This window comes from Bradyrhizobium sp. 61 (assembly GCF_023073075.1).
Taxonomy (GTDB): Bacteria; Pseudomonadota; Alphaproteobacteria; order Rhizobiales; family Xanthobacteraceae; genus Bradyrhizobium; species Bradyrhizobium barranii.
Window position 1 is genome coordinate 1 of the sequence record NZ_JADPIU010000109.1, and the last position, 49,851, is coordinate 49,851.

The 49,851-nt window shown below is 61.7% G+C and carries 44 protein-coding genes and 1 tRNA gene; 28 read left to right on the forward strand and 17 right to left on the reverse strand.

The window, feature by feature from the left end; translation table 11 throughout:
• The first annotated feature begins 150 nt into the window (after positions 1 to 150).
• Positions 151 to 531, forward strand: coding sequence for a hypothetical protein (locus IVB46_RS41430; protein WP_225005345.1), 381 nt, complete (start codon positions 151 to 153; stop codon positions 529 to 531).
• 185 nt (positions 532 to 716) lie between these two features.
• On the opposite strand, the gene tenA is transcribed toward IVB46_RS41430, so the two are convergent.
• From tenA to IVB46_RS41455, 5 genes are all read right to left on the reverse strand, one after another.
• Positions 717 to 1,391 (reverse strand): thiaminase II, encoded by a 675-nt coding sequence (gene tenA, locus IVB46_RS41435; protein ID WP_247303766.1) that lies wholly within the window; start codon positions 1,389 to 1,391, stop codon positions 717 to 719.
• Between the two features lie 434 nt (positions 1,392 to 1,825).
• Entirely contained in the window at positions 1,826 to 2,686 is an 861-nt protein-coding gene (locus tag IVB46_RS41440) for a carbohydrate ABC transporter permease (RefSeq protein ID WP_247303768.1), read from the reverse strand.
• The gene (locus IVB46_RS41445) at positions 2,683 to 3,570 is read right to left on the reverse strand and encodes a sugar ABC transporter permease (protein WP_063981792.1); all 888 of its coding nucleotides are present in this window, start codon (positions 3,568 to 3,570) and stop codon (positions 2,683 to 2,685) included. Before IVB46_RS41445 ends, IVB46_RS41440 begins: the two co-directional genes overlap by 4 nt.
• A gap of 65 nt (positions 3,571 to 3,635) precedes the next feature.
• Complete coding sequence (locus IVB46_RS41450; RefSeq protein ID WP_247303770.1) at positions 3,636 to 4,979, reverse strand: ABC transporter substrate-binding protein; 1,344 nt, start codon at positions 4,977 to 4,979, stop codon at positions 3,636 to 3,638.
• 113 nt (positions 4,980 to 5,092) lie between these two features.
• Positions 5,093 to 6,130, reverse strand: a complete 1,038-nt coding sequence (locus IVB46_RS41455; RefSeq protein WP_247303771.1) for a LacI family DNA-binding transcriptional regulator — start codon at positions 6,128 to 6,130, stop codon at positions 5,093 to 5,095.
• A gap of 131 nt (positions 6,131 to 6,261) precedes the next feature.
• Here IVB46_RS41455 and IVB46_RS41460 point away from each other — a divergent pair, with 131 nt between their 5' ends.
• From IVB46_RS41460 to IVB46_RS41480, 5 genes are read left to right on the forward strand one after another with little or no spacing between them, the layout of a single operon-like run.
• Entirely contained in the window at positions 6,262 to 7,041 is a 780-nt protein-coding gene (locus tag IVB46_RS41460; RefSeq protein WP_247345492.1) for a glucosamine-6-phosphate deaminase, read from the forward strand.
• On the forward strand, positions 7,038 to 8,186 hold the full coding sequence (locus tag IVB46_RS41465; protein WP_247303783.1) for an amidohydrolase family protein: 1,149 nt from the start codon (positions 7,038 to 7,040) through the stop codon (positions 8,184 to 8,186). The genes IVB46_RS41460 and IVB46_RS41465 overlap by 4 nt, the downstream gene beginning before the upstream one ends.
• A 10-nt stretch (positions 8,187 to 8,196) precedes the next feature.
• Positions 8,197 to 9,243 (forward strand): Gfo/Idh/MocA family oxidoreductase, encoded by a 1,047-nt coding sequence (locus tag IVB46_RS41470; protein ID WP_247345495.1) that lies wholly within the window; start codon positions 8,197 to 8,199, stop codon positions 9,241 to 9,243.
• Positions 9,233 to 10,240 carry a Gfo/Idh/MocA family oxidoreductase gene (locus IVB46_RS41475; protein ID WP_247345498.1) on the forward strand — a complete coding sequence of 336 codons (1,008 nt, stop codon included), beginning with the start codon at positions 9,233 to 9,235 and terminating at the stop codon, positions 10,238 to 10,240. Before IVB46_RS41470 ends, IVB46_RS41475 begins: the two co-directional genes overlap by 11 nt.
• A complete protein-coding gene (locus IVB46_RS41480) occupies positions 10,231 to 10,668 on the forward strand; it encodes a hypothetical protein (protein WP_247303789.1) in 438 nt (145 codons plus the stop codon). Before IVB46_RS41475 ends, IVB46_RS41480 begins: the two co-directional genes overlap by 10 nt.
• 431 nt (positions 10,669 to 11,099) lie before the next feature.
• Here the strand turns inward: IVB46_RS41480 and IVB46_RS41485 are convergent, their stop codons facing one another.
• The gene (locus IVB46_RS41485; protein WP_028152046.1) at positions 11,100 to 11,735 is read right to left on the reverse strand and encodes a response regulator transcription factor; all 636 of its coding nucleotides are present in this window, start codon (positions 11,733 to 11,735) and stop codon (positions 11,100 to 11,102) included.
• Positions 11,736 to 12,048: 313 nt separating this feature from the next.
• Positions 12,049 to 13,266, reverse strand: coding sequence for an ATP-binding protein (locus IVB46_RS41490; protein WP_247303793.1), 1,218 nt, complete (start codon positions 13,264 to 13,266; stop codon positions 12,049 to 12,051).
• 559 nt (positions 13,267 to 13,825) lie between these two features.
• Between IVB46_RS41490 and IVB46_RS41495 the strand changes: the two genes are divergently transcribed.
• From IVB46_RS41495 to IVB46_RS41525, 7 genes are all read left to right on the forward strand, one after another.
• Positions 13,826 to 15,424 (forward strand): DcaP family trimeric outer membrane transporter, encoded by a 1,599-nt coding sequence (locus tag IVB46_RS41495; protein WP_166100892.1) that lies wholly within the window; start codon positions 13,826 to 13,828, stop codon positions 15,422 to 15,424.
• 411 nt (positions 15,425 to 15,835) lie between these two features.
• The gene (locus IVB46_RS41500) at positions 15,836 to 17,401 is read left to right on the forward strand and encodes an AbgT family transporter (RefSeq protein ID WP_247303795.1); all 1,566 of its coding nucleotides are present in this window, start codon (positions 15,836 to 15,838) and stop codon (positions 17,399 to 17,401) included.
• A 202-nt stretch (positions 17,402 to 17,603) separates the two neighbouring features.
• Complete coding sequence (gene glsA, locus IVB46_RS41505) at positions 17,604 to 18,602, forward strand: glutaminase A (protein ID WP_247303796.1); 999 nt, start codon at positions 17,604 to 17,606, stop codon at positions 18,600 to 18,602.
• A gap of 72 nt (positions 18,603 to 18,674) precedes the next feature.
• Positions 18,675 to 20,333: an MFS transporter gene (locus IVB46_RS41510; RefSeq protein ID WP_223153932.1), complete on the forward strand. Its 1,659-nt coding sequence runs from the start codon at positions 18,675 to 18,677 to the stop codon at positions 20,331 to 20,333.
• A gap of 94 nt (positions 20,334 to 20,427) precedes the next feature.
• Positions 20,428 to 21,810: a M20/M25/M40 family metallo-hydrolase gene (locus tag IVB46_RS41515; RefSeq protein ID WP_247303798.1), complete on the forward strand. Its 1,383-nt coding sequence runs from the start codon at positions 20,428 to 20,430 to the stop codon at positions 21,808 to 21,810.
• A gap of 54 nt (positions 21,811 to 21,864) precedes the next feature.
• Entirely contained in the window at positions 21,865 to 23,694 is a 1,830-nt protein-coding gene (locus IVB46_RS41520) for an SLC13 family permease (RefSeq protein WP_166100909.1), read from the forward strand.
• A 52-nt stretch (positions 23,695 to 23,746) separates the two neighbouring features.
• Complete coding sequence (locus IVB46_RS41525; RefSeq protein WP_247303800.1) at positions 23,747 to 25,576, forward strand: SLC13 family permease; 1,830 nt, start codon at positions 23,747 to 23,749, stop codon at positions 25,574 to 25,576.
• Positions 25,577 to 25,582: 6 nt separating this feature from the next.
• Here IVB46_RS41525 and IVB46_RS41530 read toward each other — a convergent pair whose 3' ends face one another.
• Together IVB46_RS41530 and IVB46_RS41535 are read right to left on the reverse strand one after the other, a co-directional pair.
• Complete coding sequence (locus IVB46_RS41530) at positions 25,583 to 28,648, reverse strand: efflux RND transporter permease subunit (protein ID WP_071911307.1); 3,066 nt, start codon at positions 28,646 to 28,648, stop codon at positions 25,583 to 25,585.
• Positions 28,645 to 29,754, reverse strand: a complete 1,110-nt coding sequence (locus IVB46_RS41535; protein WP_346016165.1) for an efflux RND transporter periplasmic adaptor subunit — start codon at positions 29,752 to 29,754, stop codon at positions 28,645 to 28,647. Before IVB46_RS41535 ends, IVB46_RS41530 begins: the two co-directional genes overlap by 4 nt.
• 360 nt (positions 29,755 to 30,114) lie before the next feature.
• On the opposite strand from IVB46_RS41535, the gene IVB46_RS41540 reads away from it, so the two are divergent.
• The 7 genes from IVB46_RS41540 to IVB46_RS41570 all read left to right on the forward strand — a co-directional run bounded on the left by IVB46_RS41540 (position 30,115) and on the right by IVB46_RS41570 (position 34,951).
• Positions 30,115 to 30,636: a Na+/H+ antiporter subunit E gene (locus tag IVB46_RS41540; RefSeq protein ID WP_247303802.1), complete on the forward strand. Its 522-nt coding sequence runs from the start codon at positions 30,115 to 30,117 to the stop codon at positions 30,634 to 30,636.
• Positions 30,629 to 30,919 (forward strand): monovalent cation/H+ antiporter complex subunit F, encoded by a 291-nt coding sequence (locus IVB46_RS41545; protein WP_071911305.1) that lies wholly within the window; start codon positions 30,629 to 30,631, stop codon positions 30,917 to 30,919. The genes IVB46_RS41540 and IVB46_RS41545 overlap by 8 nt, the downstream gene beginning before the upstream one ends.
• Positions 30,916 to 31,209 carry a monovalent cation/H(+) antiporter subunit G gene (locus tag IVB46_RS41550; RefSeq protein WP_247345502.1) on the forward strand — a complete coding sequence of 98 codons (294 nt, stop codon included), beginning with the start codon at positions 30,916 to 30,918 and terminating at the stop codon, positions 31,207 to 31,209. The genes IVB46_RS41545 and IVB46_RS41550 overlap by 4 nt, the downstream gene beginning before the upstream one ends.
• An 11-nt stretch (positions 31,210 to 31,220) precedes the next feature.
• Positions 31,221 to 32,150 carry an MnhB domain-containing protein gene (locus IVB46_RS41555; protein ID WP_247345505.1) on the forward strand — a complete coding sequence of 310 codons (930 nt, stop codon included), beginning with the start codon at positions 31,221 to 31,223 and terminating at the stop codon, positions 32,148 to 32,150.
• Positions 32,147 to 32,488: an NADH-quinone oxidoreductase subunit K gene (locus IVB46_RS41560; protein WP_014493399.1), complete on the forward strand. Its 342-nt coding sequence runs from the start codon at positions 32,147 to 32,149 to the stop codon at positions 32,486 to 32,488. Before IVB46_RS41555 ends, IVB46_RS41560 begins: the two co-directional genes overlap by 4 nt.
• Entirely contained in the window at positions 32,488 to 34,260 is a 1,773-nt protein-coding gene (locus tag IVB46_RS41565; protein ID WP_247345508.1) for a proton-conducting transporter membrane subunit, read from the forward strand. The genes IVB46_RS41560 and IVB46_RS41565 overlap by 1 nt, the downstream gene beginning before the upstream one ends.
• A gap of 187 nt (positions 34,261 to 34,447) precedes the next feature.
• On the forward strand, positions 34,448 to 34,951 hold the full coding sequence (locus IVB46_RS41570; RefSeq protein ID WP_028152030.1) for a DUF1269 domain-containing protein: 504 nt from the start codon (positions 34,448 to 34,450) through the stop codon (positions 34,949 to 34,951).
• A gap of 6 nt (positions 34,952 to 34,957) precedes the next feature.
• Here IVB46_RS41570 and IVB46_RS41575 read toward each other — a convergent pair whose 3' ends face one another.
• Positions 34,958 to 35,668 (reverse strand): Bax inhibitor-1/YccA family protein, encoded by a 711-nt coding sequence (locus IVB46_RS41575; RefSeq protein WP_063981774.1) that lies wholly within the window; start codon positions 35,666 to 35,668, stop codon positions 34,958 to 34,960.
• Positions 35,669 to 35,908: 240 nt separating this feature from the next.
• Between IVB46_RS41575 and IVB46_RS41580 the strand changes: the two genes are divergently transcribed.
• The 7 genes from IVB46_RS41580 (at position 35,909) to IVB46_RS41610 (ending at position 43,244) form a co-directional block, all read left to right on the forward strand.
• Positions 35,909 to 36,106 carry a hypothetical protein gene (locus IVB46_RS41580; RefSeq protein WP_208072594.1) on the forward strand — a complete coding sequence of 66 codons (198 nt, stop codon included), beginning with the start codon at positions 35,909 to 35,911 and terminating at the stop codon, positions 36,104 to 36,106.
• Positions 36,107 to 36,332: 226 nt separating this feature from the next.
• Complete coding sequence (locus tag IVB46_RS41585) at positions 36,333 to 36,569, forward strand: hypothetical protein (protein ID WP_071911297.1); 237 nt, start codon at positions 36,333 to 36,335, stop codon at positions 36,567 to 36,569.
• Positions 36,570 to 36,620: 51 nt separating this feature from the next.
• The gene (locus tag IVB46_RS41590) at positions 36,621 to 37,757 is read left to right on the forward strand and encodes an AI-2E family transporter (protein WP_247345512.1); all 1,137 of its coding nucleotides are present in this window, start codon (positions 36,621 to 36,623) and stop codon (positions 37,755 to 37,757) included.
• On the forward strand, positions 37,754 to 38,353 hold the full coding sequence (locus IVB46_RS41595) for a hypothetical protein (RefSeq protein WP_247303815.1): 600 nt from the start codon (positions 37,754 to 37,756) through the stop codon (positions 38,351 to 38,353). Before IVB46_RS41590 ends, IVB46_RS41595 begins: the two co-directional genes overlap by 4 nt.
• On the forward strand, positions 38,354 to 38,839 hold the full coding sequence (locus tag IVB46_RS41600) for a DUF992 domain-containing protein (RefSeq protein ID WP_071911293.1): 486 nt from the start codon (positions 38,354 to 38,356) through the stop codon (positions 38,837 to 38,839).
• Between the two features lie 35 nt (positions 38,840 to 38,874).
• Positions 38,875 to 40,119, forward strand: coding sequence for an efflux RND transporter periplasmic adaptor subunit (locus IVB46_RS41605; RefSeq protein ID WP_247303817.1), 1,245 nt, complete (start codon positions 38,875 to 38,877; stop codon positions 40,117 to 40,119).
• The gene (locus IVB46_RS41610) at positions 40,116 to 43,244 is read left to right on the forward strand and encodes a multidrug efflux RND transporter permease subunit (protein ID WP_247345516.1); all 3,129 of its coding nucleotides are present in this window, start codon (positions 40,116 to 40,118) and stop codon (positions 43,242 to 43,244) included. Before IVB46_RS41605 ends, IVB46_RS41610 begins: the two co-directional genes overlap by 4 nt.
• Before the next feature lie 523 nt (positions 43,245 to 43,767).
• On the opposite strand, the gene IVB46_RS41615 is transcribed toward IVB46_RS41610, so the two are convergent.
• From IVB46_RS41615 to IVB46_RS41625, 3 genes are all read right to left on the reverse strand, one after another.
• Positions 43,768 to 44,394: a response regulator transcription factor gene (locus IVB46_RS41615; RefSeq protein WP_063981767.1), complete on the reverse strand. Its 627-nt coding sequence runs from the start codon at positions 44,392 to 44,394 to the stop codon at positions 43,768 to 43,770.
• Between the two features lie 87 nt (positions 44,395 to 44,481).
• A complete protein-coding gene (locus tag IVB46_RS41620; protein WP_247345519.1) occupies positions 44,482 to 45,219 on the reverse strand; it encodes an ATP-binding protein in 738 nt (245 codons plus the stop codon).
• 267 nt (positions 45,220 to 45,486) lie between these two features.
• A complete protein-coding gene (locus tag IVB46_RS41625; protein WP_187387971.1) occupies positions 45,487 to 45,657 on the reverse strand; it encodes a hypothetical protein in 171 nt (56 codons plus the stop codon).
• Between IVB46_RS41625 and IVB46_RS41630 the strand changes: the two genes are divergently transcribed.
• Complete coding sequence (locus IVB46_RS41630; protein ID WP_247345524.1) at positions 45,656 to 46,012, forward strand: hypothetical protein; 357 nt, start codon at positions 45,656 to 45,658, stop codon at positions 46,010 to 46,012. The two genes, IVB46_RS41625 and IVB46_RS41630, sit on opposite strands and share 2 nt — an antisense overlap.
• A 154-nt stretch (positions 46,013 to 46,166) precedes the next feature.
• Here IVB46_RS41630 and IVB46_RS41635 read toward each other — a convergent pair.
• From IVB46_RS41635 to IVB46_RS41650, 4 genes are all read right to left on the reverse strand, one after another.
• Positions 46,167 to 46,256, reverse strand: a tRNA-Ser gene (locus tag IVB46_RS41635).
• Between the two features lie 89 nt (positions 46,257 to 46,345).
• Positions 46,346 to 46,777, reverse strand: a complete 432-nt coding sequence (locus IVB46_RS41640; protein ID WP_247345527.1) for a hypothetical protein — start codon at positions 46,775 to 46,777, stop codon at positions 46,346 to 46,348.
• Positions 46,778 to 46,837: 60 nt separating this feature from the next.
• On the reverse strand, positions 46,838 to 47,950 hold the full coding sequence (locus IVB46_RS41645; protein WP_247345529.1) for a biotin/lipoyl-binding protein: 1,113 nt from the start codon (positions 47,948 to 47,950) through the stop codon (positions 46,838 to 46,840).
• A 109-nt stretch (positions 47,951 to 48,059) separates the two neighbouring features.
• Positions 48,060 to 49,499 (reverse strand): DUF1254 domain-containing protein, encoded by a 1,440-nt coding sequence (locus tag IVB46_RS41650; protein WP_247345532.1) that lies wholly within the window; start codon positions 49,497 to 49,499, stop codon positions 48,060 to 48,062.
• Positions 49,500 to 49,851 lie beyond the last annotated feature (352 nt).

Here is a 49,851-nt window from a genome sequence, read left to right on the forward strand (position 1 = left end):
CTCCGTCCTCGAAATCGTCATACCACTTCTCCTAGGATTACCCCTAGGACCTGCAGCTATAACGTTCGTCAAACAAGGCGGCCTTCAATGGAGGGATACTTTGATCGTTGCTGTAAGTCGATTGCAGCAACACGGCAATTGAGCGCGCCCATGAGCAAACCGCTTCAAGCGTTTTCTTTAACCGTTGGCATTGTTGCGCTCTCATCGCTCGAAATGACCAGCCTGCATGCCAAGCAACAATGCAGCGCCGCAATGCCGCCAAATCCGCAAGGGCAATGGTGGTCCTACCGTATCATCGACGGACGAAAATGCTGGTACGCGGGCAAACCCATGCTGTCGAAAGCATTGCTGGAATGGCCTACAGAGCAGCGTCCCCAACCCGGTTCTCGCGGAGAAGCTACAGGTATCCTCATTGCTAACAAGCCCGGCAATCCTTTCGATGCACAAGCGTTGGCACTGAAAGAGGGCCCTGACACGTTTGAAGAGCGATGGCGTGCTAGGATCTCCATCTCCAACACTGGACACGACTGAACGATACTAATGACTTAGCGATCCTGCATCTCGCCTATCGTTGGCGAGGACTTTCGCGCCCGTTCCAGGCCGTCTGCTTCGTTACTCCAGCAATCCCGCGCACCGAGTTCTTCTAGAACAACGCGCCTCCGCAACCCGTGCGCAGCAGCCAAACGAGACCCTGCAATCAACCGATTGCCGAAGGGCTATTCAACACGCTGGCCCGCACGCCAGCCCATTTCCCAGAAGTCTGCCTCGAGCCGAGTGGCTTCCTTGAAGATGGCAATCAGTTCTGCCTCGCGAGCCGGCGTGGCGTAGAGATCGGCGAGATGCTCCAAATGCGCACGCGCTTTCGCCGCGACCTCCTGGTATGGCACGCCAGCGTACTCGTCGATCCAAATCCGATAGGAGTTCGTCCTAGCGTCCGCATCGGGTCGCGAGGCGAGCCGCGTTGCGATCTCCGCGTACCCGATCACGCAGGGGGCAAGTGCCACCTTGAGTGCCAGCAGATCGCCGCGCATTCCAGCATCGAGCACGTAGCGTGTGTAGGCCAGCATCTCGACCGCCGGAGGAGTTTGTTCAAGGTCACTCGGGGATAGACCCCAACCGGCACACAGCTTCACATGAAGGCTCATTTCGACATCAAGGATGGCCGACAGGCCGGCCGCAGCTTCACGCATGTCGGCAAGCTTGGGCGACTTGTAGACCGAGAGCGCGTAGGCGCGCGCAAACTCGATGAGGAACAGATAGTCCTGAGCAAGGTAGTGACGAAATGCGGCTTCAGGGAGCGAGCCATCTGCCAATCCGTTCGTGAAGGGATGCTCGGTGTAGGCCCGCCACTCAGCAGATGCTTCTGTCTTTAGACGCTCGAAGAAACTCACGATCCATTCCCGCCTGGCTTGCTTTCCTATGAACTTTTTTACTCACGTCCTATCAACGCGAGCCAAGACGCTGACCTTGGCAGACCGCGGCGACTAGCCGGCAGGATGCGAATGGAATTCGCTTGCCGTCGGTCGCCGGGAATGACTGCCGTTGTCACACTATCACCAACAGAACGAAATGCGCGGGAAAATCAACGGAGGCGGCCATTGTCCCGCCGCGCATAGCGGTCTCGTTGCAGATTCGAGTCCTGATACGTGCACTTTTCGTTCAAGTTCGCGCACCGCAAATCCGCTTGATGGCGCTAGACTGACTTGGATGATGGCGAATGTAATCGTCGCTCACTCATCGGCTAGAGATGCTCCGACAGAGCCGCTGATTAAGAGACGGATGATTTGCTAGGAAAATCTACGCCTGTTCCGATGCTGCCATGGCGTTACTCCTTCAAGCCGCTGGAGGCCACGCCGCGTACGAAATTTCGACGCATCAGCGAGAAGAACAGTGCGCTCGGAACCAGCGCCAGCGCCGCGGCCGCGCTGAGGCGACCGATGTCCACGGTGAAGCCGGTCTGAAACAAGGCGAGCCCAACCTCGAGCGTATAGGTTTCCTTGTTGGTCATGACGACGAGCGGCCACGCGAAGGCAGTCCAGGCCTGAAAGAACGCCAGCACGGCAAGAGCGCCCAACGGGCCGCGCATCAGCGGCAGCACGATCCGCAGGAAGATCCAGAACTCCCCCGCGCCATCCACCCGGGCAGCCTCCAGCAGCTCGTCAGGGATCGACGTCATCACATATTGCCGCACCAGGAAGATGCCGAAACTCATGATGAGATAGCCGACCAGGAGCCCGGGCCAGGTGTTCAACAGGCCGGCGGACTGGACGTTGAGATAGAGCGGGATCATGTAGACTTCGAAGGGAACGACCGCCGTCGCGATGATCACGCCGAAGATGACCGGGATCCCCGGTAGATCGAACTTGCCGAGCACATAACCTGCGATCGCCGATGTGGAGACGATGCTCGCGGTCGAGAGTGTCGCGAAGATCAGCGAGTTGCCGATCCAGCGAAACAGCGGCGTTTCGCGCAGGACGCTGACGATGTTCTCCAGCGTCGGCTGCTGCGGGATGACGGTCGGCGGCCACGCCAGCAGCTCCGGCGGCGTCTTGAACGCGTTGCTGATCAGGAAGACCAGCGGCAGGAGCATCATCAGGCTGACGACGCCAAGAACGGCGTCGATCACGAGGCCGACGGCACTGTTCTGACCAACGACGGACGGATGCTCGCGTTCGTGCTCGCTCATGCGCGACTCCTGTCGCGGAACAGCCTGAACTGCGCACTGGTCAAAATGAGGACGATGACGAGCAGTACGACGGCTTCGGCGGCAGCGTAGCCGACCCGGTAGTTACGAAAGCTGTTTTCAAGCATGTCGAGGACGAGGACTCGGACGAGACGCCCCGGCGCACCCTGGACATCCGATGCCAGCACGAAGGCCTGCGCATAGATGTTGTAGGACGAGATCAGCGTGATGACCGACACGTACAGCATGACAGGCTTTAGCAGCGGCACGGCGATGTGGCGGAAGGCCTGAAACGACGAGGCGCCGTCGAGGCGCGCGGCCTCGTAGAGCGCCTCCGGGACGTTCTTCAGTCCGACCAGGAAGATCAAGACGGCATAGCCGATCGCCTGCCAGGAGCAGAGAACGATCAGGCACACCAGCGACAGGACAGGGTCGAACAGCCACGACTGGGCCGGAATCCCGACAAGGCCGATCAGGGCGTTGAGCGGTCCGAGCCGGGCGTCGAAAATCCATTTCCAGGCCATCGCCGCCGGAACCAGCGAGACGACGTGCGGCAGGAAGACCGAGGCCTCATAGACGCCGCTGCGCCGCAGCCCCTGCCGGGTGTTGATCAAGGCGGCGAGCGCAAGCGCGACGGGGATGGTGATCGCTACGACGCTAAAGGCGATGATGGTGGTGTTGAAGATCGCTTCGAGAAACAGCGGGTCGCTCGCCAGCTCGACGAAGTTGGCGAAACCGACGAACGGCTTGCGCCGCGAGATGATATTCCACTGGAAGAGGCTGAGCCGCAGCGTCTCGATGATCGGATAGACGCGGATACAGCCATAGAGGCCGAGGACCGGAAGCAACGCCAGAACTGGAAACAGCCATTTCGGCGTGGTGCGCATGTATCCTCCGGCAAGCGCCGGTCAGCCGCCGGCGCCTGGATTGAGTGGGTCCCTGTCGATGGAGTCTAGGGTTTGGCCAGCAGGTCTTCCCGGGCCAGGATCTTGTCGCTCTCCTCAGCCGCGGCCTTCAGGAAAGCATCGATCGCGGCGTCGTTGCCGGCCAGCGATTTGTCGGTGAACGCCTTCTCCAGCCGCGCCGCGAGCCGGGTGAGGATTTCGCTGGCAGGGCTGATCGCCGGGACCGTGAAGAAGACGTGGCCAGGCGGCGTGTTGACGAAGGCGTCGAGCTGCGGGATTTTCTTGAGCACGGCGGAGTAGTCGAGGCCTTTGCGGTTCGGGACCCAGGCCGTGTTCTCGAGCAGCCAGAGCAGATTTTCCGGCTCGTTGGCCTTTTGCACGAAATCCCAGGCGATCTGGCTCTTGGGTCCCTTGTTCGGCACGTAGAGATCGACCGGGACCATCAGCGTGCCCTTGGGTAGTGGAGCCGTGGCGTATTTGAGATTGGGCGCCTTCTTGGCGACGTCGCCGATCACCCAGGATTCCCGGATGAACATCGCGGTCTGGCCGAGCTCGAAGGCCTCCGCATCCGCCTTCATCTCGGGCGTCACGGTACGGTAGACCACGACGTTGTCGAGATACTGCTTGAGTGCGGCGCGGCCGGCTGCGTTCGCATAGGCGGCGCGCCATTTTCCGCCCTTCTCCTCGAGCAGCGTCCCGCCGTGATTATAGAGAATGGTCCAGTACTTCTCCGCGATGCCCGAGCCGCCGCCGCTGAGACGCAAGCTCCATCCGCTCACCGTCGGCACGCCGGAGGCATCGCGCTGCGCGAGCTTCTGCGCATAAGCGGTGTAGTCGGCCATGGTCTTGGGCGGACCGTCGAGGCCAGCCTTGGCGAACATCTCGGTGTTGTAGAACAGCGCGCCCTGCCCCTGGAACAACGGCACACCGAAGATCTTGCCCTCGTACATGGCGGTCTTCACGCGCGTCATGTCGTAATTGGCTTTGACGAAATCGACGATCGACGCCGGCGGCTCCGGAATGAGGCCGGCCTCGAGATACCGTGCCGCCTCGACCTCCATCTCGATGACGTCCCCGGCCGCGCCGGATGGAAGCGACAGTGCCAGCCGCTTCTCGTGCTCGCGGAGCGCAATGGCCTCGACGCTGATTTCGAGATCCGGGTATTTGCTCTTCAGCTGGTCGCCGACGCGCTTGTAGAACGGGGCCAGATCAGGCCACCCGCTCCAGATGGTCAGCTTCTCCGCCGAAGCAGGAGACGCAAATGCCGGCACGGCGACAGCGAGCGCCAGCGACAGCGCGACCGACATCCATGACCGACGCCCCGAATTCGCCGGGCGAATGCTGTCCTCGGAACGCGTGATGTAGCCGAACCTGCCGACGGGTCTCATCATGAGGGTCATTCTCGCAATACAGGATGGGACAAATCCTGCGAAAAAGCTCGCATGCAACCGGTTGCGTGTCAATTGCGGTCCGTTGCCGCTTTCGAAGGCCATTGACTAAATCGTCAGCGGCCACGCCGCTTCAAAGGGGCCGGCCCGGTCGAGGCGCGAATGACGAGATGGGAATTCAGCTTGTGGCGGATCTCGCCCGACACGCCGCCATTCATCTGGCTCAGCAGCAGACCCACCGCGACGTCGCCGGCATCGGCGCAGCGCGCCGACACGGTGGTGAGCGGCGGATAGGTGGTTTCGCCGAGGACGTCGTCGCAGCCGACGACACTGAACGATTTGGGCACCTCGACATCGAGCGCAGCTAACCCTGCCATGAGGCCTTGAGCGACAAGGTCGTCGAACGCGATCGCCGCGGTGACGCCGCTGGCGACGATCTGGGTGGCCGCCAGCCGGCCGGTGTCGTAGGAGGGTGGACGCGCGGGCACGGCGATCACCTTGAGCCCGCGCTTCTCCGCCTCGCGCCGGACGGCGTTGCGCCGTTGCTGGTTCGACCACGACGTCGTGGGGCCGCTGACATAGGCGATGTGCCGGTGCCCCAGCTCGGCCAGATGCGCGATCGCAGCCGCCACGCCCGGCGCGGTGTCGATCAGGACCCGCGTAATGCCTTCGATATCGCGATTGATGAGCACCAGCGGCCGGCGCGTCGCATGACGGCGGATATGCTCTTCGTCCAGGCGCGACGAGGCGAGGACAAGTCCCTCCACCTGGCCGATGAAGCGGCCGACCAGCAACTCCTCACGCGCGGGATCTTCGTCCGAATTGCCGAGAAAGACGCACAGCCCGGCCTGGTCGGCGCGCAGTTGCGCCGCCCTGATCAGCGGTGGAAAGAACGGGTTCGCGACATCCGAGACGATGAGCGCGACGTTGCCGTGGCGTCCGGTCGAAAGCGCACGCGCGACCTGGTTCGGCACATAACCGAGCTTGCCCGCGACTTCCTTGACGCGCCGGACGGTCTCCTCGGTTAGCATCTCCGGCCGCGAGAAGGCGCGCGATACGGTGGCACGCGAAACCCCGGAGGCCTTCGCGACCTGACTGATCGTCGGCACGACCGATGGACGTCCCGCCCCACCGCTATCGGAATCGCGCTTCACCGCAGGCCGCCTCCTCTGCATCGCCTTCACCTAGACATGCCCCGGCCGGGGCCGGGGCGCAAGCTTGACATGCAACCGGTTGCATCACATTCTCTCCGCTCGAGGGTAAGTGCAGGCCCGGCAGACCATGGATGAGCATGACGGCTTCGGTGACTCCCTCAATCGCGACGTTTAAAACGCGGGATGCGATGGGCCGGGCGGCCGCCGCGGACGTCGCTGCTGCGCTCCGCGACCACCTCGGACGGCAGAGCAACGTGCGGATGATCTTCGCGGCGGCACCGAGCCAGGCGGAGGTGCTGGATGCCCTTGCTCGCGAGCGCGATATCGACTGGCGGCGCGTCACAGCCTTCCACATGGACGAATATCTCGGACTTCCCGCGGATGCGCCGGAGCGCTTCGGGGCTTGGCTGACGCGTCACTTGTTCTCGCGCATCGCTTTCGGCGCGGTTCACCTGATCGGGCAGGAGCCGGATCCGGAGCGGGTAGCAGCACGCTATGCGGCCCTTCTCGGCGAAGCCCCGATCGACATCATCTGCCTCGGAATCGGCGTGAACGGTCACCTCGCCTTCAATGACCCGCCGGTCGCCGATCTGCACGACACCAAGTCGGTCAAGATCGTCGAGCTCGACGCAGTGTGCCGGCAGCAGCAGGTTGACGATGAGTGCTTCCCGACGTTCGGGGATGTTCCGACACATGCGATCACGCTGACGATTCCCCGGCTCCTGGATGCCGACCGGCTGTTTTGCGTCGTGCCCGGCGCATCCAAACGCGCCGCCGTCGAGCGATCGCTATACGGTCCGATCGGGACCGAGTGCCCGGCGAGCGCGCTCCGCACGCACCCACGTTGCGCGCTGTATCTCGACCAGGATTCCACGCCGCCGCAGCTCTCACTGGCACCGGTACGCCCATGACAGATCCGGCAACGCGCGTTTCGGGCCGCGATCCGGAGACCGGACAGAATCGCGCCATCGTCATTCAGGACGGCCGGATCACGGACATTGTTCCCGGCGGTGACGATGACGGGCTGTGGCTGTCGCTCGGCCTGTTCGATCTGCAATTGAACGGCTTTGCGGGCTACGATCTCAATGGCCGCCCTGATCTCCGGACGGTCCGCGATCTCGTCACGGCCGTCCACAACAGCGGGGTGTCGCGTTTTGCCCCTACGCTCATCACGGCATCGCATAATGCGATCATCGATGCATTGCGCGCCGTTGCACAGGCGCGTGACAGCGATCCGTTTCTCAAGCACGCAATGCCCTTCGTGCATGTCGAAGGCCCGCACATCGCGCCAGAAGATGGTCCGCGCGGTGCGCATCCGGCCGAACATGTCAGGCCGCCGAGCCTCGACGAGTTCGATGCGTGGCAGGCGGCCTGCGGAAACCTCGTCGGCCTCGTGACGTTGTCGCCGCATTGGCCGGAAACGGACGCCTATGTGCGCGGCCTTCATGCGCGCGGCGTCCGTGTTGCCCTCGGCCATACAAACGCCGCACCGGATCAGATCTCCGCCGCCGTCGCGGCGGGCGCAATATTGTCGACGCATCTTGGCAACGGCATCGCCGCCACGCTGCCGCGACATCCCAACCCGATCTGGTCGCAACTGGCCGAGGACGGGCTGTGGGCGAGCTTCATCGCCGATGGCCATCACCTTCCCCGCGAGACCTTCAAGGCCATGCTGCGCGCAAAGGGGCTGGAGCGAGCGATCCTGGTGTCGGATGCCGCCGCGCTCGCGGGTTGCACACCCGGAATCTACGACGCGCCGATCGGCGGCAAGGTCGAGTTGAAGGCGAACGGCCGGCTGGAAGTCGTCGGCACATCCTTTCTGGCGGGCGCAGCCGTCAGCCTCGTGTTCGGAGTAGCCACGGCAAGACGCATGGCCGGATTGACCCTGGCAGAGGCGCTGAGGCTCGCAACGGTCAATCCGCGTATCCCGTTCAACCTTCCTGCGCTGACGGTGGGTGCGCCGGCCGATCTGCTGCGCTTCCATCTCGGCGAGGATGAATCTCTCGTGCCCGAGACGGTCTATGTCGCGGGCCGTCCTTATCGCTGCAACTCTTGAGGACTGAGACATGAACCGGCTTCGCATCGGGTTGATCGGTCCGGGAGCGATCGGCGAAACACACGCGCGGGCAATACGGGCGCTCGACGATACCGTCTTGTCCGCGATCGCCGGCGGCACGCCTGAGCAGATTGCTGCGTGCATGAATGGCGAGGACGTTCCGGCATTCGCGACCACCGAGGCGATGCTCGCGAATGCCGGGATCGACGCGGTCGTGGTCTGCACCCCAAGCGGCGCGCATCACGACGTCGCGCTTGCTGCGATCGAGGCGGGGCGGCACGTGCTGGTCGAAAAGCCACTCTGCGTCGATCCGATTGAGGCTGCGTCCCTGGTCCGCGCCGCCGAGCGCTCGCAGCTGACCTGTGGCGTGGTTTCGCAGCGCCGTCTCGAACCGCAGCACCAGGCGATCAAGACCCTGCTCGACACTGGCCGGCTCGGACAGCCGCGCCTGATCGAGGCGGCGCTCCATTGGTACCGCTCCGACGCCTACTACGCGGAGAAGCCGTGGCGCAGCGAAGCGGAGCATGGCGGCGGCTCGCTGTTCAATCAGGGCGTTCACAATCTCGACCTGATGCTCTGGCTGTTCGGAGCCGTCGACAGCGTTCAAGGCAAGACGACGACGCTCGGACACGCACACGCCGTCGAGGACACGACGGCGGCGCTGCTGTCTTTCGCATCCGGCACGCTCGGCGTGATCGTGACGAGTACGGCGCTGCCTCCGGGACGGCCGGCCATGCTTCGACTGTTCACCGATCGCGGCAGTTGCGAGCTCGCAAACGACAGCATCGTGCGCTGGGATTTTGCTGATGTTGCCGAGTCGCCAAGCGCGGCCGGGGTTGGGAGCGCCGCGAGCGATCCCAAGGCGATCGGGATCGAAGGACATATCGCGCAATGGCGCGACTTCGTTCAATCCGTCCGGGAGCGACGGCCGCCTGCGAGCACGTTCAGGGATGGATTCGAGGCTGCGAGACTGGTTGACGCCATCTATCGCTCGGCTTCCGAAGGTCGCGCCGTCAGCCCCAATGAGATCGCAGCGGAGGCCATTCATGCCAGCTAGCTCCGAGATGCTCGACATCGCCATCATCGGCGCAGCCCACCCGCATGTCGAATACGTGCTTTCAGAGATCGCGAACCGCCCCGATGTCAGGGTCGTGGCCGTCGCCGATCATGACCCAGCGCGGCGCACCGAGCTCGAACGACGTACGAAGATGCCCGGCTACGCCGACCCGAATGCGCTTCTGGATGCGCATCGGGTTCGGGCCGCAGCAGTCTTCACCGAATTCGGTCTTCGCGCTCCAATCGTCGTCGAACTTTTACGCCGCGGCATCTTCGCGATCGCCGACAAGCCCATGGCTGTGACCCTGGCCCAGCTTGCGCTTATCGAGGAGGCGCTCGCCGGGCGCAATTTGCTCACTCTTCTGCTCGAGAAGCGGTTTTATCCGGTGACGCTCGCACTCCGATCCGTGATCGACAGCGGCGAACTTGGAGACATTGTATCCATCACTGCAACCGGGCCGCACAAGCTGGTCCCAAGCCGACGTCCAGCGTGGATGTTCGAGCCATCAACTTATGGCGGTATCCTCGCTGACCTCACGGTCCACGATATTGATCTGGCCCTTTGGTTGACGGGATACACCAGCGGCACGATCAGCGGCTGGATTTCGTCGACCCCGGCTGCCGGCACGACGAACTTTCCCGCGCTGGGGCGTGCTATTCTCGCCTGCGATGGCGGACCGGAATTCGTGATCGAAGTTGACTGGATCCAGCCCGAAGCATCGCCACGGCACGGCGACTATGCCATGCGGATCTCCGGGACAAAGGGTCGTGCTGACGTTCTGTTCGCGGAAAATCGACTGCTCGTCGAGACGGCGACGAGACCCCGGCGCGAAATCGACCTGCCCGTGGGCGCCTCGCCCGCCAGCTTCGTCTTTGATCATCTCGCCCGCGGCGAGACCTTGCAGATTGCGGCAAACGAGGCCCTGCGCGCCACGCGTATCGCAATACTTGCTCAGGAGAGTGCGGCCAACGGCGGAAAACCCATGCGGTGGAGTTAACCAATGGCAAGCTGCTGCTTGCAGTGTTCGATGAGACTGGCGAGACCTTGTTCCCGGAGCTGATGGCCGAGCTCGACGAAATCAAGCAGACGACCGTGTGCGGCTTGGTCTTTCGACGCGACCATTCGCACCGGCGGTCACCTACCCCGCTGCCCCGGATCACAACCAAGCAGGATCTTCGCTACCTACGCGGGGTCGTGAAGAAGATCGTCCGTGCAGCCGATCTCCGTGAAGAGCTGTCCTTCACATCATTCCGCCACGGCGGCTTTACCGAGGGAGCCGACAGCGATCTGACGGACGCTGAGCTCGGCCGCCATCGCTCGTCGCGGCAGTTGCCGACCTATGCAAAGCGCACACGGAAACAGCTAATTTCCGGCACGAAGAAACGGCGAGAAGAAAGAACAAAGACAGCCGGTTTGTCGGAATAGCCACGGCGCGTCTGTCGGAATGACGACCGTGACAAACCCCTAAGCTATTGAAAAGCTTGGTGGGCGCACCAGGGCTCGAACCTGGGACCCGCTGATTAAGGGTCAGCTGCGGTTTCAATGACTTGCCGGTCGCATCCCAGGCTTATGCGGCTGAAAATGGGCGTCCGTCGGACGATCATAATCCGTCAACGCGCTGCCGGTCAGCCAGGTGTGCCGAGCTCGACGTTGTATCGTCGAATTCGGGAGATCAACGTCGTGCTTTCGAGCCTCGGGCCGCTGGAAGGAAATACCCGGATGCTCCTGGAGCGGGTCTGCCCAAGTCCGGACCTTGACAGCACCGCTGTCGCTCCAGCGAAAATCGCGGCATTTCCAACGGGAGAACGCGTTGTCGCTGATCGCTAGCGAGGCGGCGACTCGCATTGAAAGCTCCGTCAAGGATTGACGAGCTTCCTGCGAACGGCGTAGCGGACGAGCTCGGCCGTCGATGACATTCTGAGCTTGCGCATCGCTGACGCGCGGTGGGTCTCGACGGTCTTTACGCTCAGCTTCAGGATGACGCCGATCGACTTGTTGGTGTGTCCCTCTGCAATAAGCTGGACAACGCCCTGCTCGCGCGCGGTGAGCAGCATGTCGGACGTATTTTGCTTGCCGGCCTGGTATTCGTGGAGCAACTTCTCCAACAGAACGCCCGTGAAGTAAGGTCTGCCATCGAGCAAGGCCTCGATCGCGAAGATCAGGTGCCTACTGGCGTCCGATTTGAACAGGAAGCCGCGAACACCAGCCAGGATGGCTTCAGTCAGCAATTCCTCATTCTCGTGCATCGTCAGGATCAATACTTCGGTGCGCAGGTGCATCGACTTGAGGCGGCGGCTGACCTCAAGTCCGTTCATCAGCGGCATCGAATAGTCGGCTATCACGACGTCCGGACGCGTCTCCACCGCCACGGCCACAGCCTGCTCGCCGTTGGTCGCCTCTCCGCTGACGATCCAGTCTGAGCGGGTCTCAACGATCGCTCGGAGCCCGGAACGTACGACTTCATGATCATCCGCAATCACGATGCGTTTCACGGCGTCGTTCCCGTATGCGGGCCCAGAACCTGTCGGGCAATGGATGGAGATTTCCAGCAGTCAAGTGTGCCAATCTACCGATTATCCTTCAATGGGTTATCCTGCAAAACCCTGATATCCCGGGGCGGATGTACCAAACATCGGCGTTTCCAATCAGACATCGACGGGTCTTGCCCGCGCGCAGCCCAAATCGGACCGCTACACGATCATCGTCGATCAACCTTCATTTCGTGGAGGGAACTCCGGGAACCGACGGACAGAGACTGCCTGCCCTCGGGGTCCCTGATCTCCGTCATTCCGTGCACACGCTGGCTTATGATTTCAGTGACGCGCGCCGGCTGCGCCTTTTGGTCATGAGACCATGCGGGAACACCGCGCACAGCGTCGTGCCGGAATGTCGCGGTGCAAGATCGGACCGGATCTCGAACGTGCCCCCAAGCTGCTTAAGTCTCGCTCTCATGGCGGGAATGCCGACACCGGGCGATATCGCACCGTTGCCACGTTTTGTGTGATCGACCGGAAAACCGCGCCCGTTGTCGCTGATCGTCAGATGGAAGTGCCCCTCGATCGCCTCGACGACGATTCTGACCTCCGTCGCCTTCGCGTGGCGGAATATGTTCGTGAGCGCCTCCTGAATGACCCGCAGCACCGAGAGCTGGCTCGCGTAAGGTAGCTTATCGACGGCGGCGGGTATCCTCGTGCTCACCCGCAACGACGTACGTGCACCAACCCCCAAGGCATGCTGCTCGATCGTCGCCTTGAGTCCCCGGTCCGTCAGATCCTGGGGGTGGAGCAGATAGGTCAGGGAACGGATTTCCTTGAGTGCCGCGTCGATCGACGCGTCGATATCATCGCAAAGCCGCTCGACGCCGCGCGGGTTATCGAGGCAAGTGCGGACACGCATCACACCAAGACTGGCGGCAACCAGCTCCTGGCATGTCGAATCATGGAGCTCCGATGCGATCCGCTGGTGGATGTCCTCGCGGATGGACATCAGGCTGACGTCCCCGTGAAGGAAAGCAGCCTCTTCAGTCACACAGTCGAGCCCCTCCTTGTGGAGTAACCGATGACCGCCAATCAACCGGGCCGCATTGCCGGCCATGGGATGGAGGATCGGAACAACGGTTGTCTCGACATCCCGCAGCAAGCCGCCGAGCATCAGACTGTGCTGGATTTTGGCCTCGGTTCCTTCCGCAAGACATGCCTGGAGGATTTCACAGAGACGCTCGGCGTCTTCCTTGGCAAGGCATTCGAAGACGTCCAGCTCTCGGACCTCCTGCTGCGACATTCCAAGGAGAGCCTCGAAGGCCTGATTGATTGCCTCGTACACGAAGCGCCCGCCACGTGAGGGGCGGACCGCGAAAAGGAGCTCTTCGGAATGTGTCCAATACGAGCGATCGCCAATTGCGTCCTGGCCAATCAGGTGATCGTCGATAAAGGGACGCGCCGGCTCGCAAGCAGGAGAACTGTGTGGCTTCACGGTACGCACCCAACTTTCCGGGTCGTTTTCGAGGTCGAACTCAACGCTCAATCTCGAAGCTCCCCTCTCCAGTCGTCCCAGCATCGATCACTGGACTACAGGAAACGCCCTAGGGGAGAGACCGGATTATACGCTCGATCTTACCCTCAGCCAGCAGGTTGTATTCTCCGAAGACCAAAACCTTGCATAACTGACATGAATTCCGGCATATGACTATGCAGTTCGTGCCACGCAAATATGGCGGCGACACCCAAGACGCGACGATACGGGACGCAACGCACAGTGGTGGGATTGTGAGCCATTTCGATTTCACGCCCCCCTCCCTATCCTGAGATCGCTTTCTGCGCTGCAGGATGATGTTGAGCCGACCGAGCGCGATGCAACTGCGCTGCGGTACAACCGAAATGGCACAATCTCGCCGAAAATTTCGACCTTCGATGGAGCCGGCTTGCGATCGCTGAAATCAAGCGCAAAACTCGATGTGCCCTGAACGTGCCAACAGGAGGCTTGCGTGCGAACATTCCGAGCGCTTTGCGGCGTTGCATCAATCGCAATATTTGCCGGTCCGGCTTTGGCGCAGACACCCGCCAGTCAGGAGCAGAAACCTTCCATGGAAGAGCTGATGCGCCGTCTCGATGCGCTGCAAGCCCGCGCAACAGAAGGTGACAAGCTGATCAGCGCGCTGCGCCATCGCGTCGACGAACTCGAAACGCGCGATAAGCATTCGAAGTCCCAAGCCGCCACCGCACGTCGTGACGTCGTCGCACCGACCGCCGGGCAAAAGCCGCCTGCGATTCCGGTTGCGTCGACTGAGCCGCGAATGACTGCGAGCGCTGCGGTCCCTCCACAAGCCGCGGCGGCGCCCATTCCGGGCCTGCGTCCGCCCGAACCGATGGGCAGTCAGTTCGACGGCGAAGGCGAGGACGCGCTGCGTTCCGATCTCCCGGGTTTGTCCTTGCGCATCCCGGGTTCGCAGTCCGAGGTGCGATTCTACGGTTTCGCGAACGTCAATGGCTACCACGACTTCAATGGCCGCAATCAGTCCGATGCGCCGACAGTGCAAACCATTCCGCTTTCCGGAAGCCCCGCCGACATCCAGGGAGGCGATACCGGATTGTCCGCCCGGTTCAGCCGCATCGGTATGGATACGCGCACGGCGACCGCCTGGGGCACTCTCGAAACCCGCTTTGAAGGCGACTTCGGCGGGGGCACGGCAGCCTCACCCAATGCGGTCTTTCGGCTCCGCCAGGCCTGGGGCGAGGTCGGCAGCGAACAGTTTCGTGTCCTGGTCGGCTGGGCGAACAGCCTGTGGAACGAGGGCGTCTATGAAACCGTGAACTTCTCGACCAATCTCAACCAGTCATTCGTGCGCCAGGCGCAGGTTCGGGCGACCGCGACATTGGCTCCGGGATTGACCGGGCACGTTTCGATCGAGATGCCGGATACGCAGTACACGTCCGCGGCAGGCGTATTCACGCAGATCAGCACCCCGGCTGGCTTTGGTGGATTGAGTCCGTCATTTGCCTCCGTGCCCGATCTACTCGGCCGGCTCGAATACCGGAACGATGGCCTGGGCCTCGACCTGCGCGGCCTGCTGCGCGATCTCACCATCCGCACGGCTGGTACGGCGGCGGCGCCGCCAGCGGTCGAGCGCAATACCGCCGGTTGGGGTGTCGCAGGTAGCGGTCGCTTCCCAATGCGATGGCTGTCACCAGCTTTCGGTCCGGACGAGCTGGTTGGCATGGCCTATTACGGCCAAGGCATCGGGCGCTATTTCGGCGCCAATACCTTCGGCCAGGATGCGCTGTCCAACATCGGCCTGCCCGGCGTTGTCGATCCCAGCCTCGACGCCCTGCCGACCTATGGCGCGAGCGCAGGTTACCGCCGCTTCTGGACACCGCAATTGCGCAGCAATTTCGTCTACTCCTACGCATGGCAGCAATATCCGTCCTATGCGCAACTGTTCGTGCCGGGATCTGCCTCGGCGACGTCGTTGAACAGCACCATGCAGCAGGGGATCGTCAATTTGATCTGGAGCCCGTTCGCCGAGCTTCGTGGCAACAGCGTCGGGACCGGATGGCTCGACGTCGGTCTTGAATATGTCTACTCCCATCGGGACGTGTACGGCGGCACCGCAGCAACAGCCCCGGTCAGCACCGGCTCTGGTACCGCCAATCGCATCCTTGGCTCGGCCACCGTGCGGTTCTGAAGACAGCCTTGTTGCTTCGCAGGCAGACATGGAAGCCTTGCTGACACAGACGTTCGTTCGGGTCGGTAATTGCCCCGGAACAATCTAGGCGCATTCGGTATTCAGCCGGATTTTGATGCGCCTTATTGATTGTTCGTAAGGCAGCGTGTGAACGGACAGATCGCGAAAGGATGAGCAATCCTCTCCCGAGAGGCCTCCGTGCCTCCATGGTCCTTTCAGATCGTCGCCGCACTCGCGGCGATGACGCTGGCATCTTCGTCAGAGGAGTAGCGGGGTCGTCGCGTTGATTACGAGATCAGCGGTTTCGAGCGCGCATTGGCGTCCGATCCTTCCTCGCTGTTCTCATAGCATGGATCATCATGGTACCAGCGCTGCTCCAGCCGTCGCTAATGGAGCGGGAGGATTTCCGACATGAGCGCGCGCAGTGACGCCACGAACACGCCGCCATCGAAGACGATGACGCAAAGAGCCCTCGACACTGTCGAACGTGTCGGAAACAGCGTCCCGCACCCGGTCGTGATATTTCTGATCCTCATCGCCATCGTGTTGGTGCTGTCTCACTTACTCTACATGTTGGGGGCAAGCGTCACCTATCAGGTCATCAATCCGGATACTCACAAGATCGAGACCGCGACCTCTGCCGCCAATAGCCTGCTGACGGCGGATGGAATTCGTCATATTTACACCCGGCTCGTGCCAAACCTCATGGGTTTCACCGCGGTTGGGCTGTTGATCGTCGCCATGATGGGCGTCGGCGTCGCCGAGGAAGCCGGCCTGATCAACGCGTTGATCAGAAAACTCGTGGCCGTCTCTCCGAGCTGGGCACTCGTTTACATCGTCGCGTTCGTCGGCATCTTGTCCAGCATTGCCGCAGACGCCGGCTATGTGGTGTTGATCCCGTTGGCCGGCGCCGCCTTCTTGAGCGTTGGCCGGCATCCTCTCGCCGGGCTCGCTGTGGGATTTGCCGCAGTCGCCGGTGCATTCACCGTGAACATGATCATCAAGCCGCTTGATGCCGTTCTGACGGAAATCACCAACGACGCAATCCACATGGTCAACCCCACCACGTCGCTGGATCTGACCGCCAACGTCTCGTTCTCGATCGCCTCCGTTGTTGTCCTGACCATCGTCATCGCGCTCATCAACAACCGGATCATCGAGCCACGGCTGGGCGCTTACCAGGCCGAGAAGACCGCCAACACTCAGCCGGAGGCGAACGGAGGGCAGCTTTCCGCCGACGAGTCGCGTGGGCTGAGGTACAGCGGCTTTGCGCTGCTCGGGGTCGTGATCCTGTTCCTTCTGTTAACGGTTCCGTCGGGCGCGCCCCTGCGCAATCCGACCACGGGCGTCCTGATCGGCAACTCACCATTCATGAACGGCCTGATCGGGGTCATCATGGTGCTGTTCCTTGCAACCGGGATCGCATACGGCATCGGCGCGAGAACGGTGAATAGCTCCACGGCCGTCATCGCGGCCATGACCAAGGCGGTGGCTTCGCTGAGCGGCACCATCCTCCTCTTCGTCGTCATCAGCCAGTTCGTCGATTACTTCAACTATAGCAACATTCCAACGTTGATGGCCCTGACGATGGCCGATGTCTTGAAGAGCGCGAATATCGGCACGCTGTGGCTGCTGGTTGGCTTCATCATTGTCGTCATGATCCTGGACTTCGTGTTCACGCCGGCGATCGCCAAATGGGCCATCTTCGCGCCGGTCTTCGTGCCGGTGTTCGTGCAGCTTAACGTTGATCCCGCGGCCGTCCTGGCTGCCTACCGCGTCGGTGACTCGCCGATCAACGCGATTACCCCGCTCAATGCCTACTTTGCCATGGTGGTCGGATTTGCCCAGCTTTACGACAAGAAAGCGGGCGTCGGGACGGTTGTCGCGCTGATGTTGCCGTACACTCTCTGGATGGCCATCATTTGGACCGTGCTGTTCGTTGTCTGGTACCTGCTGGGCTTGCCTTGGGGATTATGAGGCGCAAGGCAGCCCTAACCCGGAAAAACCCCGAGATGTCCGGGTAAATGGCCTGATTGTTCACCAAGGAAAATCAACGTTAGATGACGGTCCGTTGGGCCTCGCTAAAGGCAGTGAACGAAAACGGCGAGTGAGGGGCGTTTGACCCGACACATGTCGGGGCTCCCTCGGTGCTTCTCATTATGGAGGCTTGGAACGCGCAATGAATGCGAACGCCGATGCCGACAACAACTATTCCTACGTATCAACCGGACACTTGCCGGCCGAAGCGGAAGTCATCTCGCTGATCGACGAGGTGTACGCGCGCTACAAATCAAATACGGACGGCAAGAACTCTCAAGTATATCCCGCGCTCGCCGAAGTGCCGAGCGACCTGTTCGGCGTTTGCGTGGTCGGCACCAACGGCGCGGTCTACGCTGTGGGGGCGGCCGAATACGAGTTCTCGATCATGAGCGTTTCCAAGCCGTTCATCTTTGCATTGGTCTGTCAGGTCCTCGGCGCGGCCCAGGCCCGCCAGAAGCTTGGAGCGAACGCGACCGGCCTTCCGTTCAACTCGCTCGCTGCCGTCGAACGCAACCCCGATGGCCGCACAAATCCGATGGTGAATGCGGGCGCGATTGCGACGACAAGCCTCGTCCCGGGGGCGACGGCTGATGCGAAATGGAAGTTTATCTACGACGGATTGTCACAGTTCGCCGGACGTCCGCTTGGGCTTAACGACGAGGTTTATGCCTCGGCGACGGAGACCAACTTCCGAAACCAGAGCATCGCCCGCCTGCTCCAGAGTTTCGAACGGATTTACTGTGATCCGGCAGAGGCGACAGATCTTTACACCAGACAATGCGCGCTGAATGTGAGTGCCAAGGATCTGGCGGTGATGGGTGCGACTTTGGCGGACGGTGGCGTGAACCCCATCACGAAAGTGCGCGTGGTCGATCCGTCGGTCTGCCACTACGCACTGGCCGTCATGACGACTGCCGGAATGTACGAGACATCAGGCGATTGGCTTTACGATGTCGGGCTACCGGGCAAGAGCGGCATCGGCGGCGGGATTGTCACGGTCTCCCCGGGAAAGGGCGGTCTGGGGACTTTTGCGCCGCCGCTCGACGGCGCCGGAAACAGCGTCAAGGGACAGCTTGTAGCGAAGTACCTGTCGCAGCGGCTGGGCATGGATTTATTCATGTCCAACCCGGAAGCCTAGGTTTGCAATTGTCGGAGATTCAGCCCGCACTGACTGTGGCTGGACTTCAGAAAGAATGACAGGGGACACGCCATGACGATGGCATCTGCGACGACGGTTCACTCCGTTGAAGAAGAGAATGCATCCTGGGTGCCGATGATCACCATCGCCCTCGGCCAGATGATCATGTCTTTCAACGTTGCCTCCTTGCCAGTTGCGCTGGGAGGGATGGTCAACAGTTTTGGCGTTCCGCCCACGACTGTCGCCACCGGTATCGTGGCTTATTCGATGCTTGTTGCCGGCTTCGTCATGCTCGGTGCGAAGCTGACACAGCGCTACGGGGCGACGCACGTATTCCGCGTTGCCGTTGCCGTGTTCGGCGCCGCGCAGGTGTTGATGACGTTCAGTCCAAATGCGGATCTCATGATTACTGCGCAGTCCTTGTCCGGCGCGGCTGGTGCAGTGATCGTACCGTCGTTGGTCGCGCTTATCGCGGAAAACTACAAGGGGCGGCAGCAGGCAACAGCCGTTGGCGCATTGGGTTCCGCGCGTGCCGCTGCGGGCGTTCTGGCGTTTGTCATCGGCGGTACTCTAGGCACATTCATCGGATGGCGCCCTGCATTCGGGATTCTGATCGCCGTGTCGGCTGTGGTTTTCCTTTTGAGCTTTCGTCTCAAGCCCGATGAGGCGCGTCCGGAGGTCCGGATCGATTTCGTAGGCGTCATTCTCGCTGCCGCAGCCATCATTCTGATCAGCTTCGGTTTCAACAACCTCAATCGGTGGGGGCTGGGATTGGCGGGGCCCAATGCGCCATTCGACCTCTTTGGCATATCTCCCGCCCCGATCATGATCGTGGTGGGTATCGTGCTCGGTCAGGGTTTTCTGAGTTGGACCCACAGACAGCAGGCTGCGGGGAAGACGCCGCTTCTTGCGCTCGAGGTGATCGACTCCCCGCAGGAGCGGGCGGCGGTGTATGCGATGTTTGCTGTCGTAGCGCTGGAAGCGATGCTCAATTTCTCGGTTCCATTATACATCCAGATCGTGCAGGGGCGCACGCCGCTGGCGACAACAATCGCCATGATGCCCTTCAACCTCACTGTCTTCTTCGCGGCGATGCTGATCGTGCGATTCTATGGTCGGTTCACGCCGAGGCAGATCGGACGCTATGGCTTCATACTCTGCACTGTGGCGCTCCTTTGGCTCGCCTTTGTCGTGAGGAATGATTGGAGCGCCGTCCCGGTTCTCCTTGGGCTGGTGATTTTCGGCATTGGACAGGGATCGCTGGTCACACTGCTGTTCAACGTGCTGGTCACAGCTTCGCCGAAAGAGCTCGCGGGCGACGTCGGCTCGCTGCGCGGCACGACCAACAATCTCGCCGCGGCCGTCGGCACAGCGGTGGCCGGGGCACTGCTCGTCGGCCTGTTAAGCGCGGCTGTTTTGCGGACCATCGCCGAAAATCCAAAATTGCCGCCTGAGATACAGGCGCAGCTGGACCTGGATAACATCACCTTCATCAGCAATGACCGGCTGCAGAGCGTGATGGAGCAAACCACGGCCTCTCCGGCTCAAGTGGCGGAAGCGGTGCGCGTCAACACTGTCGTGCGATTGCGCGCGTTGAAAATTGGCCTCCTCATCATGGCTGGCGTTGCCTTGCTTGCGATTTTTCCGGCAGGGAAGCTGCCCAACTTCCTGCCAGGCGAAATTCCCGACCCGGCGCCGCGTAAGCGCGGAAGGAACGAACAGCAATCGTAACCTCCTGGCAAGAAACAGCGTTTGCTACGACGGACAATGTGGCGATCGCGCCCGTGTACTGACCAACGGCTCAGACGACCCTCCGGAGGGCTCCATGACCAAGCTCGATGATGTCCTGACCAACGTCGACGCAAATCTCAATGCGGCTCTCGAGCGTCTGTTCGCGATCCTGCGCATCAAGTCGATTTCGACCGATCCGGTTTACAAGGCCGAATGTATGGCTAATGCCGAATGGCACGTGGCCGACCTCAAGAGCATTGGCTTCGACGCCTCGGTGCGCCCGACACCGGGGCACCCGATGGTCGTGGCGCATGACCGCAACGTGCCCGGCCCCTCGGCGCTGTTCTACGGTCATTACGATGTGCAGCCGGTCGATCCTCTCGAGCTCTGGGATCGCGATCCCTTTGACCCGTCTATCCAGACGATGCCCGATGGCGCGAAGATCATCACGGGCCGCGGCTCCGCGGACGACAAAGGCCAACTCATGGCCTTTGTCGAGGCCTGCCGCGCCTGGAAGGCGGTCACCGGCAAACTGCCGATTCCGGTTTCGATCCTGCTGGAGGGCGAAGAGGAATCCGGTGGCGTGAACCTGCCGGGCTTTCTCGATGCCCATGCCGCGGAGCTGCGCGCAGATATCGGCCTGATCTGCGACACCAACATGTGGGACCACGAGACGCCGGCGATCCAGACTATGCTGCGCGGACTCTGCGGTGAAGAGGTCATCATACACGCCGCCGACCGCGACCTGCACTCGGGCTTCTATGGTTCGGCCGCGGCCAATCCGAACCGCATCCTCGCCCGCATCCTCTCTGACCTGCACGACGACAACGGACGCGTCACGCTGCGCGGCTTCTATGACGGCGTACCGGAACTTCCCAAGGCGCTGCGCGAGCAATGGGACAGCCTGAACTTCAGCGCAAAGTCCTTCCTCGGCGCCATCGGGCTTTCGATTCCCGCCGGCGAGAAGGGCCGCGACGCGCTGGAGATGGTCTGGTCGCGCCCGACCTGCGAAATCAACGGCATGGGCGGCGGCTACCAGGGGGCCGGATTCAAGACCGTAATTCCCGCCATGGCATCGGCAAAGGTGTCTTTCCGCTTGGTTTTCGATCAGGACCCCCATGCCATCCGCAAAGCCTTCCGGGAGCATGTGCATGCACGCGTCCCGGCCGATTGCCGTGTGGAATTCCTGGAGCATGGCGCGGGTCAGGCGATCCGCTTCCCGATCGAGGCCCCGGCCTTCGGCAAGGCGCGCGACGCACTGACGACCGAATGGGGCAAGCCCGCAGTCTTCATCGGCGGTGGCGGCTCCATTCCCGTAACCCATCAGCTCAAACAATCGCTGGGCATGGACGTGGTGCTTGCGGGCTTCGGCCTCGAGGATGACCGCATCCACAGCCCAAACGAAAAGTACAATCTCAAGAGCTTCCATAAGGGCATCCGCTCCTGGGCACGTATTCTGGAAGCGCTGTCGCGGTAGAGCGGCACGGGCACGCAGCGCTGGCTCTAGGCCAGACCGCCCTCGCGAGGTGCGATGACGCCGCATATACTCATTACCTTCGCCATCATCGCCACGATGGTGCTGCTGTTCGTCTCGAACCAGGTGCCAGTCGCGGTCGTGGCGCTAAGTGCGACACTCGTGCTTTACGCGACCGGCATTCTGGAGCTCTCCGAGGCGCTGGCAGGCTTCGGCGACACCACAATACTCTTCATTGCTTCGCTCTTCGTGGTGAGTGCCGGCCTGGATTCGTCCGGCGTCACCACGTGGGCAGGCCAGGTGCTGATCCGTTACGCCGGCGAAAGCCGGACACGCCTGTTGGTGCTGTCGATGTTGCTCGTGGCCTTTCTCACGGCGCTGATCGGCTCGGGTGGCGCAGTGGCTGCCCTGCTGCCCATGCTGGTGATCGTCTCCGTCCGGCTCAAGCGTCCGCCTGCGCAACTCATGATGCCTCTCGCCTTCGCCTCCTATTCGGGTTCGATGCTGGTACTGACCGGAAGCCTTGTGAACGTGCTGCTTTCCGACGCGGCAAGCGATGTCGGCCTCGCGCCCTTCGGCTTTTTCGAGATGACGGTAATCGGCGTACCGCTCCTGGCAGGCACCGTGGCCATCGTGATTCTTTTCGGCGATACGCTGCTGCCGGTGCGCACTAGCCGGGAAATGCCGGAGGATCTAAGCCACCATTCGCGCATGCTGACCGAGCAATACAAGCTGTTTGACCAGGTGTACCAGCTCGAGATCACCGCCGCCTCGCCCTATCGCGGCACGTTGCAGGCAGTACTGGAATCGCGGCTGGAGCGCGAGAACCACCCGGAACTCAGCTTCATCGCTATTCGCCCTCGCCGCCAGAACAGCATCTCGTGGCAACATTCTCTCGTGGAAGGCGATCGGCTCATCATGCGCGGTGAGCAGGCGGCGATGGACGCGTTCGCGGAGCAGCATGGCCTGACGCCCTGCCAGGAGACGATCGGCAAAATGCGGGAGGCACTGTTCAACGATAGCCATGGCTTTTCCGAGGTGGTGCTGCCGCCCCGCTCTCGTCTGATCGGTGAGACCGTCTTCCCCGGCATGGTCACCGAAAGTGGCGATCTGATTATCCTGGGCGTTCAACGCGGCGGCGAGAATCTCGGACCGGGCGAAACCGTTCTTGCGGCCGGTGACACGCTGTTGCTGCAAGGCCGTTGGGAAGCGCTTGAGGAGTACGGGCGAGATCCCAACGTGCTCGTCGTTGCTGCCCCTGACATGATCCGCAGCCAGGCCAGGCCCCTGGGCACCGGCTCCATACGCGCCATTGTCATTCTCGCGGTCATGGTTACGCTGCTAGCGACGGGCGTCGTGCCAAGAGTCGTCGCTGGATTGGCGGCGGCCTGCGCGGTGATCCTGTTGCGTGTACTCAAGATCGAACGAGCCTATCGGGCGATCAACTGGAACGTGCTGATCATGGTCGCTTCGCTGATCCCGCTCTCGACCGCCATGTACAAGACGGGTGCAGCCTATCTCATCGCCGATACACTCGTTGCCATTGTCGGCAATGCGAGCCCGTACGCGCTGCTGGCGGGGCTGTTTTTGCTCACGGCGCTAATCGGCCAGTTGATCAGCAGCACAGCGACGACACTCATCGTCATTCCGATAGCGATTGCCTCCGCGGAAGCCGTCGGTGTCTCGCCGCGCACCGCGCTGGTGACGGTGGCGGTGGCTGCGGCCGCTTCCTTTCTTACGCCAATCGCCGCCTCAGCGAGCCTCATGGTGCAGGGCCCCGGCGGCTATCGATTTGGCGATTTCTGGAGGATGGGTCTACCGTTGCTGCTCTGGTTCTTCCTGGTAGGCACGTTTCTCGTGCCCATCTTCTGGCCATTCGCAGGATGAGCAGTTTGCGCAGGATGATTGGTTTGCGTCTTAACCGACCGGGTATTTCCGTATGAACACCAATCTTGCTTTGGTTCTTCTGCTGCTTGCTGCCGCGATCGTGATGTTTATGGCCAATCGCCCGCGCATGGATGCGGTCGCGCTGCTGATGATCGTGATCATGCCATTTACTGGGGTGATTACCATCAACGAGGCGCTGGCGGGGTTCAGTGATCCCAGCATCGTGCTGATCGCGGGCCTCTTCGTGATCGGAGAAGGGCTGGTGCGCACCGGCGTGGCGCGTCGCCTCGGCGACTGGCTGAATGCGACTGCCGGCAGCAGCGAGACGCGCATGCTGGTGCTGCTGATGCTGGCAGTCAGCGGGCTTGGTGCATTCATGAGTTCGACCGCCGTGGTGGCCATATTCATCCCGGTCGTGCTGCGCATCTGTCAGAACACGGGCGCCGCGCCGAGCCAGCTGATGATGCCCTTGAGCTTTGCGGCCCTGATCAGTGGCATGCTCACCCTCGTTGCGACGGCGCCGAATCTCGTGGTCAACGCCGAGCTGATCCGCCAGGGTGCGGCAGGCTTCGGCTTTTTCAGCTTCACGCCCTTTGGGCTCACATTCCTGGCGCTCGGCATTGCCTATATGCTGTTCGCGCGGCGGTTTCTGCCCGTCTCGGCCAAGCGTGTGGACGGCGAGCGCCGTCAGCCGAACTTGCTTGATTGGGTGACGCAGTATGGCCTCGCCGATCGCGCCTTGCGCGTGCGCGTGCTGACTGACTCGCCGCTGGTCGGCAAGCGCCTGGAAGAGCTCCCGCTCCGGAACAGCGGCGTGAATTTGCTCGCCATCGAGCTTCCCGGCCGCTTCGGGTCCGAGGCGATCCGTCCGAACGCAAGGACCGAGCTCGCCGCGGGGCAGATCTTGCTGCTCGACGTCATCGCGTCCCCTGCCGAAACCAACAGGATGCTGAATGACTATATGGTCGAAAAGCTCCCTTTGGGCGATTGCGGCTACTTCACCGATCGCTCGCAGGAGATCGGCATGGTCGAAGTCATCGTCCCGGCGGAGTCCAAGCTGATTGGCCAGAGCATTTTGCAAGCGCGGGTGCGCAGCGAAATGGGATTGACGGTGCTGGGGTTGCGGCACGGTCGCGAGGTCGTGAGCCAGGGGCTGCTCGATGAGACCTTGAAGGTCGGTGACACCCTTCTGCTGACCGGCTTCTGGTCTGACATCCGCAAGCTGCGATCCGAATTCTCGGATCTTGTCGTCCTGAACCTACCGACCGAGCACAAAGAGGTTCTGCCGGCCGCGAACCTCGCACCTCAGGCTCTGGCGGTGCTGGCTTTGACGGTCGGTATGATGGTCAGCGGTGTGGTGCCGAACGTGCACGCGGTTCTGATCGGCTGCTTGCTGATGGGGTTGCTGGGCTGCGTGGATTTCAACAGTGCCTATGCCTCGATCAATTGGAAGAGCCTGGTTCTTATTGTCGGCATGCTGCCCTTTTCGCTGGCGCTGCAACGAACCGGTGGCGTCGATCTCGCCGCCGACGCGGTGACGCATCTTGCGGGCGAGGCATCACCGCGAGTCCTGTTGGCGCTGCTCTTCGTGATCACGGCTGCCCTTGGCCTGTTCATCTCGAATACGGCGACCGCGGTGCTCATGGCGCCACTAGCGCTCGCTGTCGCGAAGGACATCGGCGCCTCGCCGTATCCCTTCGCGATGACTATCGCCATCGCGGCCTCGGCCGCCTTCATGACGCCTGTGTCTTCGCCGGTGAACACCTTGGTGGTCGGACCGGGCAATTACGGTTTCGGCGATTTCTTGAAGATTGGTGTCCCTTTTACCGTCGTCGTGATGGTAACGACCCTGGCGCTGGTGCCTTGGCTGCTCCGATTTTAGCGGCCGTCAGGCCGGGCGCGATCCCGCGGACGGTTGCTCTTTCTCGTCCCGCGCAAACCAGGCTACATACAGCGTCGGCAGGAAGACCAGCGTCAGAACGGTGGCGACAAGGAGTCCGCCCATGATCGCGAATGCCATCGGTCCCCAGAATACTGTTGGCGCGATTGGAATCATCCCGAGAACAGTCGATACGGCCGTCAACATGATCGGCCGAAAACGGGAACTGCTGGCATCCACCGCAGCGTCCCAGGCCGTCTTGCCCAAAGCGCGTTCGGCGTCGATCTGACCGATCAGAATGACCGCGTTCTTGCTGATCATGCCCAGCAGCGCGAGCACGCCGAGAATGGCGACAAAACCCAGGGGCCTGCCGGACAGCATCAACGCTGCAACCACGCCGATAAGGCCGAGCGGCGCCACGCTGAGCACCATGAACAGTCTCGGAAAGCTCTGGAGCTGCACCATGAGGACGGTAAACATGACGAACAGCATCACCGGCACCACTGCCAGCACAGACGCTTGCGACTTCTGACTTTCCTCCACGGTGCCACCCACGACGACGCTGTACCCCGAAGGAAGGCTCTTTCTGAAGTTCTCGATCGCCATCGAGAGCGACGTAACCACGCTCTCCGGCAGCTTGTCGCCGGCAATGGCAGCCTGAACCGTCAGGGTCGGAATGCGGTCGCGCCGCCAGACGAGCGGAAACTCCTGGTCATATTCGAAGGAGGCGAACTGGCTGAGAGGAACAGTCTGCCCACCCGGCAGCGCCACCTGCAAGTTGCGCAGACCGTCCAGCGAGCCCCTCTGCTCGTTGGTCGCGCGCGCCACCACATTGACCAGATAGATATCGTCGCGAACCTGGGTAATGGGTGTGCCGGATATGACCGTATTCAGGACTGTCGCGATCGCTTGCGAACTGAGGCCGAGAAGGCGAGCCTCGTTCTGGTCCACGCGAATACGCACTTGGCGATTGGGTTCCATCCAATCGAAATTCACCTGCTTGGTGTCCGGACTGGAGGCTACGATCTGTCCGACTTTGAGCGCGATTTCGCGCACCCGCTCCACGTCGGGCCCACTGACCCGATACTGCACCGGCCATCCAACCGGCGGTCCGAGCTCAAGCGGAGAAACGAACGCAATCGCGTTAGGAAACTCCTGCGCGAGCAGCTTTTCGAGCTTCGAATGCAGGCGCTCGCGTGCAGCGACATCCTTGGCGATCACCACGGCCTGCGTGAAGAAATCGTTCGGGAGCTGAACATTAAGGGGCAAATAGAAGCGGATGGCGCCGCGCCCGACATAGGTGCTCCACCGCGCCACATCGGCATCGGTCGAGAGGGCAGCATCCAGGCGCTTTGCCGCAGCCTCGCTCGCGTGGATTGACGAGTTCTGCGGCAAGCTCAGGTCCACGAGCAATTCGGGACGGTCCGACGATGGAAAGAATTGTCGCGGGATGAGCGGCAGCGCAAGCACCGAACAAACGAAGAGCGCCAAGGAGATCGCGATCGTCAGCCATTTCGCGCGCATCGCGAAAGTCAGGAAACTCCGATACATGCGGAAGATCCTGCCCGGATCCGCCGTACTTGTCTGCTTCGGCGGAACAAGGATCGCTGCTCCGAGCAGTGGCGTGAAAATGACCGCAACGAACCAGGAAACCAGCAGTGCGATCGTGACCACTGCGAAGAGCGAGAACGTGTATTCACCGGCGGAACTCGCGGCAAAGCCGACCGGTATAAAGCCCGCTATCGTCACCAGCGTGCCCGCGAGCATCGCCATTGCATGGGTCCGATATGCGAAAGTTGCCGCCTCGATCTTACTGGCGCCCTCTGCGAGCCGACTGAGCGTCGCATCGGTCGTGGTCATCGCATCGTCGACCAGCAATGCGAGCGCAATGATGAGCGCGCCAAGCGATATTCGCTGCATATCGATGCTGAGAAGTCCCATGATCGGAAACACGATCGCCAGCGTGAACGGTATGGCCAGCGCGATGATCAGGCCGGGTCGTACGCCCAGGCTGATGAAACTCACCACCATGATGATGCCGATCGCCTGCATCAGCGAGACCGTAAACTCGCGGATCGCCTGGTCGACGACAACGGGCTGGTCCGCGACCAGGCTGGGCTCGATTCCAATGGGTAGATCCGCGGTGATTTGCGCCATTGCCTTTCTGATATTGGCGCCGAGCGCGAGAATGTCGCCGCCATCCCGCATGGCGATTGCAAGGCCTATTGCCGGTTTGCCATTGATCCGAAACATCGGCTGGGGCGGATCCGTGTAGCCGCGTCGCACCTGCGCAATATCGCTCAGGCGAAGCATGCGGCCGCCGGCGGAAAAATTGATGTTGGCGATGTCCTGCTCCGACTGGAAGCTGCCTGATACCCGAATCGAGATGCTTTCCAAGCCGGTCTGAATCGTTCCTGCCGGACGCACGATGTTTTGCGACTGGAGCGCCGCAATAAGAGCGGACCGATCAATTCCGAGGGCCGCAAGCTCCTTCGTGGAGAACTCGACGAAGATCACTTCATCCTGTTCGCCCAGAAGCTCAATCTTTGACACGTCAGGTACGAGAAGCAGCCTTGAGCGGATGTCCTCGACCCGATCGCGCAACTCACGCTGAGTGAAGCCGTCACTGGTAAAGCCATAGATGATGCCGAACGTATCACCGAATTCGTCATTAAACCCCGGCCCGATCACGCCTGCGGGTAGTGTGTGACGCATGTCTCCGATCGTCTTTCGTACGTGGTACCAGGTGTCGGCCACCTGTTTCGCATTCGCGCTCCCCTTCAGATTTACAAAGACGGTCGCGACACCGGCCCTTGTGAAGCTCCGCAGGAAATCCAGATGCGGCGTTTCCTGCAAGTGACGTTCGAGGCGCTCAGTCACCTGCTTCATCGTCTCTTCCACAGTTGCGCCGGGCCACGCGGCCTGGACGACCATGGTCTTGATGATGAAGGCGGGATCTTCGTTGCGCCCCAACCGGAAATAGGACAGCGCCCCCCCGACCACCGCAATCATCATCATATAGACGACCAGCGAACGGTGTTTCAGAGCCCAGTCGGAAAGATTAATTCCGCTCATGGCTCGGATCCAAGAATCCGGACCTTCTGACCCGGATGCAACGCCTGAACGCCGGCGGTGACAACTATTTCGCCGATGTCGAGCCCCTGGGAAATGATGGCCTGCGCTTCATCGAATCGCAGCACGTCCACATTGCGCACCGCGACCGTGGCGGTGGCCGGGTCGACGACCCATACGGCGGGCTGCTCGTTCATCCTAGTCAGCGCGGAAGATGGAATATCGATCATCGGCCCTGCAGTGGTACTCACTCGCCCTATCACTGACGCACCCAACCGCATCGCGGCTGGCGGATCCGTCAGGCCGACCTTGACCTCGAAGGTTCTGGTCACAGCACTGGCCTGTGCAGCGACTTCGCGAATGCGCCCTCGCGCCGTTATCGACGGATCGTCAGCCAAGCTGACAGTAATCTCTGGATCGGTGGAGGCCGACCTGATCAATTGAGCGGGGACATCGAAGATCGCATCGCGACCGTCCTGCCGTGCGATCCTGGCGATCATCTGCCCGACCTGGACGACCTCGCCGGCGACCGGACCTGTGGCTGTTATCACACCGGGTGCATCAGCCTTGAGTTCGGTGAAACCAACGAGGTCATGCGCAGAACTCAGTTGCGCTTCGGCCGCATCGACTTGCGATTGCGCGGTTTGCCGTGCCTGGGTTGCGGCATCATAGTTGACGCGCGTGGTCCACCCCTGCGCCAACAGCGTCTCCTGACGATCGAAGTGATTGCGCGCCTGGGTCAATTGCCCCTGAGCGGCGGCAAGGGAGGCCTGCGCCTGCCGCAGCGTGCTCAGTTCATTCTGCGACTCCAATCGTGCCAGCACCTGGCCGGCCTTGACCCGGTCGCCTATCTTGGTGTCATTACTCAACAATCGTCCCGAGATCCGGAATGCGACATTCACCTCGTCTTCTGCCTCGACCCGTCCGGAGAATGTCAGCGGCGTTGTGACCTTGCGTTTTTCTACGGTCGCTGTACGTACGATCCGCGGCGGAGATGCGTCCTTGGTTTCGGTTTCCCGTCCACATCCTGCCAGCATCAGCGAGAACGCCGTCACCAGCGTCGATGTGAGGATGTTTCGGGGCGCGGATCGGCTGCCGTGCATGAACATGACCTGTTCCGTTCCGGGAGTGAGATCTTGCCGGGAGGATTGCTCAGTCCGCAGTCGCATTTTCCCCGGTACCGCCATCCGCATTTTTGCCGAAGGAGTCCGCCGTCAACATCGGTAAATCTACTCGGTGGTGCCGGATGGAATCCGTGCTCGGCCATCAGCAGATTCCTGAGACATGATCAGGCAATCACCCGATGTCGCCGGTTCCGTCCACGACGCATGATGCAATCGTCAGGAGAAGCAGTCGCGACCCCTGCCGCGGCTCCGCCGTTTGAATTCTCGTCTGGGGCGCGCAAACGCGCTTCCTCAAAACACGGCAGACCCGGACGACACAATCCGGGAGCAACCGAGGAAACCGGGATGACAGGGTCCTCAGGTGATCGATATGGGCGTGCCGTCGTCGCGGTTGGAGGATCGTGGCGAACTGCGACTTTCAGAGCCACATTTTTCCTTTGCCTCTGGCTCGTGCTTGCCGGCGCCAATCCGACAGATATTCCTGCCGCGGCGGCAGCAATCGCGGCAGCAACCTGGACAAGCCTGCACCTGCTGGAGCCGAGCAGATCCCGGCGGTCAATTCCTGCCATGGTCCGCCTGGCGCTGCTTTTCCTATACCAATCGGTGGTCGCCGGCGTAGACGTCGCACGCCGCGCGCTCGATCCCCGGCTGCCGCTGCGGCCGGGATTTGTGTTCTATCCGACCGGCCTCTCACGCGGGATGCAACGGAACGTGTTCACGACACTCACCAGCCTTTTGCCTGGCACTGTGCCAACCGGGGAGGAGAGCGGGCAGCTCGTCTATCACTGTCTCGACGTCGAGCAACCGGTCGTTGCCGAACTTGCCGCGGAGGAAGCGGCGTTGGTTCGGGCCCTCTACAATGACTGAATTCCTCACTGCCGCAGTCGGCTTGATCCTGGCGATGCTGGGGCTCGGGCTGGTCTCCATCTTGCGTGGCCCGACAGATGCCGACCGGATGATGGCGGCGCAACTGATCGGGACTGCCGGCATTGCCGTCTTGCTGCTGCTCGGCACCGTGACAGGCGTGCCGGCGGCCGTCGACGTGGCATTGATACTGGCACTGCTCGCCACTTTCGCATCCATCGCATTCGTCAAGAAGGGGCTCTCCCGCCTCGAAACCGATGGGGCCGATCCGGGGGAGGACAGATGAGCATCGCACGCGACATCATCACGGTTGCGGGAGTGTCGGCAGGCGTATTCTTCTTTTTCGCCGGCACCGTCGGCCTTCTTCGCTTTCCCGACACCCTGACTCGTCTGCACGCGCTCAGCAAGGCCGATAACCTCGGCCTGGGTTTCGTCGTGCTAGGGCTGCTCCCCCAAACAGGAGGCCTGCGCGACGGACTGAAGCTGATCAGCATCTGGATGTTCGTGCTGCTCGCGGGCGCCACCGTCTCCCAATTGATCGCGCGCACGGCACGTCAGAGCGGGTCAGGCAAATGAACATCGCAACAGTGTTCGAGATCGCGCTCGCCGCCGTGGTGCTGGGCCTCGCCATCTGGACGATCGCCGTCCCCGACACCTATTCGGCCACGGTCGGTTTTATCGCCTACGGACTGCTGGTTGCGCTGATCTGGGTCCGTCTTGACGCCGTCGATGTCGCGCTGACCGAGGCTGCAATTGGCGGAGGCCTGGGCGGCGTCGTGCTGTTGGGTGCGGCGGCCCGGCTGCGCGATACCGAGGCGATGACAACGGAAGGGCCCAGCCTGATCGTGCGCTTGAGCGCGGCCATACTGTCCGCGTCGATCGCGGCAGCGCTGGCCGTCACGATCCTGCTGCTGCCCGATCCGGCGCCAACGCTCGCGCCCGCCGTCGTCGCGAATGCCGGGGCGACCGGAATGACCAACCCCGTCACCAACGTTCTCATGGCATTCCGCGGAATGGACACCATGCTCGAGAAGGTCGTGCTCCTGCTCGCCATCGTCGGTGTCTGGTCGCTTGCGTCGGATCAGGCCTGGGGCGGTCGTCCCGGACCACGCCACCAGGCTGATCCAAATGGTGTTCTCGCCTTTCTTGCGCGCCTGTTGCCACCCGCCGGCATCGTCGTCGGCATTTACATCCTGTGGACGGGCGCGGATCACCCCGGCGGAGCATTTCAGGGCGGCGCGGTTCTCGCATCGATGTGGCTGCTGGTGATCATGGCCGGGTTGGTGGATACCCCGCCCGTGCGCAGTCGATGGCTACGTCTCATCCTGGTCGCCGGCCCCGGCCTATTCCTTGCCGTCGGCCTTGGCGGGCTCTGTTTTGGGGCGGCGTTCCTTGCCTATCCCGTTGCGTTCGCCAAGCCGCTAATTCTGAGCATTGAGGTCGCGATGCTCCTGACGATCGCGACGACGCTCGGCCTGCTGCTCGCCGGTGCACCTGAAAGGAGCGCTGAGCGATGAGCGCCGTGACGGTGTTCGGACTATGCGCCGCCGCGGCGGTCGGGCTCGGGCTCTACGGCCTGATTGCCAATCCGCAACCGCTTCGCAAGATCATCGCATTCAACCTGCTCGGCAGCGGCGTGTTTCTTCTGTTCGGCATCGTCGGGCGGCGAGGCGCCGCAGCGGGCTTTGGCAACGACCCGGTGCCGCAGGCCCTGGTGATCACAGGAGTCGTGGTCGCGTTTTCCGCTACGGCTCTGGCGATCGCCTTGTTGCTGCGGCTTTTTCAGATCGCAGGCTCCACGACGCTCAACAGTCGGGCGGCGGCGAGCCCGCGCTCCGATCCGTCCGGTCACTGATGCTGCCCCCCGCCCCCGCGCTGGTGACCACCGCCGGCGGCTTCCTGCTGGTGCTGTCGATCGTCATGCCGGTCGCGGGCGTCTTGCTGGCGTTTGCTCTCGGCGAGCGCTACGTCCGGCAGGTTGCCTCCACGGTCGTACCGGTCGGGTTGGCGATTGCTGTCGCCGTTCTCGTGCTCTTGCCTCGGAGCGACGGCCACCTCGCCTACCTACTCGGCGCCTGGCCACCCCCGCTCGGCGTAGCCCTCCGCGCGGACGGATTGTCGGCGGTCATGCTCGCGACGACGGCGGTCGTGATCTGCGCGGTCGCCATTTTTGCCGCAACCGATTTTCGTCCTCAATCTGTCGAAGCGCGCGCACCTTTCGCATTCTGGATCCTGCTTCTGGCAATCTGGGGCGCGCTGAACACGATCTTCGTCGCGGGAGACCTCTTCACGCTGTATGTTGCGCTGGAATTGCTGACGTTCGCCGCAGTGCCTCTGGTCTCTCTCGACGGTCGCGCGGAGACGCTTCGGGCCGCGCTGCGGTATCTGCTCTTCGCACTGCTCGGCTCGGTCCTCTACCTGATGGGCACCGCGCTGCTCTATGGTCTCTACGGCACCCTTGATATCGAGTTGTTGTCGCATCGCGTGAGCGCGGACTCCGGCGTGCTCATCGCGGCAGCCTTGATGACGACCGGTCTCCTCGCCAAAACTGCACTCTTTCCGTTGCACCTCTGGCTGCCACCCGCTCACGCCGGCGCACCGGCCGCAGCTAGCGCGATCCTGTCCGCCTTGGTCGTGAAGGGATCGTTCTTCATCCTTGTGCGGCTCTGGTTCGACGTCATGCCGGGTTTGCCCGGCTTGGCTGCCGCACAATTGCTCGCGGCGCTTGGAACCGGAGCGATCTTGTTCGGAAGCGTTGTCGCTCTCCGGCAAGAGCGCCTCAAGCTCCTGATTGCGTATTCGACGCTGGCTCAGATCGGATATCTCTTCCTGATGTTTCCTCTTGCGTTCGGCGCGTCCGGAAAGCTCGAAAGTGACCAGGCCCTGGCGGGCGGCCTGTTGCAGGCGGTTTCCCATGCGACTGCCAAGGCGGCGATGTTCATGGCCGTCGGATCAATCTACACCGGGCTCGGCCACGATCGCATCACCGGACTGCGAGGTGTCGCACGGGCCCTGCCCTTGAGCGTCCTGGCGTTCGCAATTGGCGGCATCGCCTTGATGGGTGTTCAACCGAGCGGAGCGTCACTCGCGAAGGAGTTATTGCTCCAGGACACGGCGAGGACGGGGCAGTGGTGGTGGGCCGTCGTGCTCCAGGCCGGCGGAATGTTCACGACCGCCTATGTCGTACTAGTCCTGTCCCATGCGTTCGCGCCATCAGACCAGCCGATTACCCTCATCGGCCCAGCACCGCTCAGCCGGGACCTTGCTGCACTTGCCTTGGCCCTCTGTTCTCTGTTCCTTGGCTTGCTGCCCTGGGATTCGTATTTGCCGGTCCCGTATGATGCCACATCGAAGCTGTTCGGCATCGACGCGCTATCCAAATTGCTCCTGCCTGTGCTGGGAGGGGCGGCGCTCGCGATCCTGCTCAGCCCGTGGCCACACCCGCTGGGCTCATCCGCGGCCTGGAAAGCGCTCATGAGAGTGGTCGGTCCGCTCCGGCGCGGCTGTCTTAGATTCGGCAGCCTTATCGAAAGAGGCGACGAAGTTCTCCGTCAATGGTCCGCCGCGGGCATCTCCCTGCTCCTGGTGTCGCTGCTGCTCGCCGCGTCGATGTTCGCAGCAAATTGAAGACTCAGAACAGCCGGATCGCGCAGATCGGGCCGAGGGATTCCCCTGCTCTCATGATCCGGAACATTCTCTCCCGCGCCCAAGGGTTTTCTCGGATGTCGAGCTTGCAATTCGCCGTTTAGTCTCCGCGCCATGCAGTTGGCATCAGTCTTCCCGCGGTCCCTGCGGGAATGCCAAGGAGGTCTTCATGTCTGATCTGGTTGCGATCGTATACCCGACCGAAGCAAAGGCCGAAGAAGTCCGAACTCGGCTGCTCAAACTGCAAAAGGAATATTTGATCACCATCAGTGACGCCGTGATCGCCGTAAAGGCCGAGAACGGCAACATCAAGCTCAACCAGCTCGTCAACACCACAGCGACGGGCGCGATTACCGGCAGCTTCTGGGGACTCCTGGTCGGCGTGCTCTTCCTCAATCCGATCATCGGTGTCGCGGTCGGCGCTGCGTCCGGCGCGCTTGGAGGCGCCTTGTCCGATTTCGGCATCAACGATTCCTTCATGAAGGAGCTGTCCGCTTCGCTCCACACCGGCAACGCCGCGCTCTTCGTCCTGATCAAGAACATGACGGCAGACAAGGTGTTGAAGGAAATCAAGGATGCCGGCGGAGTCGTGTTGAAAACGTCCCTGGACGAGACCAAGGAAAAGATCCTGCGCGATGCGCTCGCCAGCGCGGCCGAGCGGCCGGCGGCCTGAAGCCGCCTACCGCCTACCGCCGAGCAGGCGCAGCAGCATCATGAACAGATTGAGGAAGTTGAGGTAGAGCGACAGTGCCGCGATCACCGACTTGCGGCCTGCCGTCGTCGCATCGTCCCTGCTCTCGTACATCGCCTTGATCCGCTGCGTATCATAGGCCGTAAGTCCCGCAAAGACTCCAACGCCGACGATCGAGATCAACCAATCGAGCCCCGTCGACCTCAGGAAAATATTGACCAGGCTTGCGACGATGATGCCGATCAGGCCCATGAACAGGAAGCTGCCGACCGCGGACAGGTCGCGCCTCGTGGTGTAGCCGAAGACGCTGAGAGCCCCGAACATCGCGGCCGCGATGAAGAACACGCGCGTGATCGAGGCGCTGGTGTAGATGTGCAGCAGCGTCGAGAGCGAGACGCCGACCAGCGCGGCATAGACGAAGAACAGAATGCGCGCCGTTTCCACCGACAGCGTATTGATGCGCGCCCCGATGAAGAACACCAGCCCGAGTGGCGCCAGGATGAAAACCCACATCAACGGGCTCTCAAGCAATGCGGGACCCATGAGCTGATACGTCAGCCACGCCACAATTGCAGTCAGGCCCACGCCCGCGGCCATATAATTGTAGATGCGCAGCATGTAGGCGCGCAATCCGGGATCGATCGCAAGCGCGCCGCCACCAGTGCCTGAGGCAGTCAGATTCGGATCATAATTCGACATCGCTTGCCTCCTCGGATTGGTTCGCATGAACAAACCAAGCTAGCGGTCCGGCCCCTGCGGGGACATCGGATGATCACCCGAGCGCCGGAAGATATATCACCCTATCTCGGGATACCCGTATCCGCCAGAGCGACTTACCGAAACGTAACCTTGGGTTGCCCCAGGCTTCTCATCCTTTTTGCCTGGACTCTTACACCTTTGTCACTGGAAGCTGGTCACGCACCGGCCTAATCCGTTCGCATGCGCTACTTCTTTCACATCGTCGACAAAAACGGCCTTTGTCCGGACGGAATTGGATGCGAGTGCGCCGACCATGACGCCGCCGTTCTGCACGCCAGGCATATCGCGACTGAACTCGCCAAGGCAGGCGAGTTGTTCCGCGCGAGCTTCGTGTTGGTCACCCCGGCCGCCGCGCCCGGATCGGCAAGTCCTCATTAGAGGCGGTCGACCGATTTCCTGCCTTGCCCTCTACATAGAATCCCTGATGCGCCGACCGAGAAGCTGCCTCTAGTCTCGTAACCGAGGGTGGCCGGCCTACCCCGTTCAAATTCGACCCTTCCGCCCACCTCATCTCCGGGGTTGAGGGCTCGCCGTCCGCGTCTATGCGTTGGCCGTCGGCGCTTTCTCGATCTGAAGTGTTGTTGTGGGTCAGTTGGAGAAAAACATGAATGTCCGGACCATTTGCGGTGCCTTGATCCTTGCCGGATCGATTGCGACCGCGCAGTCGACCAGTTCCCAGGCGCAGACGACCGATCCGGCCGCATCCGTGCCAAAGCAGGTCACGACACCTGCCCCAAGCACCGCCGCGCCAAATACGAATACGAACCCCACCAAGCATCGCTACTGGCGTCATCGCGGCGGCTCGCATCCCCATTATGGCAGCCGCCGTGTTCGCACCTGAGCCCCGGCGCGACAGTTCGTCATTGCAATCCGCCGCCGAGACACCCGATCGATGATCGACGTGAGGACAGGACAAGAGCAACCGCGCGAGGTCGTGGTCCGTGAGCCTCCAGACCAGGGCATGACCGACAGGCGGCGCGGCTTTCTCGCAACGGGTCTCGCCCTGCTCGCCACTTGCGTTGCTCTCTTCCTCGTATGGCAAACCGCCTCGAGTCTCCTCATCATCTTCGCAGGCGTACTGTTTGCTGCCTTTCTGGATGCCGCCGCACGCGCACTGGCGCTACTAATTCCACTCAATCGTGTCTGGCGGCTGACATTCGTGCTGCTGCTGCTCACCACCTTGGTCGGACTAGGCCTCGTCTGGGGAGGCGGCAAGCTGCCGGAGCAAACACGCATCCTGCTGAAGGTCATGGACACCCAGTTCGACGTCTTGCAGCAACGCCTTCTGACCTACGGCGTCGATCTGCTTGGTCCGGAATCGGGGCGCGATTTTGCGCAATGGCTGCTGTCCGATCAAGGCCGGTTCTTCAGCCACGCCCAGCTCGTCGTTGGCAGAGCGTCGAGCTTTCTGACCGGTGTGCTGGTGATCGCGTTCCTCGGTATCCTCTTCGCCTTTGATCCCACCAGCCATCGCGAGAGTCTGGTGATGCTGGCGAAGCCTTCCTATCGCGCCCGAACACGCGCCGTAATGAACGAGATGGGAAACGTCCTGCGGCTGTGGTTCGTCGGACAGCTGATCCGCATCATCCTAATGACACTGTGCGTGTGGGTCGCGCTCTATCTGATCGGGCTTCCCGGCCCCTTCGTGCTTGGGCTGCAGGCGGGCCTTTCCAACTTCGTTCCGTATCTGGGACCCATCCTTGCCGCGATCCCGATCGCGCTCGTCGCGATGCCGCTCGGCGCATCGCTGCTGATCTGGGCCGTCGTCATCTACACAATCATTCAATCGATCGAGGGCTATGTGACAGGCCCGTTGATCCAGCGCCAGGCGGTCGAAATTCCTCCCGCATGGACATTGGTCGCGATCGTACTGTTGGGCGCAATGCTAGGCGTGATGGGTATCGCACTCGCCATGCCGCTGGTCGCCGTCGGCCGGGTCGCGATCATTAGATTCTACGTCGAGGATTACCTCGGCGATAGCAGCGGGCGGATGTCCAACAAGGGACCATCGCAAATGGGCGCGCCATGAGCGAGATTCGAGCCGAACGGAACAATGGAATGGAGCCATCCCCGGCGCACTCGCGGATGACACATTTTCTGTGGCAGCAACTTCCCTACATCATAGCACTGGTGCTCGCCGTCGCGGGCGTCGCCTATACCAACGCCTCTCACCAGCCTCTCGTTGGCTATTGGGAATTTCTCGCGCTTGCCATCGGCGTTGTGTGCGTCATCAACAAATGGCCGGAGGTCGATGGCAAGGAGGCCCGGTGGCGACTGATCTGGACCCAGGCGCTGCACTGGGTTGCCGTCCTGGTCACGATGAACATCATGCTGGTGTCAGGCGTTCAGCAATTGTTGCCGACACCGGCAACCAGCCTCGTCCTTCTCACGTTACTTGCGCTCGGCACCTTCCTCGCGGGCGTCAGTCTTCTTTCGCCGCAAATTGCCTTCCTCGGCCTTGCGATGGGCGTCACGGTTCCGGCGATATCCTGGTTACAACAATCCATCATCTTCTTCCTGTTGGGCGCCGTCCTGCTGATCGGCCTCGGCATCACGTTCTGGCTTCGCCAGGATCGCAGCCCAGGGAGTTCGCCCACCGACACCGGAAGTCAAATGGAGGCCTGAATGCGCATTAACCTGCTTCTTGCGATCATCTCTGGATCCGCCTTGATGTGCGCCGACGCCCTGCCCGCACGCGCCGAGGCCTTCAGGGTCGGCCGGCTCGTATGCACCAGCACTCCGCGCGTTGGGCTGGTGCTTGGCTCCGCGCAGGAGCTTCGTTGTATATTCATCACGAGACGCCCGGCCCGGCAGTACGTCTACGACGGACGGATCAGGCGCGTTGGTCTCGACATCGGCGTGACCAGCGCAGGAACCCTCTCATGGGCCGTCTTCGCCAGGAACTCGCGCGTCGGCCCCGGCACGCTGCGCGGGAACTACGTGGGGGCGAGCGGCAATGTCGCGTTCGGCCCCGGTCTCGGAGCGAACGTTCTGATCGGAGGCTCTCGCCGGACGATTACGCTCCAGCCTCTGTCGATCGAGCGATCGATCGGATTGAACCTTGCGGCAGGCGTTACGAACCTGACACTCGGCCCGCGCGGACCGGGATAGCGGCTTGTCCCGCCCCCCGGAGCAAGGAGCGGAAAATGGACCTTGCGGACGTCTCGGTCAGGATGCTGGCGGCGGGTTTCCTGACATTCATCGCTGGCGGCACGGGCTGGTCACAGCCAGCCGCAGGCCCTCCGCCCGCTGTCGGCATCGTGGAAGCGATCAGACGACCGATCACCGAGACCAACGAATTTCTCGGGCGGATCGAGGCGGTCAATCGCGTCAATGTCGTGGCTCGCGTCACCGCATTCCTGGAGCAGCGGTTGTTCGTCGAGGGTGCCGAGCTCAAGAAGGGCGACCCGCTTTACCGGCTTGAGCGCGGTCCGTTCGAGGCCGATCTCGCGTCAAAGCAGGCGCAGGTGGCCCAGCTCCGAGCGATGCTCGAGAACGCCAAGCTGACGACCGACCGGGCGCGTACGCTGCTCAGCGGGCCGGCCGGTCAGCAATCGACCTACGACGCGGCGATCGCCAACCAACGCAGCCTGGAAGCCCAGGTCCAGGCCGCGCAGGCACAAGTCGATGCGTCACAGATCAACCTCGATTACACCATGATCAGCGCGCCGATCGACGGCAAGATCGGACGTACGGCCGTGACCGAGGGCAATGTCGTCGGTCCCAGCTCGGGCGTCCTGACCACGATCGTCAGCCAGGATCCGATGTACGTCACCTTCCCGGTGCCGTTGCGCCAGGGGCTCGAACTACGCGAACGCTATGGTCCGCAGGGAGGCTTGGAAGCCGTGGTGATCCGGCTGCGGCTGCCCAATGGCCGCATGTATGGCAAGTCCGGCAAGCTGGATTTTGTCGACAACACCATCGCCCAGAACACGGACACGATCACCGTGCGCGGCGAGATCGCCAACCCGATCCTGCGCGCGCCGTCCGCCGCGGGCGTAACCGTTCACGAACTGACTGACGGCGAGTTCGTCACGGTCTTGCTGGAAGGTGTCCAGCCCATCGAAGTGTTGGCGGTCCCGCGTTCGGCGGTGCTGTCCGACCAGCAGGGTGACTATGTCCTCGCCGTTGGCGCCGGCGATAAAGCCGAACAACGCCGCATCAAGCTGGGGCAATCGACGCCCACCATCGCCTCCGTCATCAGCGGCCTCGCGGCAGGCGACAAGGTCATCGTCGAAGGCCTGCAAAGAGTTCGTCCTGGTCAGGCGGTTTCTCCGGGCCCGGCGAGCGCGCTGATCCAGTCGAGCATGAAGGCCGGCACAGGCGACGCGCCTTCGCAGCCGGACCATGGCGGTTCAACTGATCCGCGCCCGGGGGACAAAAAGCCATGATGTCCGCCGTGTTCATCGATCGCCCGCGACTTGCGATGGTCGTGGCCTTCATCATCACCATTGCAGGTGCGCTCGCGCTGACACGGATCCCGGTGGCGCAATTTCCGGACATTGTGCCACCGCAGGTCACGGTTGCCGGGACCTTTCCCGGCGCGTCTGCCGAGGTCGTGGAGGCCAGCGTCGCTCAACCGCTCGAAGCGCAAGTGATCGGCGTCGATCGAGCTCTCTACATGAAATCGACGAGCGGCAACGACGGCAGCTACACCCTGACGGTGTCGTTTGCACTCGGCACCGATCCCGACATCAACACCGTCAATGTTAACAACCGGGTGCAGAGCGCGCTGTCGCAATTGCCCACCGAGGTGCAGCAGCAGGGCGTGACCGTGCAAAAGAAATCGTCGGCGATCCTGCAATTTCTGGTGCTTTACAGTACCGACGGCCAGCAAGATCCGCTGTTCATCACCAACTACGCGATCATCAACATACTCGACGCGATCTCCAGCACGCCCGGTGTTGGCCAAGCTAACCTGTTCGCCAAGATGAACTACTCGATGCGGATTTGGTTCGATACGCAGCGGCTGACCAGCCTCAATCTCACGCCCTCGGACGTGATCGCGGCAATTCGAACGCAAAGCGTCCAGGCGCCGGTCGGCCGCATCGGCGCGCGTCCAATCAGCGACGACCAGCAATTCCAGTTCAACGTCCAGACCCTGGGGCGGCTCGCGACGGTCGACCAGTTCGCCAATATCGTGCTGCGCGCCAACCCGGATGGTTCGACGCTGCTCGTCAAGGACGTCGCCCGGGTCGAGATGGGCGCGCAGAACCTCGACAGCGAAGCGCGGATCGACGGGCGCGCCGCGGTGCCTCTCGCGATCTATCTGGCGCCGGGCGCCAATGCCGTGACGACAGCGCAGGCGGTCGCGGCCACGATGCAGCGGCTATCGAAGCGATTCCCGACGGGGTTGAGCTATCTCGTGCAGTACGATTCCACGAGCTTCGTACGGGACACCATCTCGGAGGTTCTGCGGACACTGGGAGAGGCCTTCGTCCTGGTCGTGATCGTGGTTTATTTGTTCCTCGGCAACCTTCGCGCCACGGTGATACCAGCCATTGCCGTACCGGTCAGCCTGGTCGGCACCTTCGCGGTGCTGCTGATGCTTGGCTATTCCGCGAATACCGTGTCACTGCTCGCAATGGTGCTCGCCATCGGCATCGTCGTGGATGACGCCATCGTCGTCGTGGAGAACGTCGAGCGAGTGATGGAGGAGGAACCGGATCTTTCGCCAGTCGAGGCAAGCAAGAAGGCCATGACGCAGATCACGGCACCGATCATCGCGATCACGTTGGTGCTGCTCTCCGTCTTTGTTCCGATCGCCTTCATTCCCGGCATTTCCGGCACGCTGTTTCGGCAATTTGCGGTAACGATCAGCGCCGCCATGATGATTTCGGCACTGAATGCGCTGACCTTGTCGCCCGCCTTGTGCGCGCTGTTCCTGCGGCATACTGGACCCCGGCGCGGCATGATCGGCCACGTTCTTGGCGGCATTGACTGGATCCGAGATCGCTATAGCGGCGGCGTACGACGGCTGCTGCGCGTGGCCAGTCTCTCGCTCATCCTGGTCGCCGTGTTCGCAGCCGGCATCTTCGGGATGTCGCACCTGACGCCGACAGGGTTCCTCCCCGAGGAAGACCAGGGCGCTTTCTTCACTTCGGTGCAGTTGCCGGACGGTGCATCCGTTGCGCGGACCAGTGAAGTCACCAAACAGATCGAGGACGTCCTGAAGGAGATGCCGGCCGTCGACCATGTTCTGGCCATCATCGGTTTCTCCCTGCTTGACGGGGCGTCCGAGCCCAACAGCGCGCTGGTGGTGACGCGCCTCAAGCCGTTTGCCGATCGCAAGGCGGCCGCGGATTCGGTGCAGGCGTTGATCCGGCAGACTTACGCAGCCGGCTCGCAAATCCGGCAGGCCAATGTACTGCCGTTCAATATGCCGCCGATCATCGGACTCTCCACCTCAGGCGGGTTCGAGTACCAGCTCCAGGCGCTGGAAGGACAGAGCCCCGCCGCGATCTCCAGTGTCACGGGTGCGTTGATCGGAGCGGCCAATGCCGATCCGCGGCTGACGCGAGTGTTCTCGACCTTCACCGCGACCAATCCATCGATCTATCTCGACATCGATCGACGCAAGGCGCAGGCACTTGGCGTGACCATCAGCGATATCTTCACGGCCCTTCAGGCGACGCTGGGCGGCATCTACGTCAACAATTTCAACCTCTATGGACGTACCTGGCAGGTCAACGTGCAGGGGGAGGCGCTCGATCGCGCCGACCTTTCCGATATCTGGCGCATCTATGTCCGCAATAGCACGGGTCAGATGGTTCCGATGCGGTCGCTCGCCGGCATCAAGATCGTAACCGGGCCTCAGGTCATTACCCGCTACAACAATTATCGTTCAGTGACGGTGAACGGCAGCCCGGCGCCAGGCGTCTCGTCCGGCACCGCGATGGCAGCGATGGCAGAGATCTCCAACAACGTGCTGCCTGCAGGTTACAGTTTCGAGTGGACCGGCACCGCCTATCAGGAGCAACAGGCAGCAGGACAAACCGGGGTGGTGCTCGCGCTCGCCGTGCTGTTCGCCTATCTGTTCCTGGTGGCGCTGTATGAGAGCACGGTGATCCCGATCCCGGTGCTGCTCTCCGTCGTTGTCGGCGTTCTAGGCTCATATATCGGTATTAAAATCGCCGGCCTCAATCTCGATCTGTACGGCCAGATTGGCCTCGTGGTGCTGATCGCGCTTGCCGCCAAGAACGGCATCCTGATCGTGGAATTCGCGAAGGAACGACGGGAAGCCGGCACAGAGCTTGCGGAGGCCGCGATCCAGGGGGCGCATATGCGGTTCCGCGCGGTGATGATGACCTCGGTTGCCTTCATTCTCGGACTCCTCCCGCTCGTACTCGCAACCGGCGCCGCCGAGCTGAGCCGCAGGGCGGTCGGGACCGCTGTTTTTGCCGGCATGCTCGCCGCAAGCTCAATCGGGATTTTTATGGTGCCGATGCTCTACGTCACGTTTCAACGCCTGCGCGAGCGCGCGAAGGCACGACCGGTCCCGGCGCAAACCACGTGACCCGAGTATCCAGGACGGCGCGAATACTCCGAGCCTGTTGCTCAGGGTTTCGACGGATGCCGGCGTTGCCGTTCCCCGCTACCGTTGTCCGTGCTTGAAACTGCGTAACAAGAAGAGAGGAGAAGAACAATGAACGCTCCCACACGTCGTGCCTTCCTTGGTCTTGCGCAGGGCGCCGTCGCCGCCGCAGCTGTCGGCGCAATCGGCGTTCGTTTCGTTGCGACAGCGGAGGCTATGCCGGTCGCCGCAAATCTGGGACGGGCCGCGATAACCACGGATCTCGCGACGCAGGCGCAGTGGGGTCCTCCGCATGGCCCCGGTTGGGGGCGGTCGCGACCGCGCAGGCGCCGTTGGGTTTGCTGGTGGCATCGCGGTCGCCGCCATTGCGGGTGGCGGTGGAGGTGACCGTCCGCGATCCCTTTGCGGACGGGAAAGGGCAGAGCTGCGCTTCCGCAGCGATCAGCTCTGCTTCACCGCCGCGATCGGTTGCGAAGCGCGGCGGGCCGGCAGCCGCTGATTTCGTTCACTCTTCAATCAATTTAGCTCGGATCGCGTAGCGGACCAGTCCAGCTATCGAATTGACCCCCAGTTTTCCCATGGCCGACGCCCGATGCGTTTCCGTGGTCTTCACGCTTGAGCTCAGCATCGCGCTGATACCCTTGTTGCTGTACCCCTCGGCCACGAGCTTGACAACGAGCCGCTCTCGCGGAGACAGCTTCACATGCCCCTCGCCGGCTTCGTCTTCTCGACCCGACTGACCACAAAATCGTCCGCCAACGAATGGCTTACGTGCCATTAGCGCTTCAACGGCAGCCAACAGCAGCTTGTTTGCGTCCGACTTGACCAGGAACGCGCGCGCACCCGCCTGAAGCGCCTCTTGAGCCAGCACTCCGGATTCGTGCGCGGTAAAGATCAGCACCTCAGTTTCGCGGAGATGTTTTTTTATTCCTCGAGTTATTTCCAGTCCCGTCATGCGCGGCATGAAGAAGTCGACGATCGCAACATCGGGCCGCTCTTTGAGAGCGGCCTCAAATGCCGATCTTCCGTCGGACGCCTCGGCGACAATCATCCAACCCGGCCGCTGCTCGAGGACCGCCCGTAGCCCGGATCGAACAGCATCATGATCATCAGCAATGAGAATTCGTTTCATGAGAGGGCTGCCTCGATGATCTTGTCGCAAGAGAACCTGGACGAGCTATGGGCGCTGCGTTTCAGCAGCATCTCCAACCGGACCATCTCACTCGCGCGCAAGAGCGCATGGAAAGGTCGCGCGCAGGATGGTTCCGCGCCGCAGCGTTGTGGGTGCCGATAATATCTCAAGCTGCCCTCCCATCTCTTGCAATCGAGCTCGCATGATACGGATTCCCGCTCCGGGTGCCCACGGACGAAAGCGGCATGCGCCATCTGCAGCGACCATGCCTTGTCCGTCGTCTCGGACCTCGAGCTTGAACTTCCTGTCCCTCATCCCGATAGTTATGACGACCTGTGTCGCCTTGGCGTGGCGGTAAACGTTCGTCAGGGCCTCCTGAACAATTCTCAGCAACGCTCGCTGCGCCCCGTATGGCAGGCCGTCGACCGCGGACGATATCGAGACCTCAATATTCAGCGGCGTTCGGGCTGCGAGCCCTTCTGCGAATTGCTCGATTGTCGTCTTGAGCCCTCCTTCAAACAGGTCCTGAGGGTGAAGCAGATATGTGAGAGACCGCAATTCCTTCATAGCGCGATCGATCGAGATGTCGAGCTGATCGCAATGTCTCGTCGCCTTCAGAGGATCGCCTAGCGCACTCCTTACTTGCATCAGAATGAGGCTCGCCGCCACCAGATGCTGGCACGTTGAATCGTGAAGCTCCGACGCAATTTGACGATGAACTTTTTCCTGCAGAGCGAACTGTTCGGAATTCGCCTTGCGCGCATGCCTCGATCCTCCGGAGGCATTTCGAACATGTCGGCTGACCGGTGTCTCCTGAAGGGACATGATACACTCGCCTTCCTGCAGTGCTAACTTTCGCACCGCTAGTTTCCTGGCATATGCAGACAATTCTCCGATAAATTTAGCCTACCGCCGCGACACACTGACCACGCAATCAGTATAAGCCACTACGTAGAAATCCTCTAGGCAGCCAATCCCCGTCGTGTGCCGAGCATCCCAAATTTGGCGCGATGCTCCCTGATTCAGATCAAGGAGCTGCAGGTAAGGAGCAGCATGTGGGTCGGCGAAAACGCGATTATGAAGACGCGTCCGTCAATCTGCGCGCTGTGTCATCGCCCGCTTGACGGCGGCGGCAGCAATCGAGCGGCCCGGCGAGGGTGTTGCGCCGCAGAACAGTCCGCCGCTGTTTAGGTAAGACGTCTTTCCATATTCCGCCCGGGCCACCTCTTTGAAATTCCGTAATTCGGAAATCAACAGAGGCATGGTCGGCTTGTCTTTCGGCGTCGCATCGATCTCCGGATCCATCGCGGCGTTCTATTCAGAGCTGTTCGACACGCGGATCCGCTACAATGGTCTCGTCTTCGCAAAAGAAGTCAGCGGCGCTGTCGTCGGCGGCTTTACGCCACTGATTTCGACGCGGCTGGTGCAGTGGAGTGGCGACGCGAGCTGGCCAGTCTCGGTCTACATGATGGTCACGGCGCTGGCAGCGCTTTTGTGCGCCTATCTCGCCTGGGACATCCTCGACGTCGGCCAGCGAAACGTCACAACTGCGACGAAACGCGACGCTCTTGTGGGCGTGCGACAAGTCATGGACGATACTGGCGACCATGCGAGATGACGAGCGCGACGGTGATGCGAACCAGCAAGAACATCTCGCGAACATTGCCAAGTCGACGCACGGTGCGATGTCCGACCACCAAAAGCGTCGCACGAGACGCGCTTTGCTCTGTCGCCTGAAATGGAAAAACCCCGCGCTAATAGGGCTTTCGATATGGTGGGCGCACCAGGGCTCGAACCTGGGACCCGCTGATTAAGAGACAGCCACGGGTTGAGAACAATCAATGACTTGCCAGTCTCACCCCCTCGACTTATCCGGGCCGAAAGGCGCTCTTTCTGTGCACTGGCATGCAATTGGAGCGTAACCAGCTTCACCGGTCAACCATAGGGGTATTCAAAAGTCCGGACCGAACACGTCGTTGTTGAATTGGGCCGAGGCCTCGTCGTTGTCCATGCTGTTGATCAGGTTCTGCTCGGGATCCGTAAAGCCACCTGCTGAGAGCGTATCTGGCGGCAATGCGCCATAACTGGCGCGATATTTATTCATGGCGGCCACGCTGCCGACATACGCACAGGTGCATCCGGAGGGATCCGCGTAGACATAGTAGGGACGCCCGCCCTTTTGCCGCAGCTGGAACTGATTGGGTGGAAACGACATCAGCCGATTCAACATCTCCGGCGTGGTGGCGGCGATGGGGTTAAACCCCGATGATATCAACAATTGACCTGTCGATTGCTGAGCGTAGCCGCGGGCGCCCGAGGACAAGAGGGCGAGAAGAGTGACCGAGACGATGCCCGCAGCAGCGCCTGTAGATCGAAGACTCATTTTTTCTCCGGGGACACCTGGATTGACTTCCGATTGGAGCCGGCAGTGAAAGGGAGGCGTCTATAAATATGCCGTGTACGAGCCGATCCACACCAGGATCGACATGAGCAAGCCGATGACGCCGGCGTTGTCCGCGAACACGGTGGCGGTGCCGGGCATGCCGAGCTTGAGCTGACTGCGGTCGATGGTTTTCGGTATGGAAATGGCAGCCGGATAGACCTTGGCGCCGCCGATCGAGCCGACGCGCGCCAGCGTACCCGAGACCGCGATCTGGCCCTGCCCCACGCCCTGCGGGATGGTCCCGACCGTCGCTTCGTGGATGCGGCCGGGGTCGTCGTCGAACACGAGCTCGACGCGCGCGCCGGGCTTGATGGTCTTGAATCCGTTTGGGGGGAACATGCCCGTGATGAGGATATCGTCCGTGACGACGAACGACATTACCGATCGCGCCGGCATGGCGCGGTCTCCAACCGCCAGGGCCATGATCGTAACAACGCCGTCGCCGACGGCACGGATCGTTGTTTGCTCGAGCTCCCATTTGGCCTGGTCAAGCTGGGCCTGGATCTGCGCGACGGTCGTATTGACCCCGCCGACCTCCGATTCCATAGCCAGCCGCGCATTCAATTGCGCACCCTTGGCTGCCTGTAGCTGAAACCCGGCCGTTTCGTACTGCACCTGGATGTCTTGCAGGCGGAACTCGGTCTGCGCGTCCTCGCTGACGAGCTTGCGGTAATCGGCAAGCCGCTGGGTGTGATAGGCGAGCTGCTTGGACAGCCCCTCGACATTGGCAGTCGCCTGCTGCTCGTAACTGGCAGTCAATTGCTTGACCTGCTGACGCGCCTGGGCGAGCGAGGCCTCGAGTTGGTCGACCTTGTACTGGAACGGCGCCGGATCGATGCGCAACAGCACGGCGCCGGCTTTCACCGGTTCGTTAGGCTTGACCGGAATGTCGATCACCTCGCCGGACACATTCGGCGTGACCTCCATGACGCGGGAAATCACAACAAAGCTTCCCGACGGGGTGAGATAGTTGAACATCGCGAGAAACACCGCGAGGATGAATGCACCGAACAGCCCTGCGACGGTGCCGGACGCCCAACCCCGTCGCACCAGCTTGAACCTGAAGAAGACGAGCCACACCAGGATCAAGTACACCGTCAGGATGATGAGCACGACTGAATTCCTCTATCTGCCGTGCACCGGGATTGCACACTAACAAGCCCGATAGCACGGCAGTATCGGCCAAATGCTTGCATCCACGACACCGGCGCAAATCCGGTCTCTACGAGACGCGCTTGAGGACGGGAGGCTTCCACGTCCCCTCACCAGCCGGCAGAATCGACGGCGGCGTGGTTTTCGGCCAGTACAGCCGCATTACCACATAGATCGGACCATCCGGCGCCGGCAGCCAGTTTGCCTCCTTGTCCGCTCCCGGAGACTTGTTCTGGATGTAGATCGTCAGCGAGCCGTCGGCGCCGAGCTTCATGTTCGGCAGCATCGGCGAGTTGATCAAGTAACGGTTGATGGGGTTCTTCACCAGCAGCTGCGTCTTGCCGTCATACATCGTGACCGACCAGAAGGCATTGACCGGCGGCAGCTGTGCCGCCGGGAAGGTCAGCGCGTAGTTCGACTTGGAGCAGTCGAGTTCTTTGCCATCGGCGTCCAGTTTGCTGAGAGGATACATGGCCTCCACCGCGTCGTTGCCATAGATGCCGGCCTTCGCGGCTGCCGCGCGCAAGAGCCAGTCGCCATGAAAGAATGCGGCATCGCCGAACGACGCGCCGACGCGCCAGCCGTTGATGTCCTTGCCGAGGGTCGCGACGGCCTCGGTGACCTTGCGCTCGCCCTCCTTCATGCCGAGCAGGATCTCGGCCTTGTCTTCGAGCGACAGGCTGCGGAAGTCAAAGCTCTTGCCCGGTCCCACGCCGATCCGCGCCAGTTGCTCGCGAATCCAGCGATCCTCCGGCAGCGGCGGTGCGAATTGAAGCGCGAAATCCAAGTATTCGAAGAACTCGGTGCGGACGAGGTCCTTCTCGAATTTGGGGAAAGAAAGCGCCGGCGCAGGCGCGGGCGGAGGCTGGTTCAGGAAGCTGGAAAGTGGCTGCACCTTGTAGCCGGCCTGAACCTTCTTGACGGCCTCAATATCGGCCGGGTCGAACAGCTGTGTCCGGAAGAGTGCCAGGCAGAAATCGGTGGTCGAACGGAACACCTTCTTGACGCCGGGGGGCGTCACGCCGGTCCATCGCGGGCCGACAACCATATAGCTTCCGGCATCGCTGCCGGTGGCGCGTGTACCGACATAGCCGAAATTATACGTGTTAAGGTCGTTCAGCTGCAGCGCGTAGTAGCGCTTGGGATCAATCGCCGGCACCGAGAAGACAATGGGCTCGGCCCGCAGGTCAAGCCATGCGAGCGAATACGGCGTGTCGCTATTGGGCGTGATGACGGCAGTATCTTCGTAGGTGAAGACGCGCGCTTCGTTGAACAGCGTATTGAACGGCGCCTTGTACTGGCCCGACGACTTGTCGACAGCATACTCATTCATGACGCCATAGGCCATCACCATCGGCAGGCCATAGATGAAGCCGGCCTCGGCAATGTCCTTGACCTTGAAGAAGCCGGGACGCTCGGACGACTGGGCCCAGGCGTGGCTCGATTTGACTCCAGCCGCGACGACGGTCGCCAATGCGGCGGATCGCAAAAGACCGCGCTTGGTCAGCAGGTAAGAGCTCTGGATCGATCGCTTTGGCATCAAAAATACTCCATTTCCGTGGTGGACGGGTATCGCGCGCCAAGCGCCTCGTCCGCTTGTCATTTTGCCGAAGACGAGGTGACCCGCTATGCAGATTCGGCAAGCGCGGCCTCCGGCCGCGGAGCAATGGCCTGCAGCGGCGTCCAATCTATTGCCTGCGTTCGGTCTTCGAACCCGTAGTGCGCGCGCCAGACAGATCTAGAGCAGGCGCATCAGCCCGTAACTAGCACTACTTTGGCAGATTGTTGATTTCATCGCGATTTATAGGATTCCCGAATCAATTTTTCAATGATTCATGGGTGGTCGGCTCTTGGAGGGCTGA

Coding starts and splice junctions, on each gene's coding strand:
- IVB46_RS41515 (WP_247303798.1), top strand. CDS start 20,428: ATGACCAAGCTCGATGATGTCCTGACCAACGTCGACGCAAATCTCAAT.
- IVB46_RS41430 (WP_225005345.1), top strand. CDS start 151: ATGAGCAAACCGCTTCAAGCGTTTTCTTTAACCGTTGGCATTGTTGCG.
- IVB46_RS41460 (WP_247345492.1), top strand. CDS start 6,262: ATGAGCATGACGGCTTCGGTGACTCCCTCAATCGCGACGTTTAAAACG.
- IVB46_RS41595 (WP_247303815.1), top strand. CDS start 37,754: ATGAGCGAGATTCGAGCCGAACGGAACAATGGAATGGAGCCATCCCCG.
- IVB46_RS41640 (WP_247345527.1), bottom strand. CDS start 46,777: ATGAGTCTTCGATCTACAGGCGCTGCTGCGGGCATCGTCTCGGTCACT.
- IVB46_RS41630 (WP_247345524.1), top strand. CDS start 45,656: ATGGTCGGCTTGTCTTTCGGCGTCGCATCGATCTCCGGATCCATCGCG.
- IVB46_RS41600 (WP_071911293.1), top strand. CDS start 38,354: ATGCGCATTAACCTGCTTCTTGCGATCATCTCTGGATCCGCCTTGATG.
- IVB46_RS41470 (WP_247345495.1), top strand. CDS start 8,197: ATGAACCGGCTTCGCATCGGGTTGATCGGTCCGGGAGCGATCGGCGAA.
- IVB46_RS41500 (WP_247303795.1), top strand. CDS start 15,836: ATGAGCGCGCGCAGTGACGCCACGAACACGCCGCCATCGAAGACGATG.
- IVB46_RS41590 (WP_247345512.1), top strand. CDS start 36,621: ATGATCGACGTGAGGACAGGACAAGAGCAACCGCGCGAGGTCGTGGTC.
- IVB46_RS41530 (WP_071911307.1), bottom strand. CDS start 28,648: ATGAGCGGAATTAATCTTTCCGACTGGGCTCTGAAACACCGTTCGCTG.
- IVB46_RS41510 (WP_223153932.1), top strand. CDS start 18,675: ATGACGATGGCATCTGCGACGACGGTTCACTCCGTTGAAGAAGAGAAT.
- IVB46_RS41620 (WP_247345519.1), bottom strand. CDS start 45,219: ATGTCCCTTCAGGAGACACCGGTCAGCCGACATGTTCGAAATGCCTCC.
- IVB46_RS41475 (WP_247345498.1), top strand. CDS start 9,233: ATGCCAGCTAGCTCCGAGATGCTCGACATCGCCATCATCGGCGCAGCC.
- IVB46_RS41520 (WP_166100909.1), top strand. CDS start 21,865: ATGACGCCGCATATACTCATTACCTTCGCCATCATCGCCACGATGGTG.
- IVB46_RS41535 (WP_346016165.1), bottom strand. CDS start 29,754: ATGTTCATGCACGGCAGCCGATCCGCGCCCCGAAACATCCTCACATCG.
- IVB46_RS41625 (WP_187387971.1), bottom strand. CDS start 45,657: ATGCCTCTGTTGATTTCCGAATTACGGAATTTCAAAGAGGTGGCCCGG.
- IVB46_RS41605 (WP_247303817.1), top strand. CDS start 38,875: ATGGACCTTGCGGACGTCTCGGTCAGGATGCTGGCGGCGGGTTTCCTG.
- IVB46_RS41540 (WP_247303802.1), top strand. CDS start 30,115: ATGACAGGGTCCTCAGGTGATCGATATGGGCGTGCCGTCGTCGCGGTT.
- IVB46_RS41445 (WP_063981792.1), bottom strand. CDS start 3,570: ATGCGCACCACGCCGAAATGGCTGTTTCCAGTTCTGGCGTTGCTTCCG.
- IVB46_RS41570 (WP_028152030.1), top strand. CDS start 34,448: ATGTCTGATCTGGTTGCGATCGTATACCCGACCGAAGCAAAGGCCGAA.
- IVB46_RS41450 (WP_247303770.1), bottom strand. CDS start 4,979: ATGATGAGACCCGTCGGCAGGTTCGGCTACATCACGCGTTCCGAGGAC.
- IVB46_RS41525 (WP_247303800.1), top strand. CDS start 23,747: ATGAACACCAATCTTGCTTTGGTTCTTCTGCTGCTTGCTGCCGCGATC.
- IVB46_RS41575 (WP_063981774.1), bottom strand. CDS start 35,668: ATGTCGAATTATGATCCGAATCTGACTGCCTCAGGCACTGGTGGCGGC.
- IVB46_RS41465 (WP_247303783.1), top strand. CDS start 7,038: ATGACAGATCCGGCAACGCGCGTTTCGGGCCGCGATCCGGAGACCGGA.
- glsA (WP_247303796.1), top strand. CDS start 17,604: ATGAATGCGAACGCCGATGCCGACAACAACTATTCCTACGTATCAACC.
- IVB46_RS41615 (WP_063981767.1), bottom strand. CDS start 44,394: ATGAAACGAATTCTCATTGCTGATGATCATGATGCTGTTCGATCCGGG.
- IVB46_RS41495 (WP_166100892.1), top strand. CDS start 13,826: ATGGAAGAGCTGATGCGCCGTCTCGATGCGCTGCAAGCCCGCGCAACA.
- IVB46_RS41545 (WP_071911305.1), top strand. CDS start 30,629: ATGACTGAATTCCTCACTGCCGCAGTCGGCTTGATCCTGGCGATGCTG.
- IVB46_RS41560 (WP_014493399.1), top strand. CDS start 32,147: ATGAGCGCCGTGACGGTGTTCGGACTATGCGCCGCCGCGGCGGTCGGG.
- IVB46_RS41610 (WP_247345516.1), top strand. CDS start 40,116: ATGATGTCCGCCGTGTTCATCGATCGCCCGCGACTTGCGATGGTCGTG.
- IVB46_RS41585 (WP_071911297.1), top strand. CDS start 36,333: ATGAATGTCCGGACCATTTGCGGTGCCTTGATCCTTGCCGGATCGATT.
- IVB46_RS41565 (WP_247345508.1), top strand. CDS start 32,488: ATGCTGCCCCCCGCCCCCGCGCTGGTGACCACCGCCGGCGGCTTCCTG.
- IVB46_RS41440 (WP_247303768.1), bottom strand. CDS start 2,686: ATGAGCGAGCACGAACGCGAGCATCCGTCCGTCGTTGGTCAGAACAGT.
- IVB46_RS41550 (WP_247345502.1), top strand. CDS start 30,916: ATGAGCATCGCACGCGACATCATCACGGTTGCGGGAGTGTCGGCAGGC.
- IVB46_RS41580 (WP_208072594.1), top strand. CDS start 35,909: ATGCGCTACTTCTTTCACATCGTCGACAAAAACGGCCTTTGTCCGGAC.